This window comes from Xanthomonas sp. fls2-241-TYG-148 (assembly GCF_030208815.1).
Lineage (GTDB): Bacteria > Pseudomonadota > Gammaproteobacteria > Xanthomonadales > Xanthomonadaceae > Xanthomonas > Xanthomonas campestris.
Genome location: NZ_JARVTE010000009.1, coordinates 57672 through 115199, shown reverse-complemented (window position 1 = coordinate 115199; position 57528 = coordinate 57672). Strand labels below are relative to the sequence as shown.

General features: G+C 65.7%; 49 protein-coding genes, 1 tRNA gene, 2 other RNA genes and 1 pseudogene (2 of these 53 running past the window's edge). 19 read left to right on the top strand and 34 right to left on the bottom strand.

The features are described from left to right. Positions 1-1728: the beginning of an ATP-dependent RNA helicase HrpA gene (gene hrpA / locus QRM60_RS11265; protein ID WP_285446227.1), read on the bottom strand. Its footprint begins 2388 nt before the window's first position; only the first 1728 of its 4116 coding nucleotides appear in the window; its start codon is at positions 1726-1728; its stop codon lies off the left edge, out of view. A gap of 87 nt (positions 1729-1815) precedes the next feature. Here hrpA and QRM60_RS11260 point away from each other — a divergent pair, with 87 nt between their 5' ends. From QRM60_RS11260 to QRM60_RS11245, 4 genes are all read left to right on the top strand, one after another. Beyond that, positions 1816-2367 carry a Dps family protein gene (locus QRM60_RS11260; protein WP_011038069.1) on the top strand — a complete coding sequence of 184 codons (552 nt, stop codon included), beginning with the start codon at positions 1816-1818 and terminating at the stop codon, positions 2365-2367. A gap of 329 nt (positions 2368-2696) precedes the next feature. Beyond that, positions 2697-4499, top strand: coding sequence for a DNA helicase RecQ (gene recQ / locus QRM60_RS11255; RefSeq protein WP_228944072.1), 1803 nt, complete (start codon positions 2697-2699; stop codon positions 4497-4499). A gap of 139 nt (positions 4500-4638) precedes the next feature. Then, a complete protein-coding gene (locus QRM60_RS11250; protein WP_285446226.1) occupies positions 4639-5121 on the top strand; it encodes a hypothetical protein in 483 nt (160 codons plus the stop codon). A 78-nt stretch (positions 5122-5199) separates the two neighbouring features. Next, entirely contained in the window at positions 5200-5604 is a 405-nt protein-coding gene (locus QRM60_RS11245; protein ID WP_011038072.1) for a response regulator, read from the top strand. Between the two features lie 1450 nt (positions 5605-7054). Here the strand turns inward: QRM60_RS11245 and QRM60_RS11240 are convergent. Next, on the bottom strand, positions 7055-7765 hold the full coding sequence (locus tag QRM60_RS11240) for an rRNA pseudouridine synthase (RefSeq protein WP_115556551.1): 711 nt from the start codon (positions 7763-7765) through the stop codon (positions 7055-7057). Positions 7766-7950: 185 nt separating this feature from the next. Here QRM60_RS11240 and QRM60_RS11235 point away from each other — a divergent pair, with 185 nt between their 5' ends. Next, positions 7951-8157, top strand: coding sequence for a hypothetical protein (locus tag QRM60_RS11235; RefSeq protein WP_042594779.1), 207 nt, complete (start codon positions 7951-7953; stop codon positions 8155-8157). A 452-nt stretch (positions 8158-8609) separates the two neighbouring features. Here the strand turns inward: QRM60_RS11235 and QRM60_RS11230 are convergent. Beyond that, a non-coding RNA gene (locus QRM60_RS11230) (sX9 sRNA) lies at positions 8610-8684 on the bottom strand. Between the two features lie 262 nt (positions 8685-8946). Here QRM60_RS11230 and QRM60_RS11225 point away from each other — a divergent pair. Further along, positions 8947-11115: a methyl-accepting chemotaxis protein gene (locus QRM60_RS11225; protein WP_115556552.1), complete on the top strand. Its 2169-nt coding sequence runs from the start codon at positions 8947-8949 to the stop codon at positions 11113-11115. Between the two features lie 400 nt (positions 11116-11515). Further along, positions 11516-11863, top strand: a complete 348-nt coding sequence (locus QRM60_RS11220; protein ID WP_115530913.1) for a hypothetical protein — start codon at positions 11516-11518, stop codon at positions 11861-11863. Positions 11864-12029: 166 nt separating this feature from the next. Here QRM60_RS11220 and QRM60_RS11215 read toward each other — a convergent pair whose 3' ends face one another. Together QRM60_RS11215 and QRM60_RS11210 are read right to left on the bottom strand one after the other, a co-directional pair. Next, the gene (locus QRM60_RS11215) at positions 12030-12455 is read right to left on the bottom strand and encodes a GNAT family N-acetyltransferase (RefSeq protein WP_115556553.1); all 426 of its coding nucleotides are present in this window, start codon (positions 12453-12455) and stop codon (positions 12030-12032) included. A 165-nt stretch (positions 12456-12620) separates the two neighbouring features. Beyond that, complete coding sequence (locus QRM60_RS11210; RefSeq protein WP_115530915.1) at positions 12621-13247, bottom strand: LysE/ArgO family amino acid transporter; 627 nt, start codon at positions 13245-13247, stop codon at positions 12621-12623. Between the two features lie 106 nt (positions 13248-13353). On the opposite strand from QRM60_RS11210, the gene QRM60_RS11205 reads away from it, so the two are divergent. Beyond that, on the top strand, positions 13354-14271 hold the full coding sequence (locus QRM60_RS11205) for a LysR family transcriptional regulator ArgP (RefSeq protein ID WP_115530916.1): 918 nt from the start codon (positions 13354-13356) through the stop codon (positions 14269-14271). 71 nt (positions 14272-14342) lie between these two features. On the opposite strand, the gene QRM60_RS11200 is transcribed toward QRM60_RS11205, so the two are convergent. Beyond that, positions 14343-16142 carry a chloride channel protein gene (locus QRM60_RS11200; RefSeq protein WP_115530917.1) on the bottom strand — a complete coding sequence of 600 codons (1800 nt, stop codon included), beginning with the start codon at positions 16140-16142 and terminating at the stop codon, positions 14343-14345. Between the two features lie 570 nt (positions 16143-16712). On the opposite strand from QRM60_RS11200, the gene QRM60_RS11195 reads away from it, so the two are divergent. Beyond that, entirely contained in the window at positions 16713-17966 is a 1254-nt protein-coding gene (locus QRM60_RS11195) for a lipase family protein (RefSeq protein WP_161960919.1), read from the top strand. Between the two features lie 136 nt (positions 17967-18102). Here QRM60_RS11195 and QRM60_RS11190 read toward each other — a convergent pair whose 3' ends face one another. Together QRM60_RS11190 and QRM60_RS11185 are read right to left on the bottom strand one after the other, a co-directional pair. After that, entirely contained in the window at positions 18103-18453 is a 351-nt protein-coding gene (locus QRM60_RS11190; RefSeq protein WP_014508607.1) for a response regulator, read from the bottom strand. Beyond that, positions 18450-19457: an HWE histidine kinase domain-containing protein gene (locus QRM60_RS11185; RefSeq protein WP_029628883.1), complete on the bottom strand. Its 1008-nt coding sequence runs from the start codon at positions 19455-19457 to the stop codon at positions 18450-18452. The genes QRM60_RS11190 and QRM60_RS11185 overlap by 4 nt, the downstream gene beginning before the upstream one ends. A gap of 340 nt (positions 19458-19797) precedes the next feature. On the opposite strand from QRM60_RS11185, the gene QRM60_RS11180 reads away from it, so the two are divergent. Both QRM60_RS11180 and QRM60_RS11175 read left to right on the top strand, forming a co-directional pair. After that, complete coding sequence (locus QRM60_RS11180; protein ID WP_285446225.1) at positions 19798-20103, top strand: hypothetical protein; 306 nt, start codon at positions 19798-19800, stop codon at positions 20101-20103. A gap of 194 nt (positions 20104-20297) precedes the next feature. Continuing rightward, positions 20298-20609: a hypothetical protein gene (locus tag QRM60_RS11175; RefSeq protein WP_153064810.1), complete on the top strand. Its 312-nt coding sequence runs from the start codon at positions 20298-20300 to the stop codon at positions 20607-20609. A gap of 320 nt (positions 20610-20929) precedes the next feature. Here the strand turns inward: QRM60_RS11175 and QRM60_RS11170 are convergent. The 19 genes from QRM60_RS11170 to aspS form a co-directional block, all read right to left on the bottom strand. Next, a tRNA-Lys gene (locus QRM60_RS11170) sits at positions 20930-21005 on the bottom strand. A 47-nt stretch (positions 21006-21052) separates the two neighbouring features. Further along, positions 21053-21727, bottom strand: coding sequence for a 7-cyano-7-deazaguanine synthase QueC (gene queC / locus QRM60_RS11165; protein ID WP_285446224.1), 675 nt, complete (start codon positions 21725-21727; stop codon positions 21053-21055). Between the two features lie 196 nt (positions 21728-21923). Continuing rightward, the gene (queE, locus tag QRM60_RS11160; RefSeq protein WP_115530919.1) at positions 21924-22607 is read right to left on the bottom strand and encodes a 7-carboxy-7-deazaguanine synthase QueE; all 684 of its coding nucleotides are present in this window, start codon (positions 22605-22607) and stop codon (positions 21924-21926) included. Between the two features lie 44 nt (positions 22608-22651). Continuing rightward, positions 22652-23476, bottom strand: coding sequence for a tol-pal system protein YbgF (ybgF, locus tag QRM60_RS11155; RefSeq protein WP_115556555.1), 825 nt, complete (start codon positions 23474-23476; stop codon positions 22652-22654). 6 nt (positions 23477-23482) lie between these two features. Then, complete coding sequence (pal, locus tag QRM60_RS11150; RefSeq protein WP_011038133.1) at positions 23483-24001, bottom strand: peptidoglycan-associated lipoprotein Pal; 519 nt, start codon at positions 23999-24001, stop codon at positions 23483-23485. Between the two features lie 57 nt (positions 24002-24058). Continuing rightward, positions 24059-25378 (bottom strand): Tol-Pal system beta propeller repeat protein TolB, encoded by a 1320-nt coding sequence (tolB, locus tag QRM60_RS11145; RefSeq protein WP_014508613.1) that lies wholly within the window; start codon positions 25376-25378, stop codon positions 24059-24061. Positions 25379-25642: 264 nt separating this feature from the next. After that, positions 25643-26680, bottom strand: coding sequence for a cell envelope integrity protein TolA (gene tolA, locus QRM60_RS11140; RefSeq protein ID WP_115556556.1), 1038 nt, complete (start codon positions 26678-26680; stop codon positions 25643-25645). Further along, on the bottom strand, positions 26670-27119 hold the full coding sequence (gene tolR, locus QRM60_RS11135; RefSeq protein WP_011038136.1) for a protein TolR: 450 nt from the start codon (positions 27117-27119) through the stop codon (positions 26670-26672). Before tolR ends, tolA begins: the two co-directional genes overlap by 11 nt. A gap of 91 nt (positions 27120-27210) precedes the next feature. Beyond that, positions 27211-27990, bottom strand: a complete 780-nt coding sequence (gene tolQ, locus QRM60_RS11130) for a protein TolQ (protein ID WP_011038137.1) — start codon at positions 27988-27990, stop codon at positions 27211-27213. A gap of 11 nt (positions 27991-28001) precedes the next feature. Continuing rightward, a complete protein-coding gene (gene ybgC, locus QRM60_RS11125; protein ID WP_011038138.1) occupies positions 28002-28460 on the bottom strand; it encodes a tol-pal system-associated acyl-CoA thioesterase in 459 nt (152 codons plus the stop codon). A gap of 52 nt (positions 28461-28512) precedes the next feature. Next, positions 28513-29553 (bottom strand): Holliday junction branch migration DNA helicase RuvB, encoded by a 1041-nt coding sequence (gene ruvB, locus QRM60_RS11120; RefSeq protein WP_014508616.1) that lies wholly within the window; start codon positions 29551-29553, stop codon positions 28513-28515. A gap of 39 nt (positions 29554-29592) precedes the next feature. After that, complete coding sequence (locus QRM60_RS11115) at positions 29593-30714, bottom strand: SMI1/KNR4 family protein (RefSeq protein WP_115573409.1); 1122 nt, start codon at positions 30712-30714, stop codon at positions 29593-29595. Between the two features lie 2 nt (positions 30715-30716). Beyond that, positions 30717-32624, bottom strand: a complete 1908-nt coding sequence (locus QRM60_RS11110; protein ID WP_011038140.1) for a potassium transporter Kup — start codon at positions 32622-32624, stop codon at positions 30717-30719. 198 nt (positions 32625-32822) lie between these two features. Next, a complete protein-coding gene (ruvA, locus tag QRM60_RS11105; RefSeq protein ID WP_006450983.1) occupies positions 32823-33407 on the bottom strand; it encodes a Holliday junction branch migration protein RuvA in 585 nt (194 codons plus the stop codon). A gap of 157 nt (positions 33408-33564) precedes the next feature. Next, complete coding sequence (gene ruvC, locus QRM60_RS11100) at positions 33565-34089, bottom strand: crossover junction endodeoxyribonuclease RuvC (protein WP_011038141.1); 525 nt, start codon at positions 34087-34089, stop codon at positions 33565-33567. A gap of 112 nt (positions 34090-34201) precedes the next feature. Further along, positions 34202-34930, bottom strand: a complete 729-nt coding sequence (locus QRM60_RS11095; protein WP_011038142.1) for a YebC/PmpR family DNA-binding transcriptional regulator — start codon at positions 34928-34930, stop codon at positions 34202-34204. Positions 34931-35005: 75 nt separating this feature from the next. Next, positions 35006-35665 (bottom strand): alpha/beta hydrolase, encoded by a 660-nt coding sequence (locus QRM60_RS11090; protein ID WP_192884276.1) that lies wholly within the window; start codon positions 35663-35665, stop codon positions 35006-35008. A gap of 124 nt (positions 35666-35789) precedes the next feature. Then, entirely contained in the window at positions 35790-36317 is a 528-nt protein-coding gene (locus tag QRM60_RS11085) for an N-acetyltransferase (protein WP_115573410.1), read from the bottom strand. Between the two features lie 346 nt (positions 36318-36663). Next, positions 36664-38430, bottom strand: a complete 1767-nt coding sequence (gene aspS, locus QRM60_RS11080) for an aspartate--tRNA ligase (RefSeq protein ID WP_285446223.1) — start codon at positions 38428-38430, stop codon at positions 36664-36666. A gap of 160 nt (positions 38431-38590) precedes the next feature. On the opposite strand from aspS, the gene QRM60_RS11075 reads away from it, so the two are divergent. Both QRM60_RS11075 and QRM60_RS11070 read left to right on the top strand, forming a co-directional pair. Next, positions 38591-39361, top strand: a complete 771-nt coding sequence (locus QRM60_RS11075; protein WP_228439449.1) for a DUF3011 domain-containing protein — start codon at positions 38591-38593, stop codon at positions 39359-39361. Positions 39362-39581: 220 nt separating this feature from the next. Next, positions 39582-39656, top strand: a non-coding RNA gene (locus tag QRM60_RS11070) — sX9 sRNA. 4 nt (positions 39657-39660) lie between these two features. Here the strand turns inward: QRM60_RS11070 and QRM60_RS11065 are convergent. Together QRM60_RS11065 and QRM60_RS11060 are read right to left on the bottom strand one after the other, a co-directional pair. Then, positions 39661-40254, bottom strand: coding sequence for a hypothetical protein (locus tag QRM60_RS11065; RefSeq protein WP_285446222.1), 594 nt, complete (start codon positions 40252-40254; stop codon positions 39661-39663). Between the two features lie 50 nt (positions 40255-40304). Next, a complete protein-coding gene (locus QRM60_RS11060) occupies positions 40305-40610 on the bottom strand; it encodes a zinc ribbon domain-containing protein (RefSeq protein WP_285446221.1) in 306 nt (101 codons plus the stop codon). A gap of 889 nt (positions 40611-41499) precedes the next feature. On the opposite strand from QRM60_RS11060, the gene QRM60_RS11055 reads away from it, so the two are divergent. The 4 genes from QRM60_RS11055 (at position 41500) to QRM60_RS11040 (ending at position 50233) form a co-directional block, all read left to right on the top strand. Further along, complete coding sequence (locus tag QRM60_RS11055; protein ID WP_042594817.1) at positions 41500-42741, top strand: MFS transporter; 1242 nt, start codon at positions 41500-41502, stop codon at positions 42739-42741. A 59-nt stretch (positions 42742-42800) separates the two neighbouring features. Beyond that, positions 42801-45095: a glucosylglycerol-phosphate synthase gene (gene ggpS / locus QRM60_RS11050; RefSeq protein WP_119959222.1), complete on the top strand. Its 2295-nt coding sequence runs from the start codon at positions 42801-42803 to the stop codon at positions 45093-45095. Positions 45096-45264: 169 nt separating this feature from the next. Beyond that, positions 45265-47673, top strand: a complete 2409-nt coding sequence (locus QRM60_RS11045; protein ID WP_285446220.1) for a TonB-dependent receptor — start codon at positions 45265-45267, stop codon at positions 47671-47673. A gap of 412 nt (positions 47674-48085) precedes the next feature. Next, positions 48086-50233, top strand: coding sequence for a phospholipase C, phosphocholine-specific (locus QRM60_RS11040; RefSeq protein WP_285446219.1), 2148 nt, complete (start codon positions 48086-48088; stop codon positions 50231-50233). 100 nt (positions 50234-50333) lie between these two features. Here QRM60_RS11040 and QRM60_RS11035 read toward each other — a convergent pair whose 3' ends face one another. The 3 genes and pseudogenes from QRM60_RS11035 to bla form a co-directional block, all read right to left on the bottom strand. Continuing rightward, complete coding sequence (locus QRM60_RS11035) at positions 50334-51308, bottom strand: alpha/beta hydrolase (RefSeq protein ID WP_285446218.1); 975 nt, start codon at positions 51306-51308, stop codon at positions 50334-50336. Positions 51309-51351: 43 nt separating this feature from the next. Next, a pseudogene (locus QRM60_RS11030) lies at positions 51352-51459 on the bottom strand (iron dependent repressor); the annotation flags it as partial. Between the two features lie 111 nt (positions 51460-51570). Beyond that, positions 51571-52461: a class A beta-lactamase gene (bla, locus tag QRM60_RS11025; RefSeq protein ID WP_285446217.1), complete on the bottom strand. Its 891-nt coding sequence runs from the start codon at positions 52459-52461 to the stop codon at positions 51571-51573. A gap of 100 nt (positions 52462-52561) precedes the next feature. Between bla and ampR the strand changes: the two genes are divergently transcribed. Beyond that, positions 52562-53437 carry a LysR family transcriptional regulator AmpR gene (gene ampR, locus QRM60_RS11020; protein ID WP_042594827.1) on the top strand — a complete coding sequence of 292 codons (876 nt, stop codon included), beginning with the start codon at positions 52562-52564 and terminating at the stop codon, positions 53435-53437. Positions 53438-53459: 22 nt separating this feature from the next. On the opposite strand, the gene QRM60_RS11015 is transcribed toward ampR, so the two are convergent. Together QRM60_RS11015 and QRM60_RS11010 are read right to left on the bottom strand one after the other, a co-directional pair. After that, positions 53460-53960, bottom strand: coding sequence for a YcxB family protein (locus QRM60_RS11015; RefSeq protein WP_285446216.1), 501 nt, complete (start codon positions 53958-53960; stop codon positions 53460-53462). 50 nt (positions 53961-54010) lie between these two features. Continuing rightward, positions 54011-55927 carry an ABC-F family ATP-binding cassette domain-containing protein gene (locus tag QRM60_RS11010; RefSeq protein ID WP_042594833.1) on the bottom strand — a complete coding sequence of 639 codons (1917 nt, stop codon included), beginning with the start codon at positions 55925-55927 and terminating at the stop codon, positions 54011-54013. 178 nt (positions 55928-56105) lie between these two features. Here QRM60_RS11010 and QRM60_RS11005 point away from each other — a divergent pair, with 178 nt between their 5' ends. After that, positions 56106-57528: the 5' portion of a TonB-dependent receptor gene (locus QRM60_RS11005; RefSeq protein ID WP_285446215.1), read on the top strand. It continues 959 nt past the right edge of the window; the window shows 1423 of its 2382 coding nt (coding positions 1-1423); it begins with the start codon at positions 56106-56108; its stop codon lies off the right edge, out of view.

The window sequence follows — 57528 nt, the reverse complement described above, 5'->3', positions numbered from 1 at the left end:
GTCTTCGTGCACCTGCCGGTAGGCGTCCCACAGGCGCAGGATGCCGACGAACTCCGAGCGCGCATCGGCAAACAGCGCATGCGCGTTATCGGCGGCTTCGCGCGCTTCCGGCGGGCGCTCGCGCGGATCCTGGATACCCAAGAAGGCGGCGATGATGATCATTTCGCGCAGGCAACCGTGCTGTTGCGCGGCCACCAGCATGCGCGCCAGTTTGACGTCCACCGGCAGGCGCGCCATCTGCCGGCCTATCGCCGTCAGCCGCCGCTCGGCATCGATCGCACCGAGCTCCAGCAGCTGCTGCCAGCCATCGGCCACGGCGCGTTCGTCCGGCGCTTCCAGAAACGGAAACTCCTCGATGCGCCCCAGCCCCAACTGCAGCATGCGCAGGATCACGCCCGACAACGACGCGCGCCGGATCTCCGGGTCGGTGAAGGCCGGGCGCGCGGCGAAATCCGCCTCCGCGTACAGCCGGTAACAGATGCCCTCGGCGATACGCCCGCAGCGGCCCATGCGCTGGTTGGCGCTGGCCTGCGAAATCGGCTCGATATGCAGCCGGTCCAGCTTCTGCCGCGGGCTGTAGCGCTTGACGCGCGCATAGCCCGGATCCACCACGTAGCGGATGCGCGGCACCGTCAGCGAGGTTTCGGCCACGTTGGTGGCCAGCACCAGGCGCCGGCGCGGGCCCGGGTTGAACACGCGGTCCTGGTCGGCCGCCGACAGCCGCGCGTACAGCGGCACCACTTCGGTCTCGCGGTATTTGCGCCGCTCCAGCGACTGATGCGCATCGCGAATCTCGCGCTCGCCCGGCAGAAACATCAGCACATCGCCACGCGGGTCGATGCGGGTGATTTCGTCGATCGCCGCCACGATGGCGTCGTTGACGGTGCGTTCGCCATCGCGCCCTCCATCGCCGGTGTCGCCGTCGCCAGACTCGCCTTCGAGCGGGCGGTAGCGCACCTCCACCGGGAAGGTGCGGCCTTCCACGTTGATCACCGGCGCATCATCGAAATGCCGCGAGAACCGCTCGGTGTCGATGGTGGCGGAGGTGACGATCAGCTTGAGGTCGGGGCGCTCGCGCAGCAGCTGCTTGAGATAGCCCAGCAGGAAGTCGATGTTGAGGCTGCGCTCATGCGCTTCGTCCACGATGATGGTGTCGTAGGCGGACAACCACCGGTCGCTGGCGATCTCCGCCAGCAAAATGCCGTCGGTCATGAACTTGATGCGCGAGTCCTCACCCACGCGATCGGTGAAGCGCACCTGGAACCCCACCGTGGTGCCCAACGGGGTGTTGAGTTCTTCAGCCACGCGCGCGGCCACCGCGCGCGCAGCGATACGCCGCGGCTGCGTGCAGCCGACCATGCCGGCCGCACCCCGCCCGGCTGCCAGGCACAGCTTGGGCAATTGGGTGGTCTTGCCCGAACCGGTCTCACCGGCAATCACCACCACCGGATGGTCACGGATGAGCGCGATGATGCGATCGGCTTCGCGCGCGATCGGCAGTTGCGTATCCAGCGTGATCGCCGGCTGCTGCGCGGCACGCGCCTGCCGTTGCGCCTGCGAGGCGGCCAGCGCCTGTTCGAAGGCCTGGCGCAGCTGCGGGTTGCCGGGCTTGCCTTGCCAGCGCGACCATAGGCCCAGCAAACGGCCACGATCGCGGCTCATGGCAGCATCTACGGCGCCGCGGCGCTCGCGCAACGTGGTGGCGAGGTCAGTGTCGATAGCGCTCATCGATGGAAAAATGTGAAAGATTGAATGACAAGTGATCCTTTAGCCTGTCTATTGTGACGCCATATCAGTTCCTAAGGAGGACCATCCATGTCCAAGAAGAAGAACGCAGCAAACAAACCCGCGGCTCCCACTGACGCGTTGCCGGTCGCCGCTCCCTCGGCGCCACACATCGATATCGGGATCAAGGATGCCGATCGCAAGCAGATCTCCGACGGCCTGGCCCGCTACATGGCCGACGCGTTCACGCTGTACCTGAAGACCCACAACTTCCATTGGAACGTCACCGGGTCGATGTTCAACTCGCTGCACACCATGTTCGAAACCCAGTACACCGAGCAGTGGGGCGCGCTGGACGAAGTGGCCGAGCGCATCCGCGCCCTGGGCTACAACGCACCGGGTTCGTACCGCGAATTCGTGGCGCTGACCTCGATCCCGGAAGAGCCGGGCCTGAGCGATAGCGCCGACTGGCGCGAGATGGTCCGCCAGCTGGTCAGCGGCAACGAAGCGGTCTGCCGCACCGCCCGCAAGGTGCTGGGCACCGCCGACGACGCCGGCGACGACCCGACCGTGGACCTGCTGACCCAGCGTCTGCAGACCCACGAAAAGTACGCCTGGATGCTGCGCTCGCTGCTGCAGTAAACCCTTCAGGCGTAGTCTCCACGGGTTTGTCCAAGGTTTCGCCAAAGGCACAACCTTGGCCCCCTGCTCAATCGCCTACCACCGGTAAGCAGTGCTAGACACTAAGCCCCTCTCCCGCCGGGAGAGGGGTTGGGGTGAGGGTACGGAGCGAAGCCCTTGTCTACGCACCGCTGCCTGGCATCTCCAGCGCCACGCGTAAGCGCTCAGCTGCATCCGCGAACGTATTCGTCTACCGCATCCACCACGTCGCGGCGATCCCCGACACACCACTGCGCAACACCGCCCACATGACACCGGCCCGGGCTTGACCCGCGCGGTATCCTAGGCGGATGTCTTCCCCCGCACACGAACTGCTCAGCCGCGTCTTCGGTTACGACGACTTCCGCGGCCCCCAGCAAGCCATTGTCGAACACGTCGCCGCCGGCAACGACGCGCTGGTCCTGATGCCCACCGGCGGCGGCAAGTCGCTGTGCTACCAGGTCCCGGCGCTGTTGCGCGACGGCATCGGCATCGTGGTGTCGCCGCTGATCGCCCTGATGCAGGACCAGGTGGAAGCCCTGCGCCAGCTCGGGGTGCGCGCCGAATTCCTCAACTCCACCCTGGATGCGGAAAACACCCAGCGGGTGGAACGCGCCCTGCTCTCGGGCGATCTGGACCTGCTGTACGTGGCGCCGGAACGGCTGCTCACCCCGCGCTTCCTGTCGCTGCTGGAACGCAGCCGCATCGCCTTGTTCGCCATCGACGAAGCACACTGCGTGTCGCAGTGGGGCCACGACTTCCGCCCGGAGTACCGCCAGCTCACCGTGCTGCACGAGCGTTGGCCAAACATCCCGCGGATGGCATTGACGGCGACCGCCGACCCGCCCACCCAACGCGAGATCGCCGAGCGTCTGGACCTGGTGGAGGCACGCCACTTCGTCAGCTCGTTCGACCGCCCCAATATCCGCTACACCGTGGTGCAGAAGGACAACGCGCGCAAGCAGCTGCAGGAGTTCCTGGGCCGCCACCGCGGCTCGGCCGGCATCGTCTATGCGATGTCGCGGCGCAAGGTGGAAGAAACCGCGCAACAGCTGTGTGCGCAAGGCTTCAATGCCCTGCCCTACCACGCCGGCCTGCCGGCGGAAGTGCGCGCGGAGAACCAGCGCCGCTTCCTGCGCGAGGACGGCATCATCATGGCCGCCACGATCGCCTTCGGCATGGGCATCGACAAGCCAGACGTGCGGTTCGTGGCGCACGTGGACCTGCCCAAATCGATGGAAGGCTATTACCAGGAAACCGGGCGTGCCGGCCGCGATGGCGAGCCCGCCGAGGCATGGCTCTGCTATGGCCTGGGCGATGTGGTGCTGCTCAAGCAGATGATCGAACAGGGCGAGGCTGCCGAAGAGCGCAAGCGCCTGGAACGCGCCAAGCTCGATCACCTGCTCGGTTACTGCGAGTCCATGCAGTGCCGCCGCCAGGTGCTGCTGGCCGGCTTCGGCGAAACCTATCCCAAGCCCTGCGGCAACTGCGACAACTGCCTGACCCCGGCCGCCGCCTGGGACGCCACCGTGGCCTCGCAGAAGGCGCTGAGCTGTGTGTATCGCAGCGGGCAGCGCTTCGGCGTGGGCCATCTGATCGACATCCTGCGCGGCAGCGAGAACGAGCGCATCAAGCAGCTCGGCCATGACCAGCTGAGCACCTACGGCATCGGCCGCGACATGGACGAGCGCAGCTGGCGCGGGGTGTTCCGTCAGTTGGTAGCCGCCAGCCTGTTGGAAGTCGACAGCGAAGGCCATGGCGGCCTGCGCCTCACCGATGCCAGCCGCCAGGTGCTCAAAGGCGAGCGCCAGGTGATGATGCGGCGCGAAAACCCGGCTGCCGGGCGAGAGCGCGACCGCGGCGCGCAACGTACCGGGCTGCCGGTGCAGCCGCAGGACCTGGGGCTGTTCAACGCCTTGCGCGGCCTGCGCGCGGAGCTGGCCAAGGAGCAGAACGTGCCGGCCTTCGTGATCTTCCACGACAGCACACTGCGCAATATCGCCGAACAACGGCCCACCAGCATCGACGCCCTCTCGCGTGTGGGCGGCATCGGCGGCGGCAAACTGGCCCGTTACGGTGCGCAACTGATCGAGATCGTGCGCGAACAGGGCTGATGCGCCAGGTGTGTGTCGGCCCGGTGTCGCGGCCGGCACAACAATCCGCGAAAGCGACAGCGCGCATTCAATCTGCCGTTGCTAGTTTCAGCGAAGCGATCTGGCGCGCGCCGCCAGTCCCTCCTGTAGAGTCCAACCGATGAAACGCAGCCTGCTTCTTTTGGCCACCCTGCTCGCCACCGGCAGTGCGCTCGCCCAGACCGGCGACAGCGGCACCGATGCGGTGACGCCCCGTTCGCTGGACTTGAGCATTCCCAAGGAGCCGGTGCAGTACCGTTCCGATCCGGAATACAGCACCGATCCGCCGGGCACCTTTTATGGCGACAAGACGGGCCCACAGCCGGCGTTGGCGCGTCCTTCCGCTGCCTCCATCGCCGCCGAGCGGGCCGAACAGTGTCAGGGCAAGTTGCACGGTGCGGTCGAGACCGGCATGGGCTATTCGAACCGTGGCGGCAACAGCAACTGGCAGGCCGTCAATCTGAATTCGTGCAAGACCTATGACGACGATGACGGCAAGGCGCATCAGATCGGCGTCAGCATCAGCGTTGGCCGCGGCGAAGGCCCCATTTTCGGCCCGCGCTACGCACCTGGCGGTTACGGGCCCGGCCCATTCGGTTGGTAACACTACAGCTCGGCCTGCATTGACAAGGGGTTCACCCCTGCTTTGCGGAAAATGTGGCTTGCCTCACGAGATGTGCTCATGTCACAGAACAAGGAACGACCGGTTGTCTTCGTCGTCGAAGATGGCGATGGAACACGTCAACTCAGTTGCCTTGTGCTGGAGAGCTATGGCTTCACCTGCCGCAGTGCCGGTTCGGTGGAAGAAGCGTTGGCGTTGATTGAAAGCGACCCGCGCGTCGACGTGCTGTTTTCCGACATCCATTTCCCGGGCGGCCTCACAGGCGTGGACCTCGCGCTGAAAGCAGCGCATGCCCCATACAACCTGCCGATCCTGCTGACCTCCGGTTTGGCCGTGGAATATGTGGAAGAGATCCTGCCCGACGGCGTGGCCTTCCTCGAAAAGCCGTACACGCCCGAGCAGTTGTTGAATGCGATCCGCAGCGTCATGGCCAAGCACCGCGTGCCGTCCACCCCGATGGCGTAAGCCCAGGCGCAGCAGGCGCTTTGTGGCTGAGACCGCTGTCAGGAACGCCCTGACAGCCCGTCAGTTCGCCCCTGATTTTCGTGACACACATCTCACTTGATACTGCAGCTGCCGGACGCGAGGCCTGTTGGCCGCTCAACTCGCGGGGCGCGGAGCACGCCCTCGCCGGATCATGATGGTCACTGTCTTAGGCGGAATATGCCTATCCGGCTGGCCTGTTTGCTTGACGCTGCCCTGAAATGGTTGTGCTCGCTGCTAGCTGCTAGATGGTAGTGACAGGTGCATAGTTGCACGGCACAAGTCGCTAGCTGCATGGCGCAAGTAGTCAGCACGCCTACGATCCAGCGCAAGACCGAATGAGCACTGCGGTCTAGGTTTCATACCCTCCCTGATCAGCAGATCAGCAACTCCCCTGGCCTGTGGTCACACCAGACCAAGGCATGCGCATCGCGCTTGCTATTGATGCTTTCTCAAGTTGACTGATCAAATTCGCCGCAGCAGCTGATTCTGTAGCCGTGCTGTACGCCTGACGCCGCGTTCAACATTCCAGTCCTCAGTGACCACGGCTACGAGCAGCGCATTTTGAATGCATCGCTGAGTACGCTTGCTGTATCCACCCTGGGTGTACACCCCGGGAGCGGCGTCCCCTGGCTGCACTGCATCCGCAGCCCTTGATCGTCCTCACGCCGTTCTGTCCATCAGCGCCTGCCAACCGGCCGGCTGCATGCACATGGTTCGAGCCTGCGACCAAGCCAAAGGCGCGCTTGAAGCGCATGCACTGAACTTCGCCATCAACCTTTAGACCAAGCCCGCCTGGCGCTCGACGCGTACGTTGCGGCAACGCCAAACGCGCAGTCGAACGCACTAGGAGAAAGGCCAGCAGCGCTGCGACCGCATGCATGCATCAGCGATTGCGTGTCCATTTCACGCTATCACCCAAGGCGCTCGCTAGGCTAAACCCAGTACAGCGCTTGGCTGTTGAATTTCAGGAGATCCACATGGGCGATAACTCATTTCTGTCACCGGCCTTCGTCATCCTGGTGGTTGGCATCATCGCCGTGGTGGTATGGCTGGTGACCCGCGCCAAGAAGAAGCGCAACAAGAAGTGATTCACACGCGGCAACTGCGGCGGAGCACGTCGGCGCGCTGAAAGGCGCGTCTCTACTCCAGCGTTCAGGAGTTCGAAGTACCTCGCGGATCGGCAGTCTGTTCGCGGCATGTGCAATGACGAACATCGCCTAGCGCGACGAAAGCTTGCTTACTCTCGCGTCTCGATCAGCCAACCGATTACTGCAGCGGCTCACATCACGATCAGCCCTCGCCCATCTGCAGAGGCAGAAGCAGAGGCAAGCGCATCGTGATGCACTCAGCGCAGCACATCAGGCAACGCTCGGAATTCCGACCGCTTTTTTATCGCCGCACGAGTTATCGGGCGACGCACGCCACAACGTCAGAAGCGCTCGCCGTTGGGCAGGTAACGCCATTCGCCTAGCGCGAGTTTGCCCAACGAAATCCGGCCAACACGCAGGCGACGGATGGTGACCACCTCCAGCCCCACCTCGTTGCACATGTAGCGCAGTTGCCCCGGCTGCACGTGCTTGATGGCAAAGCGCAGACGCTCTTCGTTCTGCCAGCTCACCTTGCAGGCCGGCAGGCTCCGTTGCTGATACACCAGGCCGCTTGCCAGCCGCGCCATGCCGTACGGGCGCAGTTCGCCGCGCACTTCCACCAGATACTCCTGCTCGATTGTGGCCGCATCGGCAGTGAGCCTGCGCAGGATCCGGCCGTCCTGGCTGAGCACCAGCAGCCCGCTGGCCTCGTCGTCCAGCGGCATCGGCGCGCTCAGGCGCAGGAAGTGGCGCTTCAGCACGCGGATCTCGGTCTGATCCAGGCTGCTGCGGCTTTGCGGCGTGGCCAGCGCCACGGCGGCCTCGCAGCTCATGCCAGCCGGCTTGTTCAGCAGCAAGGTGGCGGGCTCGGCCTGCCCAAGCACCGCGTCGGCCGCCAGGCTCACCTGCTGGCCGGTGATCGGCGCCTGCGGCTCTTCCACCACCACACCGTCCACACTGACCCATCCCCCTTCGATGTATTGCTGCGCCTCGCCGCGCGAACAGCCGAACACGGCAGCCACGTGCTTGTCGAGACGGATCGGATCGGACATCGGTCATGCTCTACGTCAGGGCCGGGCAGTGTACGTGGTCGCTGCCGCCGGTACGACGCCCGCAGCCCTGTGCCAAGGTGTGCCTCTCTCATCCGCACAGCGGCGCCAGCCAAGGCTTGGCAAGCCCCGTGCTTCTGCCATGCCGCACAAAGTGGGACACTCGCCACTCACATAGGAGACCACAGATGTTCATCACGTTCGGCACCACCCGGGTTCGCCTCAACCATATCTCCGTCATCAGCGATCCGTTCAATGCCGGGGAGAACTTTGGTTCGTATTGCCACACGGTCCGCATCGGCCTGATCTCAGGCGAAGAGGTCGTGGCGCGCTTCAACACCGAGGCAGGCGCCGAGCAGTTGCACGCAGACGTGCTCGCCGCACTGGAAGCCTGATCACGGCCAACGTATGCGCCCTCCCAGGCCGCGCCTGTATGCGGCGCAGCGTTGTTCGGTGCGGCGTTGTTTACATTGCTGCGTGTGTGGAAGCAGCGCCTTGCCACGATCGCGTGACACGCAGCCACTGAGGCAGGCGCCTCCACTGCGTTCTTGGGCTTCTGTGTAGCGCCTGTCGGACACACTGACTCACCGTGCCCGGTGCGACTGGCAACGGCACGTTGCCTGCCTGCAAGGCGCGCTTTTCTGCAGTGGGACACCAGACCAGCAAGCAGACGCTGCCATTGGCAGCTGACATGGTGGTGATCGCCGAATGGCCAGCCCCGCTTGGATCGACATCGCTGTGGAGTCGTTAGCGGTGGGCGGAATCGAACCGTCGCGCAGCGCCGCCAAATGCGGTTACTTCGACCAGGCGCATACGTCAAATCGTCTCTGAAAAAGCCTCTAAGAGCGGCTAACAAAACGTAGCGAGCAGCCGTCAGGTGGGTGCGGACGGCGCGGAGGAACCGGAGTGTACGGGGGTACATGAGGATTCCGAGCACCGGCCGCGCCCGCCTGGCGGCTGCGCAGTAGTTTTGATAGCTGCTCTAAACCAGTGCTGGTCACCGCGCCTGTCAGGTCCCTAATGACAGCCGTCAGGAGATCCCTTCTAAGGCACTGAATCTGTCGTAACCATTTACGGTTTTGTACCTTTAGGCATCCCATTCCGGGCCGCTAGCTGGTCAAGACGCCCGCGCCGATGCATGGCATCCCCGCAGGCCCCTCAGCTGCACCACCCTGGATGCTGTGATGAACAACTATCTGCAACGCCTCAACGTCGGCCGCCGGCTCGGTATGGCTTTCGGCATCTTGATCCTGCTCTCCGGCCTGTTGGTTGCCACCGGCCTGGTGACGATGGCCAACGCACGCTTCGAGCTCGACACCATCGTCAACAACAACATGGAGCGCATCCAGCTCTCCACTGAGATGCTCGACGCCAATACCAATGTGGCGATCGGCCTGCGCGACATCGTGATGGTGTCAGGTGAGGCGGCCAACCGCCATTCGATGGAAATGATCGAAGCCAACCGCAAGCGGTACAAGAACGCGCATGACGCGTTGGCAGCCATGCCCAGCAGCGCGCTGGAAAAAGACGCGCTCACATTGGTGCAGCAGAAGCGCGATGTGTCGGTGAAGTTCAACAATCAAATCCTTGAATACGGCCTGCGCGATCAGAACGATCAGGCGCAGGCATTGCTGCAGGGCGAAGCCGCAGTGGCGATGGACGCACAGCAGGCCGCTATCCGCGCAAATGCGGCCCTGGAACGCCGCCTCAGCAAGGAAGCCTACGCCGCGGCGGTTGCCTCCATGCATCGCGGCAAGGTCACGTTGGCCACTGGCGGCATCGCCGCACTGCTGATCAGTGCATTACTCGCATGGTTGATCACGCGCAGCCTCACAGCCCCGCTCAGCCAGGCGACCCGCACCGCCGAATCCATCGCCGCCGGTAACCTGCACAACGACGTCCACACCACGGCCACCGATGAAACCGGGCGGCTGCTGCAGGCCATGGACAAGATGCAGCTGCAGCTGCGCAACCTGATTGCCGCACAGACCGACATGGCCAAGCGCCACGACAATGGCCAGATCAGCTTCCGCATCGATGCATCTGCCTTCCCCGGCGACTACGGCCGCATGGCCAACGACACCAATCTGCTGGTGGCCTCGCACGTCGCGGTGCAGACCGATCTGGCACGCATCATGGGCCGCTACGCGGTGGGCGAGCTCAGCGAAGACATGCAGCCGCTGCCCGGTGAGAAGGCGGTGTTCAGTGACACGATGTCGCAGGTGAAGCTCAACCTTTCGGCAATGAATCACGAGATCAAGCATCTGGCACAGGCGGCGGCGAACGGCGACTTCAGTGCACGTGGCGACGCCGAGCGCTTTCAGTTCGATTTCCGGGTGATGGTGGAAAGCCTCAATCACCTCATGTCCACCGCCGACGGCAACCTGCAGTCGTTGTCCTCGCTGCTGCAGTCGATCGCGGCCGGTGATCTGACCGCGCGCATGAGTGGCGAGTTCCGGGGCGTCTTTGCGCAGATGCGTGACGATGCCAATGCCACCGCCAGCCAGTTGGCGCAGATCGTCGGCAACATCCAGCAGTCCGCAGTGTCGATCAACGCGGCCGCCAGCGAAATTGCTGCCGGCAATCAGGACCTTTCGCAACGCACCGAGCAGCAGGCCGCCAATCTGGAGGAGACCGCCGCTTCGATGGAAGAGCTCACCTCCACGGTCAAGCAGAACGCCGAGAGTGCACGCCAGGCCAACCAATTGGCGATCGGCGCGGCGCGGGTCGCCTCGCAAGGCGGCGAGGTGGTTGGCAAGGTGGTCGAGACCATGACCGGCATCGAAGCCTCGTCGAAGAAGATCGCCGACATCATCTCCGTCATCGACGGCATTGCCTTCCAGACCAACATCCTGGCCTTGAACGCTGCGGTGGAAGCAGCACGTGCCGGCGAGCAAGGCCGCGGTTTCGCCGTGGTCGCGTCGGAAGTGCGCACGCTCGCGCAGCGCTCCTCCGGTGCAGCCAAGGAGATCAAGGATCTCATCGACGACTCGGTGCAGCGCGTCGCCGAAGGCTCCGCATTGGTGCACACCGCCGGCAAGACCATGGGCGATGTTGTGGCCAGCGTGCAACGTGTCACTGACATCATGGGGGAGATCTCCGCGGCCTCGCAGGAGCAGTCGGCCGGCATCGAGCAGGTCAATCAGACCATCACCCACATGGACGAGACCACGCAGCAAAATGCCGCGTTGGTGGAAGAAGCCACTGCCGCGGCGCGTTCGATGGAAGAGCAAGCCGAGCAACTCACTGACGCGGTAGCCATCTTCAAGATCGATGCGCGGCAGACACGCAGCGCCAATACCCGCACAGCCGAGCCGGTGGCGCAGCTGTTGAACAAAGTACGTAGCGCCTGATCGACAGTGCCGGGATCAGCTCGCCGGCTGTGCCTCGCCAGCTCAGGTGCAGCACACGAAGAAAGCGCCAACCGGCGCTCTCTTCGCGTGTGTCAAGCGCGTTTCATGGGCCTTTACGGCCAGGCAGACATCGCCGGCAACACACCCTTTTGCACACAGAAATCCGCCAGAAACAAGCATCAAACGCATACCGGGAGTGCTTGCGCAGATGGCGTCAGCTGGGTACGCTGCCGCGGTCGAAAGAGAGCAGGCCGGATGGTAGCCCGGCCACCGCCAGACAGGCGACATCTTAGCCATCAGGTACCCACGACATCCGCCGCCGGCGTTGCCGGTAACGCAGATGTGTGGGTGGGAGTGACACATCCCGCATGGCGCATCTGCTCGACCAAGGATCCCCGTGATGATCGTCACTGCTCCCGCTCCCCCCTTCCCGATGCGTTCCGCGCGCACCAGTCCCAACACTGCCCGTTCTGCGTCGTCCATGCGCGATCCAAGCGTGCTTGCCGACGCCGACTGCGCGCATCTGCATTGGCACCGCGGATGGGTGGACGCGCTGCAAATCTGGCAACGCGATGTCCGGCTGGCCGATGCGCGCATGTGCATGCTCGCGGTGTGGCCGTCTGCACCACATTGGGAATGGGAGGCGATCGACCCCGCGCATGATCGTCATCTGGCCGGTGGTTGTAGCGCAACCCAAGCCGACGCACTGGCATGTGCAGAAGACTGGATGCATGCCGTGCAGAGATGATGGCTGCGCGCACGTTGCATGCTGTGTCCTCTCTCGCACGTACCGCCTGCGACGGCTGCGTTGTGCGCCACGGCTGCACCACGCGAGTAGCGCGCACTTCGCATGATCACCCCGGCGCACTGCTGGCTAACTAGGCAGCAGCAAAGCTGAAAATTGCCCCCGGAATCTAGACCGAATACAACCCAGGAACATACCGCTCCATCAACGACTGCGGAAACAACGGCGGCGTAAACCCGTAGCGTGCGTACAGGCCATGCGCATCACTGGTGGCCAGGCTGAAGCGGCGTAGCCCCTGCAGATCGGGATGCGCCATGACCGCATCCATCAGCGCCTTGCTGTAGCCGCGGCCGCGGTGCTCCGGCAGCACGAACACATCGCCCAGGTACGCAAAGGTCGCATAGTCGGAAATCACCCTGGCGAACGCGACTTGCTGGCCATCGACAAACCCGCCGAAGCACAACGAATGATCGATCGCGCGCTGCACAAGGGCGAGGGGAATGTCCTTGGCCCAATCGGTGTCTTGTGACAGCGTGCGATGGATCAAGCCGATATCGAGCAGGGAGTTGTCGGTGCTGACGTGGAAGTGGGGCATGTGAAGTGTCCTGGCAAAGGGCATGGAGCGACGAACAAGCGACGTGCGCATCCGCAGTTGCGTGCGGCCGGTGAGCAGAATCCCGCACGGCCAGCTTGCCCACTCAGGCTGCTTCAAACTATCCGCACCAACGGACGACCGCGCACTTGCTTGCGTTCGCCGCAGTTAACCCAAGGTCGTATGCTGCGGCAGCAGGAGCGCCACGCACAACACCAGCATGAATACGGCGATGCAAGCATCCAGCACCCGCCAGGCGCGTGGGTTACGGAACACCGGTTGCAGCAGCCGCGCGCCATAGCCCAGCGCGCAGAACCAGGTGATGCTGGCAAGGCAGGCACCCAGTGCGAATGCCCAGCGCAGGACGCCGGCATGGCGTGCGGAGAGGCTGCCCAGCAGCACCATGGTGTCCAGATACACGTGCGGGTTGAGGAAGGTGAAAGCCAGGCAGGTCAGCGCCGCCTGCTGCCAGCGCTGATCGTCGCGTTCGGCAGGTGCCAGTGCGCCCTGCCCGCGCCAGGCGCGTTGGGCGGCCATCGCCCCGTACACTGCCAGGAACGCCGCACCCGCATAACGGAACAGCTGCAGGATCTGCGGCCAGTGCTGCACCACCGCGCCAATGCCGGCGACGCCGGCCAGGATCAAGGTGATGTCGCCAAAGGCGCAGATGGCCACGACCAGGCCGACATGCCGCCGCTGCAGCCCCTGGCGCAGGACGAATGCGTTTTGCGCCCCGATGGCGATGATGAGCCCGGCGCTGGCAATGAAGCCGGAAAGTGCTGCGTTGAAGACCATGGCGCGGTGTCTGTTGGTTGCGTGCGGCAAGACTGCCGCCGCCCCTAGGATTAGGAAACCTAAATATTCTGTATGCTCCAAAGGAAATCTAATCCGGCGAACTCGCATGGAGTTGTTGCATCCACAACTGGCCGCGTTCGCTGCCGTGCTTGATGAAGGCAGCTTTGAGTTGGCTGCACGCAGGCTGTCGGTGACCTCGTCCGCGATTTCGCAGCGGATCAAGGCACTGGAAGACCGGCTGGGCCAGGTTCTGGTGTTGCGCACAGCGCCCTGCCGCGCGACCCCGGCCGGCGAGCGCTTGCTCCGCAGGCTGCGGCCGATGCAGGTGCTGCAAGCCGAGGCAATGGCCGATTTCCTGCCTGACGCGGGTGCTGGCGGCACGCCGCGCACGCTGTCCATCGCCGTCAACGACGACTCCTTGCAGACCTGGGTGCTGGCCGCATTGGCCGAGTTGCACAAGGCGCACGGCTTGTTGTTCGACGTGCATGTCGATGACCAGGACCACACCCTGGAGCTGCTGCGCGCCGGCACGGTACTGGGTGCGGTCACTGCCGAACGCCGGCCACTGCAAGGCTGCAATGTGCAGCCGCTGGGCACCATGCGCTACCACGCCATCGCGTCGCCGGATGTTGTGGCCCGCTACTTCAGCAGCGGCCTGGACGCCGCCGGGTTGAGCCGCGCACCGATGATGGTGTTCAACCGCAAGGACGCGCTGCAGGCACGCTTCGCGCGACGCATTACGCGCATGCAGCTGTCCCCGCCGATCCACTACCTGCCCACATCCACCGGCTTCGTGGACGCCGCGGCGCGCGGGCTGGGCTGGTGCCTGGCGCCGGAGGCGATGGTGTTGCCGGCAGTAGAGCGCAAGACGCTGCTCATCATCGACCCGACGCGCTGGCTGGATGTGCCGCTGTACTGGCAGCATGCCGCGGTGCGCTCGACCACCTTGCAGCGCCTGGGCGATAGCTTGCGAACCGCAGCGGCGGCAAGCTTGCGCGTTGGCAAGCAGGGGCCCGCTCACTGAACGCTGCTCGAAGCGTTCGCGTGTCGCGTTCCAGACTCCGCGCGGCCCACGCCCACGCGGCCAACCCACGCTCACTCCTCGCCGGTCCCCCGCTCGCCCATCAGCTCGCGCTCGCGTTTTTCCAGCTCTTCGGCATACCGCTTGCGCACGAAGCCCTCGGATAACACGCCCAGCACGGTGCGCTGCTGATCGATCACCGCCAGCTCATCGGCCTGGGTGGCATCGAAGACCTTCATCACCGCCACGATATCGGTGTCTGCCAGCAACGCGGCGTCGCGGTGCTGTGCGTAGTCGCTCACCGGCGCATCCTCGCGCACGCGATCGCCATACAGGATGGCCAGTGGCACCACGCCGGCGTATCGCCCCAGGGCGTCTTCCAGCACCACCCGCTGCGTGGAGCCAAGTGGAAAGCGCCGACGGAATTCGCTGACGCTGGTGTCGTCGCGGGTGTGGTTGGCATCCTTGCGCATCATCTTGCCAGCCGACAGGTGGCGCACCCAGCCCACGTCGCGCGCGCTACGGATGTTTTCGCCACGCAGGTGCAGGCGCCAGGTAGAGAACGAATAACCGAACACCTGCCGCACCACCGTGTTGGCCACCAGCACCGCCGCCATCACGGCGCTGGCAAGCACGAAATCGTGTGTGCCCTCCAGGATCAGCATCGCCATGGTCATTGGCGCGCCCACAATCGCCGCCGCAAGCGCCGCCATGCCCACCAGCGAGGCGCTCGTGGTGTCCACCATTGCCGCACCCATCAGCAGATTGGTGCCCACCGCAAACAAGGCGCCCACCAACGAGCCCATGAACAGCGACGCAAAAAACAGGCCGCCGCGGAACCCGAATCCCAGCGAGATGCCCGAGGCCAGGCACTTCAATACCAGCAAGGTCAGCAGAAACTGCAGCGTGGTGGTGCTGGTCAGATCCAGATGCAAGGCGCCGTGGCCGGAGGACAGCACCTGCGGCGAATACGCGGCCAGGGGAATCAGCAACAGGCCACCGATCACTGGCCGGCCCCAGAGCGGCAGATTGATCCGCCCGACGCCACGCTCGATGCCGGCAACCAGCCGCATCACCGCAATGCCGATCACCGCACAGGCCAGGCCCAAGGCGATATAGATCGCGTAGTCGCGCGGCTGCAGTTGGTAGGCCACCGCCGCCGGCAATGCGTATGGCGTGGCACCCAAGGCGTTAGCCATGAACGCGCCGGCCAGCGCGGCTGCCGCCACCGGCGCCAGCGCCGATGGCGTATAGGCACCGATCACGATCTCGAATGCGTAGAACGCGCCGGCCAGCGGAGCACCAAACGCTGCTGCGATCGCGCCCGCCGAGCCGGCACCAACCAGCGTGCGCATGTCTGTACGACGCACGCGCAGGACCCGTCCCAGCTGCGAGCCCGCACCGGAGCCCATTTGCGTGTAGGTCGCTTCCAGGCCCACCGAGGCACCGAACCCGTTCGAGAGCAAGGTCTGCACCGCAACGATCAGGTTGTCGCGCATCGACATGCGCCCGCCGTGCAGCGCATTGGCTTCCACCGCGTCCACCAATGGCCGTTGACGGCGGCGCGCCAGCAATGCGACCAGACCCACCAGCAGGCCGCCCAGCGGCAACGCCAACAATTGCTGCACGCCGATGCCGTCCGCCGTACTGAGCCGCTCGCCTGGCGCCAACCCGTACAGCCACGTTTGCAACGTGTGGGCCAGACCGGCCTGTAGCACGGTCAGTACTGCGGCAATCAATCCCACCACCGCAGCCAGGCTGATGAACCACAGATCGTTGGCGCGAAACTGCCGGCGCAGCCAGCCCAGCAGCAGATCGAGCGGGACCCGTGCACGCTGTACAGACCGGGAAACGCGAAGGCGTAGCGATTGCATGAGGGCAGATGCACGTCCTACCCGGCAGAGCAGGATCACGCGCGCAGTGAGGATGCGTCATTGTGCAACATCGCTGCGGACGCCACCGTTGAGGCCCTGGGAGTCTCATCTCGCGGCGCCCACTTCACCGGCCGCCGCGACTCGCTCTTGAAAACAACAGACGCTCCAGCTGGTCTGCACCACAGACAGACAACGCGCAGCCAACGCATGAGTCCTCAGGCGCACCCACTGCGGCAAAACGATAGCGCCTGTCACATTGCAGCAGTCACCGGCCAGCGGTGAAACGCAGTGCGTGCGTCGCTACGTGCCTGCCGGCTAAACCAGCGTCAGCGCAGGTCATGCCGCTTCGTACGATGACCATGTGCTTCGCCATGCCGACTCTTCTCAGCGCTATGCAGGCACATAGTGCGCGCTCTCAACGCGCTGAGCTTTGATCGATGAATACCCCCTCCTGAGTCCGCTGCAGCCTGCTTGCGCGCCGGACGCGCGCACCCGGCATCCCCTTGATCAGCGCACTGACCAACTCCTACTTCCGGCCCACCCCCTGGGCCATTGAACAAGGCCACTTCCATGTTTCCACGCCAACACCGTACAGCGCTCCACATCCTTGCCATCGCCGTTGCCGGCGCCCTGCTGCCCGGCATGGCGTTGGCTGCGCCTGCACGCGGCACGCTATTGAACAGCAACTTCCTGAGCAGTTACACGCGCGATGCGATCGCCGTGCTGGTCAAAGACGACCAGCCGCTTGAGCAGCCCAAATGCAATGTGCGGCTGGCCGAATTCACCTATGCCACCGTTGGTGTCAACGGCGAGCCCACCACGGCCTCCGCCGCGATGTTGGTACCGGGAGGTCCGCAATGTCAGGGGCCCTATCCGCTGCTCGGCTGGGGCGACGGCACGCAGACGCTGCGGCGCGATGAGATGGCCAAGGACATCCGCGATGCCAAGGGCAATGACCCGCTGGTAACGCACCTGGCCAGTCAGGGCTATGTGGTCGTCAGCACCGATTACCTCGGGCTCGGCAAGTCCAGCTATCCCTTCCATCCTTATTTGCACAGCGCGGCCGAAGCCAACGCGATGATCGATGCGCTGCGCGCCGCACGCACCATACTGGACCGGTTAAACACGCCGTTGTCGGGCAAGGTGATGTTGTCGGGTTACTCCGTCGGCGGGCACGCGGCGATGGCCAGCCAACGCGAGATCGAAGCGCATCTGTCGAAGGAATTCAATCTGGTCGCCAGCGCACCGATTGCCGGCCCGTACGCGCTCGAACAGACCTTCGTCGATAGCTGGAGCGGGCGTAATGCGGTCGGCGAAAGCACCTTCGGCCTGGTGCTGGCGAGCTACGCCATCGTCGGCATGCAGCACGCGTATCAAAACATCTATACCGCCCCATCGCAGGTGTTCCGCGCGCCGTGGGCGGCCACCGTCGAATCCCAGTTCCCCGGCACCAAGAGCCTGCTGGACCTGTTTGTCGATCTGCCGGAGATCGGCAAGGTCAAACAGTACTTCCAGGCCGATTTCTACCGCGACTTTGCCAGCAACCCGAACAATCCCTTCCGCAAGGATTTGGCCCGCAACGACCTGCTGGACTGGAGCCCACGGACCAAGACGCTGCTGTGCGGCTCGTCCAATGACGCCACCGTGCCGCTGAAGAATGCAACCACTGCCATCGCCGCTTTCAAGCAGCGCGGCAGCACCCAGGTGTCACTGGTGGACCTGGGCACCGGCAATGCCAGCGACAATAGTGCCGGTGAGCATCTGGCCATCAAGGACAGCTGCATCGTGGCGGTGCGCCAGCAACTGTTGGACAAGCAGCGCTGATCGATCCCGCGCAAGGGCTCCCCGGAACGCCGCGATTTTTCGGGCGTTCCGGAGAGCTTTGCAGTGCAGGGTGATCGCATGGACGACGTAGTCGCTTCAGCGTTTCGGGCGCAGTGCGTGCTAATGCAAGGCGCGATCAGGGCTTCTGCAACAGCGCCAATGCGTCCTGCAGGTCGCGGAAACGAAAGGGCTTCTGCACCCCGTGCCGGTGACGGAACTTCTCCGGAATCCCGCTGGAGGCATAGCCGGTCACGAAGATATACGGCACGCCGCGCGCATCCAGTTCTTCGGCAATCGGGAAGGACATTGTGCCGCCCAGATTGACGTCCAGCACCGCCATATCCAGATTGCCCTGTTTCACCGCCTCAAGCGCGGTGCTTACATCGCCCACGGTCCCGGCCACTTCATAGCCCAGTTCGGCCAGGCAATCTTCGAGCAACATGGCCACCAGCGACTCGTCTTCTACCACCAGTACGCGCGCACTCATGCTGCCAGCTCCGCGGTCGCAGCGGGCAACGCCAACGACACGCGGTAGGACACACCCGCCGTATCGAAGACCCAGGACACATCACCATTGAGATCGTGCTTCAGACCCCGCTCCAGCAATCGCGAGCCGAAGCCCTTGCGTTGCGGCGGCTGCACTTCCGGGCCACCGCTTTCCTGCCACAACAACTCCAGGCGATTCTCGCCCTCGCGCATGGTGCACTCCCAGGCAATCCGCACGCGCCCTTCTGCGGACGACAGTGCACCATGCTTCACGGCATTGGTGCACAACTCATGCAAGGCCATTGCCAGCGCCAGTGCGCGGCGCGGGTCCAGCCGGCAGGAACTGCCATGCAGCTCGAACCGCTGCCCCTGGTGTGACTCGCACAGCTCCACCGCATCGCGTGTGAGTTCAGCGATATCGGCGCTCACCCAATTCTCGCGGGTCAAGGTGTTGTGCGCACTGGAGAGCGCCATGAGGCGCGCGTCGATCTTTTCATTGGCATCGTCCAGGCTCTCAGCGTTCTTCAGCGACTGCCGCGCCAGGGACTGCACCATCACCAGGGAATTTTTCACCCGGTGATTGAGCTCATTGATCAGCAGCTGCAGATGCTGCTCATGCTGCTTGCGTTCGGTGACGTCACGGGTGGCACCGGCGATGGCCTCAACGCGGCCATCGGGCCCGAACACCGGCGTAAAAATGTAGTCATACACCCGCACGCCCTTGCTGATGTGCGGGAACGGCACTTCGCCACGCAATGGCTGGCCGGTGGCAATGACGCGCTCGATTTCCTCATCGTGCATCGCCGCGTGCCACGGCTCGTAGCCGATCTCCAGACAGGTCTTGCCGGACGCCTGCTCCCACTCCATGCCCCACATCGCCAACAGCGCTTCATTGGCATAGATGAAACGGTGCTGGGTATCGAACACGTACAGGAGATCGGGAGTGGCCTGCAAAAGCGCTTTGTAGATGCGCGATTTCGCGGCGTCTTCTTGCTGCTCGGCTATCACGTCATCTGGCCCCGGAATTGGCGTGCACGATAGCAGGCTGATGTGAAAACCTCATCATGAACCACGCCCGGCGGGCGGACTGATCCATTGCGCACGCCAGGCGCACCAGTGGCATCGAATCGAGTGCTTTGACCTCGACCTACTGGCGACGTGGGAGCAATCGCGGGTCACTTCGATAGGGATTTGACCGGCTTGCATCACTTACCGCGATGCAGCGCTTTTTTGAATATTGGGAATCGATCGGAACAACCAGCCGCCAGAGCGAATGCGATTTTCCAGACGAGCAACCAAATTGCGTAACGTCCCGCCAACGCGGTAACGGGCGAGGCCGATCGATATGACCCTCTCAAGAGAAATCCCCGAAAAACTCAATAAATTCCGACAAGGCGTCATTCCTTCATTACTGGTTTTAACGGCCGCCTTCATTCTCTATCAAAATGAAATACATTCGCCGCATCGATATTCAAGCGGCACAGGAAATGCACCAATCGCTCCTGCGCATTCCTTCCTCACGCTACGCAGGCATTGGACCCAATGGCTGTGCCAGATCCAGGATCAGGAAAGTTTCTACAGTGTCAGTTTTGTGTCACCCGAGCAGTGCGCGCAGATCTATGGCGAGGCTGTCGACACGCCTGAAGAATGAATCGAACGCGTTCAATCTCAGCATGCTGAGATAGGCAATCAGCCATTCGCCGCAGCATGCTGAATAACGCACATCGGTAATACGAAAGACGCGGCAAGCGTCATGGGATCGTCTTATCTGCGCCGTAGCCTGCGCGACGACAAGGTTCCACCAGCCGCATAACTCCATTTCCTAGCAAAGCGACCCTTATGAACATGCACGAGCCCCTGCGTCGAAAATCGATTCAAAAGACCATTATTGTTTCCGCGATTTTTCTTTTATTTGCGGGAACCAATTTGGCCGTCGCAAAGCCTTTGAACTTCGTCTATCAAACGACTCAGATGACCTCCTTCACCGCTGGCGGGCCCGGCCGGACCGAGATATTTAATCAGCAATGGGCTGATGGCGCAGCGCAATGCCGCGATGCGTTTCCGCAAACCACCGCCGTGCGGCTGGGCCGGGTCAACGCACGTGCAATCAATGCCAGGACCTACGCCGTCACCGGCAAATGGATCTGCAAAGGCTGATCACATCGCCACCTGACACTGGCCCCGGGCAAGACCGGGGCAGCAGCTTCGGCCGGCGTCACCGACTGACGGCATCCAGCGCTCACCGCAGACCGCCGTGCTACGCGCGCGGCATCACGGTGGCAGCCGTGACAGCCGCGACGACCGTTGCCCCAGGGGATGCATGGCGGACACGAGCTGCCATCTTGGCCACTCGTATACGCCTCGGAACGCAGGCCCGCTCCCTGCAACGACCGACCGGGGCCGCGGAGTGCCAACCAGAACGGCTCGTACAGACAAACAAAAGGCGCCAAAGGCGCCTTTTTGCTGACTGGATTGAATGGTGGGCCGTGATGGATTCGAACCATCGACCAAAAGATTAAAAGTCTTCTGCTCTACCGACTGAGCTAACGGCCCACTGCCCCGACTGTGCGCCGGGGTGCGCATTCTACCCTACACCGGCGTCAAGACGAAATCGCGTAATGCGTCGGGTCCGGCACGTCGGCGTCGGCAAAGCCGGTTGCTCGCAGACGACAGGCATCGCAATGGCCGCAGGCACGTCCGTCGGCGTCGGCGTTGTAGCACGAGACGGTGAGGCCGAAGTCCACGCCCAGGCGCACGCCCTCACGCACGATGTCGGCCTTGCTGAGGAACTGCAGCGGCGCATGCACGCGCAGGCCCGCGCCTTCCACGCCGGCCTTGGTGGCCAGATTCGCCAGTACCTCGAAGGCACGCACGAACTCTGGCCGGCAGTCCGGGTACCCGGAATAGTCGACCGCATTGACGCCGCAGAACAGGTCGTTGGCGCCGACCACTTCGGCCCAACCTAACGCCAGCGACAACATGATGGTGTTGCGCGCCGGCACGTAGGTGACCGGGATTCCCACACCTCCAGCTTCCGGCACGTCGATGTCAGCGGTCAGCGCCGAGCCACCGATGCTGCGCAGGTCAACGTCCACCACCTTGTGCGCCACCACGCCCTGCGCGGCGGCGACGCGCGCTGCCGCGTCCAGCTCGGAAGTATGGCGCTGCCCATAGCGCACGCTCAACGCATGCACCGCGAAGCCCTGCTCTTGCGCAAGCGCGATGACGGCGGCGGAGTCCATGCCCCCGGACAATAGAACAACGGCTTTTTTCATGAAGGATCAGACAGTGGACAACAGAAGCGGAAAGGCTAGCAGGGTCGGTCGGTGAGGCGGTAGCGCAGCGCATAAGGCAGAAGACTTTTCATCTTCTGCGCCTGACGCACCGGCGCAAGCAACACACCACACACCGCGGCGCTCACCTCAACTCAATCCGCGCCTCCACATGCACCGCAGCGGTAAGGCCGGCGTTTCAGCGGCCCGGTGCGTCGTCCCAAAGGATCTTGTGCAACTGCATCTGGAAACGCACCGGCAGCCGGTCGGCGACAATCCAGTCGGCCAACTCGCGCGCGCTCACCTGACCCTTGCTGGGCGAAAACCACACCGTGCACCGGCGATCCAGCGCCTGCGTGGCGACCACATCGCGCGACCATTCGTAGTCGGCGCGACTGCAGATGACGAACTTGATCTGGTCGCGCGCGGTCAGCAACGGCAGATTGTCCCAGCGGTTGCGGTGCTCTTCGCCCGAGGCAGGGGTCTTGATGTCCACCACGCGCGAGACGCGCGCATCCACAGCGGACACATCCAGCGCACCGGAGGTTTCCAGCGAGACATCGAAACCGGCGTCGCAGAGTTTGTGCAGCAGCGCCAGGCAGCGCTTCTGTGCCAACGGTTCGCCGCCGGTGACGCAGACGTGGCGCACGCCGTGGCTGGCGACTTCGGCCACGATCGCGTCGATATCATGCCATTCGCCACCATGGAAGGCGTAGGCGGTATCGCAGTAGGTGCAGCGCAACGGGCAGCCGGTCAGGCGTACGAACACCGTCGGCCAGCCGGCCGCTTCGGCCTCGCCTTGCAAGGAAAGGAAAATCTCGGTGATCTTCAATCGCGGCAACGGCGACTGGACGATCTCGCTGGGGACGGCGGCGGCGTTCATGGACAAAGTATGCGCCGCGCCCGAAGGCAGCAACGCGAAACGGCTCAGCGCAGTTGCTGACCGAGGCGGATGGACTGCAGACGCTCCTGCGCAACGCGTGCCGCGTCGGAGCCTGGGTACTGCGTGGCGACCTGCTGCAGGGTCTGCTGCGCTTCGGTGTTCTTGCCTTCGCCATACTGCGACAGGCCGAGCTTCAGCAGGCCGCCAGCGGCCTTGTCATGCGTGGGGTAGCGGCTCACGAGATCGCGAAACTGCGCCTCGGCCAGCTGGAAATTTCGGGTGGCGTAATAACTCTCACCCAGCCAATACAGTGCATTGGGGGTGTAGACGCCATTGGGGTACAGCTCGAGAAAGCTGAGGAACAGCTGCGACGCATCGTCATACTTGCCGTTCTTCAATGCATCGAAGGCCACGTTGTAGGCAGTGCGCTCTTCGTTGCTGATGGCCAGCGTGCCTGGGTCACCATGGACAGTGGGCGGCTTCTCGGAAGTAGCCGCCGTTGCAGGCCGCGCGGCCGGTGCCGGTGCCGGTGCTGGGGTGACGCTGCCGGTAGCCGATGGCAGTGGCGGAACCGCACCACCCGCACCTTCCAGCCGATTCAGGCGCCCGTCCAGATCCAGGTACTGGTCTTTGGACTGTTGCTTGAGTTGCTCATTGTCATGCTGCAGCTGTTCCACCGTTGCCCGCAACGCCTGCAGGTCCGAACGCGCCTGCTGTAGCTGATTGAGGAGATCGTTGTTGGCCTGACTATTGGCCTGCTGCTGCTCGAGCACGGCAACACGGTCAGCGAGACTGGCCCGCTGCGCGTATGCCGGCGCGGCGACCACAAGGGCCGCCGCGACGAACAGGGATGTCACTCGAAAGCGCATCGCTTCTTACTGAGCCGTGTACACGATCTCGACGCGGCGGTTCTGCGACCAGCAGCTTTCGCTGGTTTCGGTGCAGACCGGACGCTCTTCGCCGTAGCTGACAACGGTCAGCTGGCTGGCCGAACCACCGGCAGCCTGCAGAGCCGACGACACGGCATTGCCGCGACGCTCGCCCAGGCCCATGTTGTATTCACGCGAACCGCGCTCGTCGGCATTGCCCTGCAGGGTGATGCGCGAGGACGGACGGTCACGCAGGTACTTGGCGTGGCACGCCATGATGGCCTGGAATTCCGGCTTCAGGGAGTCCTGATCCAGATCGAAGTAGACAACGCGCTGGCGCAGGCAAGCATCGGTATCCAGGTCGCCCGGGCCGTACAGGCCAGAGGTGGACGGACCGGTCGGAGCGGTGGAACCGGCGGTGGTGTCAGTTGCAGGAGGCGGAGTTTCCTTCACCTTCTTGGAGCAACCGGCCAGCACTGCAACGGACAACAGGGAGACAAGCAAGACGCGGGTGGACTTGTTCATGGGATACCTATGGAGGCTCTGGGCCAATGAGTGGTTTAACGCAGCGAAATATTAACATTAATGCGCGGTTCGGTAAGGCCCCCATGCGGGTTCTCTTACATCACCGTCGGCCAGAACCAGGCGCTGGCGGACCCGTGCGTCGGCGGACACGGCGTACAGGACGCCCCGGCCACCCTCACGTGCGGCGTACAACACCATGCTGGCATTCGGCGCGAAGCTCGGGGATTCGTCCAGCGAACCCGGCGACAACGTGCTCCAGCTGGGCGAACCCAGGCTGCGATCCATCATGGCGATGCGATAGGTATTGCCGCTGCCCTGTGCCACGGCAACCTTCTTGCCGTCGAACGAGACACTGGCGGTAGCGTTGTAGTTGCCCTGGAAGGTCACGCGGTTGGCGCTGCCGCCACTGGCTGCGACCTGATAGATCTGCGGGCGGCCACCACGGTCGGAGGTGAAATAGATGCTGCCGCCGTCCGGTGCCCAGGTCGGCTCGGTATCGATGCCGAAGTGGTTGGTCAGCTGGGTCAGCTGCTTGCTACCCAGGTCCATCACGTAGATCTCCGGGTTGCCGCTGCGCGACAGGGCCAGCGCCAGGCGACGGCCGTCAGGCGAGAACGAGGGCGCGCCGTTGATGCCGCGGAAGCTGGAAACCAGTTCGCGTGCGCCGCTGGCGATGTCCTGCAGGTAGATCGAGGAATTGCCGCGCTCGAAGCTCACATAGGCCAGCTTCTTGCCGTCCGGGCTCCAGTTCGGCGACAGCAACGGCTCGGCCGAACGCACGATGGTCTGCGGGTTGTAGCCATCGGAGTCGGCCACCATCAGCGCATAGCGCATCGAGCCGCCGCTGCCGCTGGCGGTCACGTAAGCGATACGGGTCCAGAACGCGCCACGCACGCCGGTGACTTTTTCATAGATGGCGTCGGCCATCTGGTGCGAGACATCGCGCATCGCATTGGCGCGTGCGGTCATTGCCAGGCCCAGCAGGCGCTCGCCCTTGGCCACGTCGAACAGCTCGTATTCGACGCGATAGGCGCCCTCGCCCGCGTCCATCACGCGGCCGACCACGATGTAGTTCTGCTTGAGCGTGCGCCAGGTCTGGAACTGCACCTCGGTGCCGCGGGTCGGCTTTTCAACGATCTGCGCGGCCGGCAGGGTGCGGAACTGACCGGAACGGTCCAGGTCGGCACTGACCACGGCGGAGACGTCGGTCTGCGGCGCGGTACCGGAGCCCTGGTACGGCATGGGAACGACAGTGATCGGCGTGGCCGAGGCGCTGCCGCCGACAATATCAATAGTGAGCCCTTGCTGTTGCGCGAGCGCGCTCAGCGGCAGCAACAGGGCGGTCAAGGCAGCTAACCAACGCAGCGGTTTCTTCATGGACGGCTCGGATCGGGCAGGAAAAGTGGGCAAGGGATACCAATCAGCGAGTGAACATACTCGCAATCATGAACGAGACAACGTGAAAATGAAGCGAGTGGTGCCGGGACTGCGCAAAACCGTTGCAGGCGCTGATGCTGCCCGGCGCAGGACCTGGCTGCGGCTACCGCGTCCGGGCGCATGCGCCTGCGTGCTGCGCAACTCCCGGCCCGGGATTTGCGCGTACAGCGCCACAGAGCCAGGCGCGCGGCACGCACCTCCCGCTTACTGATCCTGCGCGGTGAACACAAACGTCAGATTGCGCTGAAACACCGATTCGAACCCGCGGTACGGCAATGGCTGGGCGCTCAGCACGGCGGCCTCGATCGACCGCTGGCCGGCCTCGTCGTACGGGCAGCCCGGCGCGACCTTGGCCTCCATCACCTGGCCGCCGGGGAGCTGGCGGATGTTGATGGTGCACTTCTGGCCCGGCGGGACCGACGGCGGACGCACCCACTGCGCCAGCACCTTCTGCTGGATCGCCGCGGCGTACTTGGCCGACAGGTCGGTGTTGGTGCCGCCCTGCCCTGCCGTGGGCTGGGCAGTTGCGGCAGCGGCCGAAGAGGCTTGCTGCGCACGTGCCGCAGCCACCTGGCGCAGCTTCTGCTCCGCCAGCTTGGCTTCCTTGTCGGCCTGCTCGCGCTGGCGGCGGATGTCGGCGATCTTCTTTTCGCGCTCGGCCTGTGCGGCCTGCTGCACGGCGGCCTGCTTCTTCTTGGCGTCTTCCTCTTCCTGTTGCTTGGCCAGGCGCAGCTTCTGCTCAGCTTCTTCCTGGCGTTTGCGTTCGGTCAGGTCGATCTGCTCCTGCCGACGCTTGGCTTCCTGCTCCTGCTTGGCCTTTTCCTCGGAAATGGCCAATGCATCGACCTTGTCCTGATCGACCTTGTCGGGCTGGGCGACGCGCTCTTGCGCCTGCGCCTGCTGCTGCGTCGGCGCATCCTGCGGGCGCAACTCGGCAATCGGCTGCGGCGGCGGCACGCTGTCTTCCGGCGCCGGCTCGGGCAAGGGGGCCGGCGGCGGAGGTGGTGCGATCGGGGTCGCGTTCAATGCCTGGCGGGCAACGCGGGCTTCGGCAGCCGACACATCCAGCGAGGCTTCCATGCTCGGGTCGCCAGCGGCTGGCTCTACCGAACGTTCGGGCGACCACAGCCAGCCGGCGATGAACACCAGCGCCACCAGAATGTGCACAGCCAAAGCCAGCATGACCGGGCGGGCCCAGCCATCCTCGCGCGCCGCCTGTTGGGGGAAAGCGTCAGCGTGCATCACTGCCTGCAGCGCCGCCGGAGTCGGAGATCAGGCCGACCTTCTCGACCTTGGCCTGCTTGAGGACGTCGATGGCATCCATGATCTTCTGGTACGGCGCGGCGCGGTCGCCGGCCACCACCACGCGGGCCTCTTTGTCCTGCGCCACGATCGCGGCCAGCTGCGCCTGCAACCCGGCCACGTCCATTGCCTGCGGCTTGCCCTTGGGCAACTGCAGCGCCAGCTGGCCGTCGGCGGCCACCACCACCACGATCGGATCCTGCTTGCTCTCCAGCGCCTTGGCGCGCGAACTCGGCAGGGTCACGTCGGTGCTCAGCGTGAGCAGCGGCGCGGTGACCATGAAGATGATCAGCAGCACCAGCATCACGTCGATGTACGGCACGACGTTGATCTCGGATTTGAGCTTGTGCTTCTTGCGGCGGGAAATACCGGACATCATCGCGGAACGTTCCTAAGGGATGCCCCGCACATGCAGGTGCGGGTGTTTGCGAGGGACTCGCCTGTCTGCGGGCGCCTGCCAGCGGCGCGCATTATTCGTCCGCGCCGGCCTGGCGCTGCAGGATCGAGCTGAACTCGTCGGCGAAGGTCTCGTAGCGCACCGACAGCCGTTCCACGCGAGTGGTGAAGCGGTTGTAGGCCCACACCGCCGGAATCGCCACGAACAGGCCGATGGCGGTGGCGAACAAGGCTTCGGAAATACCCGGCGCCACCGCAGCAATACCGGCCTGCTCGCCGCTGCTGACCATGTCGTGCATGGTCACCATGATGCCGAACACGGTACCGACCAGGCCCACGTACGGCGCGGTGGAGCCGATGTTGGCCAGCAACTCGAGATTGCGCTCGAGCTGGTCCACTTCCCGCGTAAAGGCGGTCCGCATGGCGCGCTGTGCGCCTTCCAGCTGCACGCGCGCATCCAGGCGACGGCGGTCGCGCAGCCGCGAGAACTCGCGGAAGCCGCTTTCGAACATCGACTCCAGGCCACCGACGGTACGGTTGCGATCGGTTGCCGAGGCGTAGAGCTTGGCCAGGTCCGCACCGGACCAGAAGCGGTTTTCGAACTCGTCCGCCTCACGGTTGGCCTGCTTGAAGGCACGCGCCTTGCGGAAAATGATGACCCAGCTGATGAACGAGCCGATCAGCAGCAACAGCACGATGATCTTCACCGGGATGCTGGCCCGCAGGATCAACTCGGCATAGTTGATGCTGCTGTTGTGCGCCACGCTGGCGGTCTGCGCCGCAGCGGCGGTGACTTCCTGCGGCAGCGCTTCCACTACCGTGTCCTGCAGGGCCAGGAGCAATGCGATCGACATCCGTTGGTTCCTTAGTAATCGGATTCTGTGGTTTCTAGAGCTTTCAACGCGTCAAACAGCGCATCGTCCATGCCGCGTGGGCGGAAGTCGCTGCCACCGAGTGCGGCAATGCGCACCTCGGCGGTCAGCAGAACTTCGCCCTCGCGCCTGACCGACTGCGCAAATATCAGGCTGGCCCGCTTGCACCGGGTGAGCACCGCCGAGACCGACAGTGCGTCATCCAGCCGAGCCGGCTTGAGGAAATCCAGTTGCATGGAGCGGACCGCGAACACCAGATCGTGCTGCTGGCGCAGGCGTTCCTGCCCAAAGCCCAGTGCCCGCATCCATTCCGTGCGCGCCCGTTCCATGAAAGCAACGTAGCGCGCGTGGTAGACCACGCCCCCGGCGTCGGTATCTTCCCAGTACACGCGTGTCGGCCAACTGAATACAGGTGGGGATTGGGGAATCGGGAGTCGGGAATCGGCGGTCATGGGAGCATGCTTCTAGTCGAGACAGCCCACACGCGCCCAAAGCGAGCAGCCATCAGAACAGGTCTCCGGGTTCGCCGATAGCGGGCGCACGGTCGCGCGGCGGTTTCAGCCCAAGGTGCAGATAGGCTTTCGGCGTGACCATGCGGCCGCGCGCGGTGCGGATCAGGAAGCCCTGCTGGATCAGATAGGGCTCGATCACGTCTTCCAGCGTGCCGCGCTCCTCGGACAACGATGCGGCCAGCGACTCCACGCCCACCGGCCCGCCGTCGAAATGATCGACGATGGTGCGCAACATGCGGCGGTCGAGCTCGTCAAAGCCCTCCGGGTCCACCTTCAACATCTGCATGGCGGCCTGCGCCACCGTCAGGTCGATGTGGCCGGCGGCCTTGACCTGAGCGAAATCGCGCACCCGCCGCAGCAGCCGGTTGGCGATGCGCGGCGTGCCGCGCGCGCGGCGCGCGATCTCGGCGGCGCCATCGGGCGTGCAGTCGATGCCCAGGATCGCCGCCGAGCGAATCACGATGCGGGTCAGCTCCTGCGGCGAGTAGAACTCCAGGCGCTGCACGATGCCGAAGCGGTCGCGCAACGGCGCGGTCAGCAGGCCCGCGCGGGTGGTCGCGCCGATCAGCGTAAACGGCGGCAGGTCGATCTTGATCGAACGCGCGGCCGGGCCGTCGCCGATCATGATGTCGATCTGGAAGTCTTCCATCGCCGGATACAGCACTTCTTCCACCACCGGCGAGAGGCGATGGATCTCGTCGATAAACAACACATCGTGCGGCTGCAGATTGGTCAGCAGCGCGGCCAGGTCACCGGCCTTTTCGATCACCGGACCGGAGGTGACACGCAGGCTGACGCCCAGTTCGTTGGCGATGACGTGGCTGAGCGTGGTCTTGCCCAGGCCGGGCGGCCCGAAGATGAGCACGTGATCCATCGCCTCGCCGCGCGCCTTGGCCGCCTGGATGTAGATCTCCATCTGGTCGCGCACCGGCTGCTGGCCGAGGTAATCGGCCAGGCGCTTGGGGCGGATGCTCGCATCGGCGGCCTCGTCCTCACGGGTGGCGCTGCTGGCGATGGTGCGCTGTTCAGTCATCCCGCCATCTTCTCATGCCGCGCGCGGCCGGCGCAGCATCTAGAAATCAAGGTCGGCCTGCCGCAGCGTGCTGAAAAACGCCTCGAAGCTCGGCGCGCGCCAAGTCGGATGCAATCCTTCCCAGCGTTCGAAGTAGACCACCTCGGGCGCGTACTGCGGCCCGCGGCCCCGATAGTCCAGGCACAGCAGGCAGTCGACGTTGTGGCTCGACAGCACCAGGACCTGGTCCAGACCGGCATGCAGAGTTGCGACTGAGCTGAAATCCTGCGGGTCTTCGAACGCGGCGGCGAAGTCCAGCACGCTACCGATCTGGGCCAGCGGCGATAAGTAGCGGTCGATCAGCACGCACTCCCAATCCACGTAGCGGTCCGAAGGGAAACGGGTGCGTGGCGCCCAGCACCAGCCGGTATCACCGCCGTCCTGGACGCCGTACAGACGCTTGAACAATGCCGGCAAGCGCACGCCCAGACTCGCTTCGGCCGCTGCCAGGGCCTCGGTGTCCGCAACCGTTGGTGCGTCGCTCCAGTGCCCGGGACCGCTCCAGAACGTCTCCAGTGCAGGCGGCTGCGGCTGCCACTGCACGCGCTCGTTGTCGTCGTATTTCGCCTGCAACGCGGGCGACCAGTACACGACATCGACCAGCTGCGCGAGCAGATGCTCCACCCCCTCGAACACGATCAAGCGCTGCCCGCTGCCCGCATCGACGTAGACCAAGCTCGGCTCGGTGTCGGGCGCTGCGTAGTCCAGGCAGAGCGCCCGGCTGGGCGCGCGGGCATCGGCGGCGATGGCGATCAACCAGCGGTCATCGCCACTGGCGGCCAGGCCGGCGTAGGCATCGCCACGGTAGTCCTCGCGGGCGCGCACCTGCGCGAACGAAAATAGCGCTTCCGCACCCAATAGGCGCGCTCGCGGAATCAGCCATTCGGCAGCAAGCCAATTGTCCGGCTGTTGCAGCGACTGACCACGCGCCATCTGCACCGCGCCACCGTCGTAGCGTGCATAGAGATGCTGCAACCAGTCCGGCAGGCGGACACCGAGCCGCGCCTGCGCCGCGGCGATGGACGCATCCGTGGCCGGAGATCGTCCAAGGTTCAGCGCTTCGTCCCAGAAGGTGTCCAGGGTCGGCGCGCGACCGTAGACCTTCCATTCCAGGCCGGCCATGCTCAGATCTCCACTTGCGCGCCGAGTTCCACCAGGCGGTTGCCGGGAATGCGGAAGAAGCCGGTGGCCGGGGCGGCGTTGCGATGCATCAGCGCGAACAACTTGTCGCGCCAGATCGGCATGCCGCGGTTGGCGCTGGCCACGATGGTCTCGCGGCTGGCGAAGAAGGTGGTATCCATCGGGTCGAAATGGATGCCGCCCTGGTCGCAGGAGCGCATCAGTGCCAGCGGTACGTCGGGCGTTTCCATGAAGCCGAAGCGCACGTACACGCGGTAGAACTCGTCGCCGATCGATTCGATCTGCAGGCGCTTGTCAGCCGGTGCGTACGGGATCGGCAAGGTGTCGACGTTGAGGAAGATGTTGCGCTCGTGCAGCACCTTGTTGTGCTTGAGGTTGTGCATCAGCGCATGCGGTACGACCATCGGGTCGGCGGTCAGGAACACCGCCATGCCGGGCACGCGGGCTGGCGGCGCCAGCATCAGGCCGGGCAGAAAGCTGTCGATGCGGATGCCGTCCTTGCGGATTTCCTCGCGCAGCAGCGCGCGACCACGCCGCCAGGTGCGCATCAGGGTAAACACCACGATGCCCAGCGCCAGCGGGAACCAGGCGCCCTGCAGCAGCTTGGCGCCATTGGCGATCACGAACGCCAGTTCGATGATGAAGAACACCACGCACAGCGGCAGTACCCAGTTGCGCCAGCGCGGCCACAGCGAGCGGGCCACCAGGGCCAGCAGCAGCGTGTCGATCAGCATGGTCATCGAGACCGAGATGCCGTAGGCCACGGCCAGGTTGGTGGAGCTGCGGAAGATCAGCACCAACGCGATCACCATCACCATCAACAGCCAGTTGATGCCGGGCACGTAGATCTGCCCGATGGTGTCGCGCGAGGTGTGCTTGATCAGCATGCGCGGGATGTAGCCCAGCTGCATGGCCTGGCGGGCCACCGAGTACGCACCGGTAATGACCGCCTGCGAGGCGATCACCGCCGCCAGCGTGGCGAGGATGATCATCGGGTACAGCGCCCAGCTCGGCACCGCTTCGAAGAACGGGTTCTTCAGCGCGGCCGGGTGGTTCAGCACCAGCGCGCCCTGCCCCAGGTAGTTGAGCAGCAGCATCGGCAGGACGAAGAAATACCAGCCGTGGCGGATCGGGCGCGCACCGAAATGGCCCATGTCGGCATACAGCGCTTCGCCGCCGGTCACCGCCAGCACCACCGCGCCGAGGATGAAGACCCCGTGCCAGCCGTGCTCCATGAAGAAACGGATTGCCCACCACGGGTTGAAGGCCTTGAGCACTTCGGGTGCGTCGACGATGTTCCAGATGCCGATCGCGCCCAACGACAGGAACCACAGGCAGGTGATCGGGCCGAACACCTTGCCCACTTTTTCGGTGCCGAAGCGCTGCACCATGAACACCACCAGCAGCACTACCACGGTGATCGGCACGATGAAGGGATGCAGGCTGGGCGCAGCGATCTCCAGACCTTCGACCGCGCCCATCACCGAGATGGCCGGGGTGATCACGCCGTCGCCGAAGAACAGCGAGGCGCCGAAGATGCCCAAGATGCCCACCACATACGCCGAGCGCGAGCCCTGCTTGAGGGTGCGCTGGGTCAGCGCCATCAGCGCCATGATGCCGCCCTCGCCCTCGTTGTCGGCGCGCATGATGATGGTGACGTACTTGAGCGTCACCGTAATCATCAGCGCCCAGAACGCCAGCGACAGCACGCCCAGCACGGTGTCGTGATCGCTGGTCAACCCGTAGTGCGGCGAGAACGCCTCCTTGAGGGTGTACAGCGGACTGGTGCCGATGTCGCCGAAGACGACGCCGATCGCGCCGATGACCAGGGCCATGTGGCCATTGGCGGGCGCATGGCCGGAGCCGGCTGCGGGAGTGGGGGTGTGGGACATGAGGTGAGGAGTTTTCGCCAGACAGCGTGAAGAAGAGGAGGACGGCGCGCTACCGGGGCACCGCCCCGGCCTTGCGGGCAAATCCCAGGTGAGGTCGGGCACTGCGCTCGGGATGCGCAGTGTACGGGCCCAACCCGCCGATGCCGAGCACTGGCCGCGCCCGCTTGGCAGCGGCGCGGTGGTTTTGGACCGCCGCGCCTAGCGCAGCGCGGCCTGGAGGGCTTTGCGAATAACGGTGGCGACCTCGTCACCTTCGGCCCCGGCCTCACGTGCCATGCGCGCGGCCTCGGCGGGCTTGTAGCCCAGCTGCTGCAACGCCACGGTGGCCTCGGACACCGCATCCGGGCCCAGCTGGCCGGTGATCGGCGCGCCGCTGCTGAAGTCGGCCGCGCGGTCGCGCAGCTCCACCACCATGCGCTCGGCGGTCTTCTTGCCGATGCCGGGGATGCGGGTCAGCGCGGTGATGTCGCCGCTGGTGATCAGCCGCGCGAACTCGTCCACGGTGACCCCGGACAGCACCGCCAGCGCAATCTTGGCGCCGATACCGGTGACCTTCTGCACGTCGCGGAACAGCCTGCGCTCGCCTTCGCGCAGGAAGCCGTACAGCGAGACGCTGTCTTCCTTCTGCGCGTAATGGGTGAACAGGATGACATCGCGGCCGACATCGGGCAGGTCGTAAAAAGTGCTCATCGGCGCCTCGAGCTCATAGCCCACCCCGCCCACGTCGATCACCAGCCACGGCGGCTGCTTGTAGGCCAGGATCCCGCGCAGACGGCCGATCATTGGGCACCGCCCTGGCGGTGCCGGGATTGGGCATTCGGGATTGGGGATTGGCCAGATCTCTCGCTGCCGTTAACGACTGCCGCGCAGCGCCGCATCGGCACAGCACCCGTGGACGCGCTTTTGCGAATCCCCAATCCCGACTCCCTAATCCCTGCTCTCATCTTTTCCGGCTCCACGCCTGTTGGGTATTGACGCCCAGGCGCTGCGCGGTGGCGCGCACGTGGGCGTGGGTGATGGCGACCGCCAGCGCGTCGGCGGCGTCGGCCTGCAGCTTGCCTTTGAGATTGAGCATGATCCCGACCATGTGCTGCACCTGGACCTTGTCCGCGCCGCCCTTGCCGACCAGCGCGAGCTTGATCTCGGTGGCAGCGTACTCGTGCACCGGCAGGTCGCGCAGCACCACCGCGCAGATCGCTGCCCCGCGCGCGTGGCCGAGCTTGAGCGCCGAATCGGCACTCTTGCCCATGAACACCTTCTCGATCGCCACTTCCTGCGGCTGGTAGGTCTCGATCAGCTCGCCCAGCCCGTGCAGCAGGCGCTTCAGGCGCTGGGCGAAGTCGCCCTCGCCCAGCAGCACCAGCGGCGCATGGAACACATGCCGGCTGCGACCGCTCTCGTCGACGTCGATGATGCCGATGCCGGTGCGCTGCGAACCGGGATCGATGCCGAGGATGCGGGTCATCGAGGGGCAGGGATTGGGGATTGGTGAGTCGGGATTAGCAAAGTGCAGGCAATCCGGAAACGCCAGTGCTGTTGCGAATCACCACTCTCGAATCCCGTCATCCCGGCCATCATCAAGCGCCGAGACTGGCCTGGTCGACGTTCGAATACACGTCCTGGACGTCGTCCAGGTCCTCGAGCATGTCCAGCAGCTTGCGCACCTGCACCGCGGTGTCGCCGTCGACGGCGATGTCGTTTTCGGCGCGGAAGGTGATCTCGGCGTGGGCCGGTTCAAAGCCGGCGGTGGCGAGGGCCTGCTTGACCTGGGCGAAGGTGTCCGGGGCGGTCAGCACGTCGATGGCGCCATCTTCCGGGTACACCACCACGTCGTCGGCGCCGGCTTCGATGGCGGCCTCGGTGACGGCGTCCTCATCGGCACCGGCGGCGAAGCTGAGCACGCCCAGGCGCTTGAACATGAAGGCGACCGAGCCGTCGGTGCCCATGTTGCCGCCGCACTTGCTGAAGGCATGGCGCACGTCGGCCACCGCGCGCACGCGGTTGTCGGTGAGGCAATCCACGATCACCGCCACGCCGCCAGGGGCGTAGCCCTCGTAGCGCACTTCTTCGTATTCCACGCCTTCCAGCTCGCCGGTCGCCTTCTTGATGGCGCGCTCGATCACGTCCTTGGACATGTTCGACGACAGGCCCTTGTCCATGGCGGTGCGCAGGCGCGGGTTGTTGGACGGGTCGCCGCCGCCGGCGCGCGCCGCCACACTGATCTCACGGATGATCTTGGTGAAGATCTTGCCGCGTTTGGCGTCGGACGCGTTCTTGCGGCCTTCGATGGAGGGGCCTCTACCCATGAGTGTTTCCAGACTGGCTTGGATGACAGGGCGCGGATTTTACCTGATTGCCTGCCCGCACCGGGGTGAGGCCGTTCAGTGCGCAAAGCGGCCATCGCGCAGGAACGCCAGCACCTGCTGCGCGGCGGCGGGCGAGCGCAGCAGGCCGCTATGGCTGGCCTGCACCACGCAATGGTCGTGCAGGCCGGGCAGGCGGGTTTCGTCCAGCCCCACCGTGCCGTCCGAGCCGGCCTGCAGCGGCGCCAGCCAGCGGCCCAGGCCGCGTGGCACGCAACCGGCAATCTGGCCCACCTGGGCAGCGCCGTCCCAATGCGTAAACCCTTGCTGCAACAGCGCCGCACTACGCCCCATCGCCCAGTGGCCGCCACGCCGCGCCAGCCCACGTGCAGCTGCGCTGCCACACAACGGCGAGCCCAGGCAGACCACGCGTTGCACCGGCAGCTCCGGCGCCTGCTGCAAGGCTTGCAAGGCCATCAACCCGCCCAGGCTGTGGCAGACCAGTAACGGTGCGCGCGTGGCGCGCAGGCGGGCGATCAGCTGGGGCACCGCCTGCGCCGGGCCGCCGCGCACGCTGGCATAGCCGAACAGCGCCGGCGTCATGCCGGCCGCGCGCAGACGCCGTGCCAGCGGCAGCAACCAGTGCGCGGTATTCCAGATGCCATGCACGAGCAACACATCGGCGGAGGCAGCCTCGGGATGCCCGCTCTGTGTCTGCAGGTCGTCGCCACCACTCATGCGTGGACGCTCCGGGCGGATGGCGCCGCGCGAATTACCGCAGGAGCGACACATCGACCACCGCAGCCCGAATTCAATGTGGTGGCGTGCACGACCACGCCGCGCCCAGCCACCGAGCCCGGCACTACGGTTCCGCGACCACCGGCGCGCGGCGCAGGATGTATTCGCGATCCAGGATACGGCCGACCGGGAATTCGTACTCGCCAACCTTTTCGAAGCCGTAGCGTGCATAGAAACGCTGCGCGCCGAAGTTCTCCGACCACACGCCGATCCAGAGCGTGCCGGGCCCGTCGCGTTCCAGCCATTGCAGCGCGGTCTCGAACAGCCGGCTGCCCCAGCCGGTGTTCTGGTAGTCCTTCAACAAGTAGAGCCGCTTGAGCTCCCCATCGCCCGGCTGCACGTCTGCGTGCGGCAGCCCGCAGGGGCCGGCCGCGGCATGGCCAACCAGCAGGCCATCCATTTCCAGCAGCCAGATCGCGTAGTCCGGATGCGCTAGCACGATGCGCGCGCGCTCGACTGCATAGGTTTCTTCCAGGAAACCGCGCAGGTCCTCGTCGGGATACAGATGGCCGAAGGTTTCGGTAAACGTCCGCACGGCCAGGAGCGACAGCGCTTCGGCATCGTCGGGCGTGGCGCGGCGGATGCGGGTCATGCGGGGCGTCTCGTGCAGGGTGACGTTGCAGCTTCTCGCATGCGGCGGCGCTCCCGCAAGCCGGGGCGGGACGGTGGCCTGCGGGATCAGCGCGGTGCATGCCAGGGTCGTGAGCCCTGCAGGCGCAGGGGCCTGCTTGCACCGGCGGGTTAGTGCTCAACCGACAGCATGTCGGAGCGGCAACTGATGCACTCCGAACAAGCACCGGGCGGATGACGCTTGCCGATGAAGACCAGCCCGATGAGCAGCCGCGCCCTGCTGACGGAGGCACCTCACGCAAAGCCGTCAACGACGGCCGATTAACCAGGCACGGCCATGCCACTGCATGGCCGTGTACTGCGGCAGGTCAGGCCTGCTTGGGCCGCACCTGCACGTGCACTTCGGCCAGCTGCTCGGCCGCGATCGGCGACGGGGCGTCGGTCATCAGGTCCTGCGCGCCGGTGGTCTTGGGGAACGGGATCACGTCGCGGATGGACTCGGTACCGGCCATCAGCGCGGCGATGCGGTCGATACCGAATGCAATGCCGCCATGCGGCGGCGCGCCGTAGTTCAGCGCATCCAGCAGGAAGCCGAACTTGGCGCGCGCTTCCTCGGCGCCGATGCCAAGCAGCTCGAACACCGCGCTCTGCATGTCCGGGCGGTGGATACGGATCGAGCCGCCGCCGATTTCATTGCCGTTGAGCACCATGTCATAGCCACGCGACACCGCGGTGCGGGCGTTGGCACGCAGGTCGGCGATGTCGTCCACAGCCGGCGCGGTGAAGGGGTGATGCAGGGCCACGTAGCGCTGCGCCTCCTCGTCCCATTCGAACATCGGGAAGTCGGTGACCCACAACGGCGCCCAGCCGGCGGCGACCAGGCCGAAGTCCTTGCCGGCCTTCAGGCGCAGCGCGCCCATGAATTCGGACACCTTGTTGTAGCCGCCGGCACCGAAGAACACGATGTCGCCATTGGCCGCGCCCACGTGCGCTAGCAGCGCTGCAAAGGCCTCTTCGCCGAAGAATTTGGCGATCGGCGAGCTCACCTCGCCGGTCTCCGACAACTTGATGTAGGCCAGGCCCTTGGCGCCGTACTTGGCGGCGTGCGCGGCGTAGTCGTCGATCTGCTTGCGGCTCAGCGTGGCACCACCGGGGATGCGCAGCGCGGCCACGCGGCCGTCGGCATCGTTGGCGGCGGCGGTGAACACCGGGAATTCGCTGGTCTTGACCAGCTCGGCCACGTCGACCAGCTCCAGCGCGATGCGCAGGTCCGGCTTGTCCGAACCATAGCGACGCATCGCCTCGGCCCAGGTCATGCGCGGGAATTGCGCGGCCAGCTCCACATCGACCACTTCCTTGAAGATGGCGCGGATCATGTCTTCCACAAAATCCTGCACGTCGCGCTCGCGCACGAAGGCAAATTCCATATCGAGCTGGGTGAATTCCAGCTGGCGATCGGCGCGCAGCGCTTCGTCGCGGAAGCAGCGCGCGATCTGGTAGTAGCGGTCGAAGCCGGCCACCATCAGGATCTGCTTGAACAGCTGCGGGCTTTGCGGCAACGCATAGAACTCACCCGGATGCATGCGCGCCGGCACCAGGAAGTCGCGTGCGCCTTCCGGGGTGGCCTTGGTCAGGATCGGGGTTTCGATGTCCTGGAAATCGCGTGCATCCAGATGCCGGCGCAGCGCCTGCACCAGCTTGATGCGGGTGCGCTGCATGCGCTGCATTTCCGGGCGACGCAGATCCAGATAGCGATACTTCAGGCGGGTGTCTTCGCCCGGGTTCTCGTGCGCATGGAACGGCAGCGGCGCGGCCTTGTTGAGGATGGTGATGCGGGTGGCGATCACTTCCACCTTGCCGGTGCGGATCTTGTCGTTGACCGCGTGACGCGCACGCACCACGCCTTCGACCTGCAACACGTCTTCGTAGCCCAGGCTGGCGGCCACCTTGAACACCTCGGCGGAGTTGGCGTCGCCTTCGGCGGGCTCCACGGTCACCTGCACGATGCCTTCGTGGTCGCGCAGGTCGATGAAACACACCCCACCCAGATTGCGGGCCACGTCGGTCCAGCCGGCGAGAGTGACGGTTTGGCCGATCAAGGTCTCGTCGACCAGGCCGCAAAAGTGGGTACGCATCGAAAGCTCCGCTGAAAACCCGGCACAGGACGGCGCCGGAGAGCCCGATATTCTGGGGCCGACGGGCGGCGGGAGCAAATGCGGAGGCGGTCATGGTCGCTTAAGTGAGCGCCCGGCTGAATAGGCACCACGCCTCTCTCGTATACCCAAGGACGCCACGATGCTGCGCACCGCCCTGCTGATCTCCGGCTTTTGCCTCATCACCGTGACCGGCGCGGTGGGCAGCCGCCCGGCCGCCGCGCAGGACCGCGGCTGGAATGGCCCCAGCATCACCTGTGCCAGCAACGACAACCGCCGCCGCGAATGCGATACGCCGTTCCGCGGCCGCGCGGTGCTGGTGGAGAACATCTCCGGCACCCGCTGCATCGAGGGCCGTAACTGGGGCAGCGACCGCGGCCGGGTCTGGGTGGACAACGGCTGCCGTGGGCGCTTCGTCGAAGGCCGCAGCGGGAATGGCGGCGGCTGGGGCGGCGATGGTGGCCCAGGCGGGGTTGCCGGCACGGTGCGCTGCGAGAGCAACGACAAGCGTCAGAAGATCTGCGACACCGGCTGGCGCCGCGCCATCCTGGTGCGCCAGCTGTCCAACACGCCCTGCGTGGAAGGCCGCAACTGGCGGCAGGACGGTGGCCGGATCTGGGTGGACGACGGCTGCCGGGGCGAGTTTGCGCAGGCGCGCGGCGGCGGCTGGGACCGTGGTGACGGCGGCTACGGCGGCCGCGACGACCGCCCGCGCAACGATTACACCATCACCTGCAGCAGCGACGACCGCCGCCTGCGCACCTGCGGCTGGGATGGCCGGTATGGCCGGCCGGTGCTGACCCGCCAGCTGTCCGATACCCGCTGCGAAGAAGGCCGCAGCTGGGGTTACGACCCGCGTCGCGCCACCGTGTGGGTCAACGACGGCTGCCGAGCGCGCTTCGAGGCGCGCTGAAGCCTGCGTCGGAATCTGAGCGGTAAGTGTCTCTGCGCCTGCGCATTCCAGCGCGGGTTGGCGTCGCTGCGGCTTGATACGCAGCGGCGCCGGAACGGCACTGTTTCAACGCCGACGACGTGGCGATACGGCGTGGTTCGATTGCCGGTGCGCTGGCTTGGAGCCGCTATCAAAACGACTGCGCGGCCGCCGGGCGGGCGCGGCCGGTGCTCGAATCGGCATGTCCCTACGTAGACTCCGGTTCCCACGCGCCGTGCGCACCCACCTGACGACTGCTCGCTACGTTTTGTTAGCCGTTCTTAGCCGCCCCAGGGTGCCGGCGGCAGCGCCACCGGCCGGGTAAGGTCGAATTCCACCCGGAACAGGCGCCCGTCCGGGCGGCTCAGTTCGTAGACCACACTCCGCCCCGGGTGGACCTCCATGGCCCAGGTGTTGTGCAGGGACGCCGCCGCGCCTTGCCGCTGGAACAGCGCGCGCGAGTCGGCATCGAGCGGGAATTCCTGGCGGGTGGCAGCGCCAGCGCTGACGGTGTGGCCGCCGTAATTGCTCAGTACGTCCGCGCTGCCGTCGGCATGGCGATGCGCGTGCTTGAGGCGCAGCCCGGTGGCAGTGCGCGTCAACACCCAGGTACGCGCGTGGTCGTTGCCGACATGAAACGGCACGCGCAGTTCGCGGGTGGGCGCATCGCAGCCGCGCACATGCATCACCAGCGCTTGCCCCGCAAATGGGCTGGGCGCCTTGGACGCTGGCGTGTCGACCAGCACGCGCCCGGCAAAGGCCTGCCCGCAGTGGGCGGCAAGCGCGGCCAGAAACTGGTCAGCTGGCGCGGTGGCGGTGGCCGATGCTGGCGGCGGCGGTGTGGCGCAGCCGGCCAGGCCGGCGACCAGCGCCACCAGACACAGACCGGCACGGATGCGACCAGGCCACCGGCGCGCCAAAGGGGTCACGCCGGGTCGGACGCGGGCTTGCTGGCCGGCTTGCTCTCGCTGGCCGCGGCCGGCTTTGCATCGCCACCGCTGTTGCTACTGCTACTGCTGCTTTCGGTGAGGTTCTTCTTTTTCTCGCCGGCGGATTTGAAATCGGTCTCGTACCAACCGCTGCCCGAGAGCCGGAACGACGGCGCGGTGACCTGACGCTTGATGGCGTTGGCGCTGCAGGCGGGGCAGCTTTCCGGCACCGGGTCGGACATTTTCAGCAGCCGATCGAATTGATGGTCGCAGGCGGTGCACTGGAAGGCGTAGATAGGCATGGTGAGTCAGCGGAAAGAGAACGCGAGGGCGCAGATTCTAGACCGCCACGGACCGCCGCGCGCGTGGGCCGGCGCTGCGGGCATCTCGTGGACAGCCCGGCGCAGATGTGGTCACCGACGCACATGGCGGCAGCGTTACCGGCTGGTCGTGATTTGGGGCCGCGTGCATCGTCACCTGGACTGGACTGCGGGAGAAGGATGGCGGCGTGACGGAATCTCCGTACCGCAGGCAGCGGCGCTTTGCGTGCTCGGGCCGTGTTTGGCCGCAGCAGGACCGAGTGATCGGCAGACGGATTCGTCTGTCCGTAGTTGCTCGACGGAGCGGAGTACCTGAGAGCGTTCTGCCGAGGCCCTGCGAACGCCGACGTGCGCGTCCGGCATTGCACGCTGCAGCGCCTTCCCGCTGCGGCTGTTTGCCACTGCAGTAAAAGGTCAGCGCCCGAATTCGTCTGCGCGCGTCGCCCGATGCAAGGACGAGCAGAAGCGTTCTACCTAGTTCCCCACGAAGGCCAATATTCGCGGCCTGCATCGCACTTTGCATCCACGGCTCGTTACGGCTGTCGCTGGGCAGCGCCCGCCATATCTCGCCTCCGCCCCTCCTCATCTACACCGCGCAATGCCAGGTACCGCAGTGCGCATGCAGCGACCAGCACAACGATGCACCACATTCGCGCAGCGCAATAGCCGCACGACGCGCAACGCGTTTCCATCCAGCTATCCACTTACGCAGCGGATCACCACCAAAAAACGCACCGTGCAGGTGTACAAACACCGCAAAAACAGCGCGCGACAGCCATCACACAGTCCCAGGTGAAACAGGCCACTGCCATCGAGCTGGTACACTTGGGCACGTGACCGACGCGCCTCTTCCCCCACGAGGGCCGCATTCGTGTTGCGGCTGACTGCGCTGTTGCTTGGCGTGGCCTTGTTGCTGACCGGCAGCGGGCTGCTGGGCACCTTGCTCGCCGTACGCGGTGGCCAAGCCGGCTTCGATGCGCGTGCATTGGGGTTGATCATGTCCGGCTACTTTGCCGGCTTCTTTCTGGGCACCTTCTTCGCACCGCCGCTGATCCGCCGGATCGGGCATATCCGCGCGTTCGCGTTTTATGCCGCGTTGGCCGCAATCGCGGTGCTATTGCACCCGATCTGGCTCGATCCGTGGGGCTGGGGCCTGTTGCGCCTGGTGACCGGCGCCGCGCTGGTGGGCCTGTACACGGTGATCGAAAGTTGGCTCAACGCCGAGCCGGACGCGCGCCGCCGCAGCCGGGTGTTTTCGGTCTACATGGCGATCAACCTGTCGGCACTGGCGCTGGGCCAGGTACTGCTCAGTGCGGGCGATGCCACGGCGCCGGCGATGTTTACGCTCACCGCCATCCTGATCTGCGCGGCAGTGATGCCGGTGGTGACCACGCGGCTGATTCCGCCCGAGGTGCCGCACGTGTCGCGGCTGCGGCTGGTCACGCTGTATGCGCTGGCGCCGGTGGCGACCATCGGCGCCGGCCTGTCCGGGTTGGCGATGGGCGCGTTCTGGGGCCTCCTGCCGGTATATGCCGACCGCATCGGGCTGGATGCCGATGGCGTGGCGATGTTCATGCTTACCGCCATCGTGGGCGGCGCGGTGTTGCAGTGGCCAATCGGGCGCATCAGCGATGGCCACGACCGCCGCATTGGCCTGGTCACGGTGAGCGTGCTGGCCGCCGGCATCGCCATCGCCGCTGCGCTGCCGATGGTGCAGGCGCAGACGCAGGTGCTGTTCCTGCTGTTCTTCGTGTATGGCGGGCTGGCGTTCTCGCTGTATCCGTTCGCGGTGGCGCACATGCTCGATTACTTGCCGCGCGAGGATTTGTTGTCCGGCTGCAGCAGCCTGCTGCTGGTGCATGGCGTGGGCGCGGCGATCGGCCCGGCGCTGGCCGGCGGGGCCATGCAGAAATTCGGCCCGGCGGCGTTGCCTGCGTATTTCGCGGTGATGCTGCTGGCCCTGGCCGGCTTCACGCTGGCGCGCCTGCTGCGCTTCCAGCGCCTGCGCACCCATCCCATTGCGTTCCGCCCGATGTTGCGGACCACGCCATCGGCGCTGGAGCTGATGCCGGAAACCGATTCCCCCTCCCCTCCTCACAAGGAAACACATTGACTGATCAAACCAGACTCCCGAACACCTCATCCCTGACCCACCCCCGCCCGGATCCTGCCGTGATCCTGGCCACCGACCTGGATGGCACCTTCCTGGCCGGCTCTGCAGAACACCGTCACCAGCTGTATCGCCTGGTCGACCAGCATCCCGAAATCCGCCTGATCTTCATTACCGGGCGCGGACTCGAAGCGGTGATGCCCTTGCTCACCGACCCCACCATTCCCCGGCCCGACTATGTGGTGTGCGACGTGGGTGCCACCGTGGTGGACGGCCACACGCTGCAACCGCTGCAGCCCCTGCAATCGATGATCGATGCGCACTGGCCTGGCGAGCAGGTGGTGGCCCAGGCGATGCGCGCATTCCCGCAATTGCAACGCCAGGACGTGCCGCAGGAGCGCCGCTGCTCGTATTTCTGCGATCCGCATACGTTGGCGCCGCTGCGTGCGCAGATCGAGCAGACCGCACGCGCGCTCGGCTGCGACGTGCTGTATTCGGCCGACCGCTATCTGGACATTCTGCCGCCGGACACCGACAAGGGCCGCACCCTGGGCGCGTTGGCGCGCCAGCTGGAGCTGCCGCGCGAGCGCATCCTGGTGGCCGGCGACACGCTCAACGATCTCTCCATGTATCTGGCAGGTTTCCGCGGCGTCTGCGTGGGCGATTCGGAAACAGCCTTGACGCAGGCCACTGCGCAGTTGGAGGCGACCTATCACGCCAGTGCGCCCGGGTGCGGCGGCATCCTGGAGGCGATTGCGCACTTCGGCCTGCTTGCCGACGACGACCCGCATGTACCGGCAGTGCAGGCCCCGCGCAAGGGCGGCGCCGAGCTGGTGATGGTCTATCACCGCCTGCCCTATGACGAAGTGGTCGAGCACGGCGAGTTGGTACGCCGCGCGCCGCGCTCGCCCAACGGCATCATTCCCTCGCTGCTGAGCTTCTTCGAAGGTGGCCAGCGCGGCTCGTGGGTGGCCTGGAGCGTTGACGACCCCAAGCGCGGGCCGTTCCAGACCCACACCGAGGTGGATGCGCAGCGCTACCCCACGCTCACCGCCGCACGCGTGCCGCTGAGCAAGAGCGAGGTGGACATCTTCTACAAGCGGTTTTCCAAGGAAGCGTTCTGGCCGATGCTGCACGTGTTCTGGGAACGCGCGCGCTTCCGCGAGGACGACTGGCAGGTATTTCTTGCAGTCAACCGCAAGTTTGCACAGGCCACCTCGGCCGAGGCCGCGCACGGCGCAACAGTGTGGATCCATGACTACAACCTGTGGATGGTGCCGGCGTACCTGCGCGAGCTGCGCCCGGATCTGAAGATCGCCTTCTTCCATCACACCTATTTCCCTTCGGCCGACGTGTTCAATGTGGTGCCATGGCGCCGCGAGATCATCGGCAGCCTGATGTGCTGCGATTACGTGGGCTTCCATATCCCGCGCCAGGTGGAGAACTTCGTGGACGTGGTGCGCGGCGTGATGCCGGTGGAACGGCTGGCGCAGGAAAGCTGCGCGCCACGGTTTCTCACCTACGGCTGCGCGGTGGGCCTGGACACCATGACCACCTGCCTGCGTGTGGCCGATCGCGACGTGGCGCTGGGCGCGCATCCAGTGGGCACCGACCTGCGCCGCATTCGCGCGGCGCTGAGCAAGCCGGACGTGCGCAACGACATCTTCAAGCTGCGCCGCGAGATCGGTGCGCGCAAGCTGGTGTTGTCGGTGGAGCGGCTGGATTACACCAAGGGCACGCTGGCGAAACTGGAGGCGTTCGAGCGCCTGCTCGACAGCCAGCCGCAGCTGCTGGGTAAGGTCACCTTACTGATGGTGTGCGTGCCAGCGGCGCGCGAGATGACCATCTACCGCACCTTGCAGACGCAGATCGAGCAGGCGGTGGGCCGCATCAACGGGCGGTTCTCGCGGCTGGACTGGACGCCGGTGCGCTTCTTCGCACAGGCGCTGCCGTTCGAGCAGGTGGTGGCGCATTACGCCGCCGCACAGGTGATGTGGATCACCCCGCTGCGTGATGGTTTGAATCTGGTGGCCAAGGAATTCGTCGCGGTGCAAGGCATCGAAGGCGGCAGCGGCGTGCTGGTGCTGAGCGAATTTGCCGGCGCGGCTGCAGAACTCAAAGGCGCAGTGCTCACCAACCCGCACGACCCGGCCGATCTGGCGGCCGGCCTGTTGCAGGCACTGGCGATGCCCGATGACGAAGCGGCCGGGCGCCTGCGGCAGCTGTACGACAGCGTGGAGTACTACAACATCGACCACTGGGGGCGCGACTTCCTGGACGCGGTGGCACGTAGCCGTGGCGCGCATGCCCGTGTGCCCTTGGCGGCGGCCAGCACGGTGGCCGAGCCGGTCGCCTAGGCACACGCCGGCGCGCGCGCTGCAACACGCGCAGTCACACAGCAACGCCCGGGCTCTCCGGGCGTTGCTGTGTGGAGACAAGCGTGACGCTGGCCCATCGGCAGCGCGGTCATGATCACGCAATGCAAGCGCGGCAGGCTGGGGTTCTCCCCCCTGCCCGTGGATTGCAATGGATTCGACGTCCTCCTCGCGCGTGCGCCACCTGGCCACGCTGGCCCTGCTGCTGGTTCCGCTCGCCCTGCCCGCCTACGCCCAGCAAACGCCCGACGGCGCCGCGTCGACACCGGCAGCCGCCGAACCAGACGGCGGCGCGCAGGTGTCCACGCTGGATCAGGTGCAGGTGGTGGGCCAGGCGATGACGTATTCCAAGACCACGGTAAGCAAGGAAATGCTGGACCGCCAGTTCGTGCTGGGCAGCGTCAACGATGCGCTCAACGAGCTGCCCGGCGTGGTGGTGACCGAAGCCGATGCGTTCGGCTCCTCGGACTGGGGCACGCAGATCAGCATGCGCGGCTTCGTCAGCAACCGCGATACGCAGCAGATCGGCACCACCATCGACGGCGTGCCCAACGGCGGCTCGGCCTACGGCGGCGGCTCCAAGGCGAACCGCTTCATCGACATGCCGGATCTTGAAACCGTGGAAGTGAGCCAGGGCACCGCCGATATCGCCTCGCGCTCCAACGAAGCGCTGGGCGGCACCTTGAACTACCTCACCGGCGAGCCGCTCGAAGAACAGCGCGTGCGCGTGATCGGCGGCATTGGCGACAACCAGGCGCGCAAGTATTACGCGCGCTACGACACCGGCCTGCTTGGGGGCCATACCCGTGCCTGGGTCAGCGGCTCATCGGCGCGCAATGACGACTGGATCGACGGCAGCGGCCACACCCGCCGCGATCATCTGGCCGGCAAGTTCGTCAGCAGCTTGGACAAGTGGACCTTGAGCGGCTATCTGTCCTACGACGATGCCGACGAATCCGAATACACCAGCGTGACGCCCGAGCAGTTCGCGCGCGATCCCGAACACGACCTGCTGACCGGCACGCTCACCGGCATTCCGTACCTGGATCAGAACTACCGCTCCGGCTCCCGCGCATTGCGCGAGAACACCTTCGGCTATCTGCGCGGCGCCTTCGATGGCGGCAACGGCTTCAAGACCACGCTCACCGGCTACGCGCATCGCATGCAAGGCCGCGGCGACTGGATTCCGCCGTACCTGGTGGACGTCACCAACGACGGCGCGGGCGCGCCGGAATCGGAGGCGCGCGGCGGCAACACCGTGTATGCCGGCAGCGACCTGGGCAAGCTGTATTACCTCACCCCGGGCGGCGCGGCGGCGACGCAGCTGGCCGGTTGCGCCGGCAGCGATGCGGTCCCGGCCGAGTCCAACCCGGCCTGCTATCCGGCAGGTTCGGTACCGGTGCAGTCGTATCGCCATAGCCACTACGACAATCACCGCGCCGGTGCCATGGCCGATGTGGAATGGCGCCACGACCTGGGCCCGATCGACAACACCGTACGTGCCGGCGCCTGGCTGGAGCGCTACGACCGCAGCGTCACCCGCGACTGGCATCGCCTGCTCAATGTCGGCACCAACATCAGCTTCGACCATCAGCCGTACTGGGTGCAGTTCAAGGACAACTACCAGACCGACGAACAGATGTATTACGTCGAAGATGTGATGCGGTACGGCGCGTTTGCCTGGCGCGTGGGCGTCAAGCAGTTCTTCGTCGACCAGACCCGCGACCGCCGCATCGGCGATGCGCAGCATGTGGAATCGGACGCGCATTCGGACCCGCTGCTCTCGGCCGGCCTGACCTGGACCACGCCGGTGCAAGGGCTGGAAGCATTCGCCGGCTATTCGCAGAACTTCGCGGCGATACCGTCCGGCGTACTGGGCGAGACCGACCCGGTCGCGCTCAGCCGCGTGCAACCGGAAACCGCCGACAACATCGAACTGGGCCTGCGCATCAGCCGCTGGCCGTTGACCGGCAGCATTACGCTGTACGACATCCGCTTCGACAACCGCATCGTCTACGTGCCGGCCAACTTCGTCAGCGGCATCGACTACCTGGGCGAAACCGATGGCGTGTACGAAAACTTCGGCGGCGTGCATGCGCGTGGTGTGGAAGCGGCCCTGGGCTACGGCTGGGACAACGGCTGGCGCCTCAACGGTGCCTACACCTACAACAAGGCCGATTACCTTGGCAGTGGCGATGCCGCGCGCGACACCGCGCTGGAGATCACCCCCGGTGCACAGGTCATCGGCCAACCGCGCAACACGCTGGTGGTGTCGGCGGATTGGCGCGGCGATGCCTGGCGTTTCGGCGTCTCTGGCCGCTACCTGGGCAAGCGCTATCTGGATGCCTCCAACCGCGCCGCGCTCAATGGCGTGACCACCTTCGATGCCAATCTCGGCCTGGAACTGTCGCAACTTTCCGCGCAGCTCAAGGGCATGCAGGTGGCGCTCAATGTCAGCAACCTCACCGACAAGCGCTACCTGGAAGGCGTGGATGGCAGCGACAGCGCGTTCATTGCCGCCCCGCGCACGCTGGGGCTGACCTTGACGCTGGATCTTTGAGGCCGAAGCACTGCACTGGAATAGATGCCAGGCGCGTCGTGCGTTCGCGCCCGGCAGTGTTCCGGACAGGCGGGTTGGTGGCGGAATCGTCACTCAGCCGGTGTCACGGACTAACGGCCTCACCCGTGGCTGCATGCATGGGTGGCAACTTTGCGGATTACGGAAGGCTTGGTTAATGGCATGACACCACGCGCTGCTGGCACCGTTCGTCCGCATGCAACACACGCAACGCCGCATCACTCAGACGTCGAATGGCAGCACACGCACTCCTGCAGGATCGGGCCGCTGCCGCAGCGTGCGAGGGCAAGCGTTCGCCTTCCCACTCGGGCACCATCGCTGCTCAGCCGCGCGCAGCGGCCGTATCCACTCATGCAGCAATCGCCCTCCAAGGATCAACCCAGCAGGTGACGCAATGATCGATCTTCCTCGCCGCCGCATGCTGCAGGCCGGCCTTGCCGGTGGTGCTTCCACCTTGCTGCCAAGCATCGCGCGGGCAGCGGCCATCGCACCGGACCGCCGCAGCGGCACGCTGGAAGACCTGCAACATGTGGTGATCCTGATGCAGGAAAACCGCGCGTTCGATCATTACTTCGGCAGCCTGCCGGGCGTCCGTGGCTTCGGCGACCGCTTTCCGATTCCCGCGCCACCGCTGCCGGGCGCGCCTGCGCGTACCGTGTGGCTGCAACCCAGCGAGGACGGCCGCCAATGGTTGGCCCCGTTCGCGCTGGATACTGCAGCGCAATTCGGCTACATGCGTGTGCAGGGTACGCCGCACAGCTGGGTGGACGCGCAGCGCGCCTGGGATCACGGCCGGCTCGGCAACTGGCCGGCGGCCAAGCACAACCACGCGCTGGGGTATTACCGCCGCGCGGACATTCCGTTCCAGTTCGCGCTGGCCGATGCGTTCACCGTCTGCGATGCGTACCACGCCGCGATCCAGACCGGCACCAACTCCAACCGCGTGTTCCTGTGGACCGGCGGCAACGATCCGCAGGCGCGCGCCGGTGGGCCGGTGATCGGCAACTCGCACGACAACTTTCCCGCGCTGGGCGGGTTCGCCGAGCCCTATCGCTGGACCACCTATGTGGAGCAATTGCAGCGTGCCGGCGTGTCCTGGCAGATCTACCAGGACATGCGCGACAACTTCACCGACAACCCGTTGGCCGGCTTCGACGTCTTCCGCCAGGCCTACAGCCAGACACCCGGCCACGATGCGCAGCTGCGCGCGCGTGGGGTGAGTACGCGTGGCGTGGAGCAACTGCGCGAAGACGTCATCGGCGGGCGCCTGCCGTCGGTGAGTTTCATCATTGCCGATGCCGCCGGCAGCGAGCATCCCGATCCCTCCAGCCCGGCCCAGGGCGCGGCCTATACCGCACGCGTGCTGGATGCGCTCACCGCCGATCCGCAGGTGTGGAGCCGCACGGCCTTGCTGCTGATGTTCGACGAGAACGATGGCTTCTTCGACCACATGCCGCCGCCGGCGCCGCCTTCGCCGGACCCACGTGCGGCCGGCGGCTTCGCCGGTGCGTCGAGCATCGCCACCGACGACGAGTATCACCGCCACCCGGCGCCGGGCGAGCAGAAGGTGGACCTGCCGGAGTTGCGCGGGCGCCCATACGGCCTGGGCCCGCGCGTGCCGCTGTACGTACTCTCGCCCTGGAGCCGCGGCGGCTGGGTGGATTCGCAGGTCTACGACCACACCTCGGTGCTGCGCCTGCTGGAGCGGCGCTTCGGCGTGCCCTGCACTGCAATTACCCCGTGGCGGCGCGCGGTGTGTGGCGATCTCACCGCGGCGTTCGATTTCAGCCGCACGGACACGCGCCCGTTCGTCGGCACGCTGCCGGATATCAGTGCCACCGCCACGCGCGCCGCCGCCCTGCACCAACACACGTTGCCGCCGCTGCCGCCCACCTTGCAGCCACCGGAGCAAGCTTTCGGCCTCCGGCGTTCGCGCGCGGTGCCGTATCGCCCCCGCGTGCAACTCGATGTCGTGCAGGCCCGCGGCGAAGTGGTGTTGCGCATGGCCAATGCCGGCGCGGCCGCCGTGCTGCACGTCTACGACCGCTACGACCTGGCCGCGATTCCGCGCCGCTACACCATCGGCGCCGATGCGCCGCTGGACGGCACCTGGACGACCTACGACGGCCGCTACGACCTGTGGGTTCTCGGGCCGAACGGGTTCCATCGCCATTACCGCGGCGATGTGGGCGTCGTTCCCTTGATCGCCGATGTTGCGCAAGATCCCGATGATGCACAGGCGCTGCGCCTGACGCTGCACAACCCCGGCAGCGTGCCGGTCGCGGTCACGCTGCAACCGGCCGCGTATGCCAACGCGCAACCGCGCGAGGGTGTCACCATCGCGCCCAGGCAGCATCACCAGCGCAGCTGGAGCGCCGCGGCCACCGGCGGCTGGTACGACCTGTGGATCGAACACGACGGCGCAAGCCAACGCTTGGCCGGCCGCATCGAAACCGGTGCAGACAGCGTCAGCGACCCGGCCATGGGTGGGCCGGCGCGCTTGTATCAAGACCACCCCGTCGCGATCGGCGCGCTCGGCTGAGCGCTGCGGCTTTCTGTCGCGCGTTGGCCACTCACGAAGACGCAGCCCGACGCACGCGGTCGTGCGCGCGGCAGCGCCGTACTGCCGCGCCCCGCATCGTTCACGGCGCGCTGGCCGTGCCCAGCATGCCGATCGTTCCCAGCCAGGTTTCCACCAGGTGCGGCCACTGCGCGATCGGCAGGTTGCCTGCGCGCAGACCGAAGGCATGCCCACCTTCGGCGTACAGATGCATTTCCGTCGGCACGCCAGCCTGCTTGAGGGCCACGTAGTAGGCCAGTGACTGGCTGACGCCATCCACCTCGTCGTCCTCGGCCTGCAGCAGGAAGGTGGGTGGCGTGTCGGCGGTCACGGTGATGTCCGGCCGCAGCGGCAGATGCGTTGGATCACGCTTGGCATGATCTGCGTCCTCGTGCGCCCACAGATGGCCCGGATAGACGGCAATGGCAAAGTCCGGGCGGCAGGACTGTGCATCGGCCGCGTCGACCGATGGGTACGTGCGCCGAGTGAAATGCGTACTCACCGCGGCCACGAGGTGGCCACCGGCGGAAAACCCGATGACGCCGACCCTGTGCGGGTCCACGCCCCAGTCGTCGGCATGCTGCCGCACCAGGCCCAAGGTGCGCTGCGCATCCTGCAAGGCCGTCTGCACCTTGGGGTAATAGCGGCCGCCATTGGTCCAGGTCGGCCCCGAATTCGGGACGCGGTACTTGAGCAGCACACAGGTGATGCCGCGCCCACTCAACCAATCGCATATGTCGGTGCCTTCCAGGTCCATGGCCAGCACCTGGTAGCCGCCACCGGGAAACACCACCGCCGCCGCGCCGGTGTTCTGCCCCTTGGGGGCATAGACCGTGATCGTCGGGCGGCTGACATCGCCCACCTTGGTCCAGGGGCGCTTGCCCTCGCCGGTGCCGACCGATTCGGGGCGTGGGTGAGGCAACGCGTCAGGCACCACGGTCGGCCAGAGCGGTATCTGGACGTGGCCAGGTGGCGGCAGCCAGGCGCGCGCCGGCGCCACGGCGGGAGCGAGCAGCAACGCCAGCGCCGCAGTCCGGGCAACACGAAGACAGTGCATTGTCGACCTCCGAAATTGAAGTGAAGCGGAAACATCCTGGCGCTCACGGTGTGCTGTCACCCTGCCGCTCCAGAAACGTGGCGAAGGTGGCTTCGCTGACATGGTGCTCGATGCTTTCGGCGTCTCGCGCACGCGCTGCGGATCGCCTCAGGCGCGCGTTGCTTCCCACGCCGCGATGGCGTGTGTTGCAGTCGACGCGCGGCGCGGACGCATCACGCGATGCAGGTGCACCACGCCGCCGCGGCTGCGCTGGCCGCCGCGCTCAACCCACGAGGTCGCGCACCGCTGCCGCCACCGCTTTCAACGCCGCGTCGCGGCCGGCCGCATCGACGGTGGCACCGTTGAGATACGCGGTCAGCAGCAACGGCGCCGCGCGACCGGGCGGCCAGATGATCGCAATGTCGTTACGGGTGTCGGTGCCATTGCTGCCGGTCTTGTCGCCGATCTTCCAGTCGCGCGGCAGGCCGGCGCGCAGGCAATCGTCGCCGGTACGGTTGTCGATCATCCAGGCGGTGAGCTGTTTGCGCGACGCCGGCTGCAGCGCATCGCCAAGCAGCAGCGTGCGCAGGGTCGCGGCCATCGCCACCGGCGTGGTGGTGTCGCGCGGCTCGCCTGGGGCGAACCCGTTCATCTCCGGCTCGAGGCGGTCACTGCGGGTCTTCGTGTCACCGATCCCGCGCAGGAATCGGGTCAGGCCAGGCGGGTTACCGATCAACGGAAACAGCAGGTTGGCGGCCGGGTTGTCGCTATGGATCATCGTGGCCTGGCACAACTCGGCCACGCTCAGTGAGCCGCCGACGTGGCGCTCGGTGACCGGCGCGTGTTCGAGCATGTCGGAGGCGCGGATCTTGATCTGCTGCGTCAACCTCAGCTCCCCCTTGTCCACCCGCTGCAGCACCGCCGCAGCCAATACAAATTTGAAGGTGCTGCACATTGGAAAGCGCTCGTTCTCGCGCTGGCCGATGTGCCAGCCGGTGTCGCTGTTGAGCAGGCTTATGCCCAGGCGGCCGCCGGTGCCGCGTTCGATCTCGGCCCATTTATATCGCAACTCCGCGATCGGGGACGCCACCAGACTGACCGCCTGACTAGGTTTGGACGCCGCAATCAGCACGCTTGCGCCGGTCATGGACAGGAACTGCCGTCGGTTCAACATGGCGCTGCCTCCTTGAGAGAGCCCGCAGTATCGGGGCCGGCGCGCTGGCCGACCACCGCAATGTTTCGATCCCTGGCATGAATTGAACTAATCTCTTGGCATGCCCAGACCGCGTCTCCCGCTCAATGCCCTGCGCGCGTTCGAGGCCGCCGCGCGCCATCAGAACCTGACCCGCGCGGCCGGCGAGCTGTGCGTCAGCCAGGCCGCGCTCAGCCACCAGATCAAGGCATTGGAGCAACAGCTGGGCACCAGCCTGTTCCACCGCCTGCCGCGCGGGGTGGCGCTCACCGACGAGGGCGCCGCGCTGGCGCCGGTGCTGGGCGACGCATTCGACCGCATTGCCGCCACGCTGGAGCGCTTTGCCGGCGGCCGCTATCGCGAGGTGCTCAGCGTGGGCGTGGTGGCCACGTTTGCCACCGGCTGGTTGCTGCCGCGCGTGGCCGCCTTCCACGCGGCACATCCGGACATCGAACTGCGCCTGTCGACCCACAACAATCGGGTGGACCTGGCCGGCGAAGGGCTGGACCTGGCAATCCGCTTCGGCGATGGCGACTGGCAGGGGCAGATTGCGCATGCCGTGATGGAGGCACCGTTTGCGCCGGTATGCGCCCCGGCGATGGCGCGTGCCTTGCACACGCCTGCCGATCTGGCCCACGTGCCGTTGCTGCGTTCGTACCGGCCGGACGAATGGGCACAGTGGTTTCGTGCTGCCGGCACCTCGGAGGTGCCGGCGCGTGGCGCGATGTTCGATTCGTCGCTGGCACTGGCCAGTGCGGCCGCGGCTGGCGCTGGTGTGGCGTTGTTGCCGCTGCGCTTGTTTGCCCAGGACCTGGGCGCGGGGCGATTGGCCTGCCCATTTCCGATCGAGATCGATGCGGGGCGCTATTGGTTGACCCGGTTGCGCTCGCGCCCGGAAAGCGACGCCGAAGCCCGGCTGCGCGCCTGGTTGCTGGCCGAACAACAGCGCGCCGATTGAGCAGCGTCGCCGCGTGCCGCGCTCAACGGCGCGCGGACGCCTTCCCCACCTGCAACGCAAAGTGGCGAAACGCTTCGTATTGCGCCCTGTCGGCGAACCAGTGCGGAGCGAACAGCTCGAACAACCGGTCGTTGTGATACAGCAACAGCACGCGCTCGTTTTCGCGGCAGCGGATGTAATCGGACCAGGGACGGCGCAGATGCCCGTCTGCCCAGGTGATGTCCAGCCCGGTGTCGTCCCACGCATAGGTGTAGGTGTGCCGCAGCGCGGCCTGCTGCGCATGCAGGCGCTTGATCTTTCGTGGCAAGCCCCAGACGTGCAACACCGCCAGGCCGATCAAGCCACCGCCGCCTGCGCCGATCAGCACCGGCCCGATGATGTCGCCGGCCCCGATCAGTTGAAGCAAACCCATCCCGATCAGCAGCAGGACCACCAGCACCACGATCAACAGCTTGGCCGTATGCCGCGCATGCAACCGCTGCGCGGCCAGATGATCTTCCAGGCTGATGGTGGCACTGATCATGTTCGCGACATCCGTGTACTTGGCTCGCTGCGCATCGTAACGCCTGCGCGTTACGCGCCGTCCAGCAACTCCATCCAGGCCGCTTCGGCAGCGGCCAGCTGCTGCGCGGTGGTTTCGCGCTCGCGGCCCAATACCGCCATCTTGTCGGCATCTGGATAGTTGGCCGGGTTGGCGAGCTGCCGGTCCAGGTCCGCCAACGCGGCTTCCAGTTCGCCTACGCGCTTTTCTGCGCTGGCCAACTTGTGCGGATTGACTGCTTTTTTCGGCGGCAGTGGCTTGGTCGGCGGTGGCGGGGTCGGTGCCACTTCGGCCATCTTCTGCTTGGTGCCCTGCGCGGCCGGGCGGCTGCGCAACCAGGCGGCGTATTCGTCCAGGTCGCCATCGAACGGCTCGACCACGCCATCGGCCACGCGCCAGAAACTGTCGCAGACCAGGCCGATCAGATGGCGGTCGTGCGAGACCATCACGATCGCGCCTTCGAAGTCGCTCAGCGCCTCGGCCAGGGCCTCGCGCATTTCCAGATCCAAGTGGTTGGTCGGTTCGTCGAGCAGCAGCACGTTCGGCTGCTGCCAGGCAATCAACGCCAGCGCCAGGCGCGCGCGCTCGCCACCGGAGAAGCCATCCACCACTTCAAACGCGCGGTCGCCGGCGAAATTCCATTTACCCAGGAAATCGCGGAACGCCTGATTGGAACCGTCCGGCGACAGATCGCGGAAATGGTCCATCGGCGACTGGCCTTCATGCAGCGATTCCACCGTGTGCTGGGCGAAGTAGCCGATGCGCAGGTCCGGGTGCGCACTGCGCTCGCCCGACAGCGGTGCAAGCTCACCCACCAGTGTTTTGACCAGCGTCGACTTACCCGCGCCATTGGGCCCCAGCAACCCGATCCGGTCGCCCGCCTCCAGCCCAAACCCGACATCGTGCAGCACGGTGATCGCATCGCTGGACCCACGCTTTTGCGATTCCCCATTCCCCATTCCCGATTCCCGCGGCGCAGCCGCATACCCGGCATCCAGATGATTCAGCCGGATCAACGAAAACGGCAGCCGATTGGGCTGGGCGAACTGGATGCGGAATTCGCGCTCGGCGCGCACCGCCTCGGTGCCGGCCATCTTGGCCAGGCGCTTCATGCGGCTCTGCGCCTGGGTGGCCTTGCTGGCCTGCGCCTTGAAGCGGTCGATGAAGCTCTGCAGATGCGCGCGCTCGGCCTGTTCCTTGTCGTGCGCAATCTGCTGCTGACGCAGGTGCTCGATGCGCTGGCGCTCGAAATCGGTGTAGCCGCCCACATACAGCTTGGCGGTGCCGCCGTGCAGGTGCAGCGTGTGGGTAGCCACGTTGTCCAGGAACTCGCGGTCATGGCTGATCAGCAGCAAGGTGCCCGGGTACTTGAGCAGCCACTGCTCCAGCCACAGCACCGCGTCCATGTCCAAGTGGTTGGTGGGTTCGTCCAGCAGCAGCAGGTCGCTGGGCATCATCAGCGCGCGCGCCAGGTTCAGCCGCACCCGCCAGCCGCCGGAGAACGAGGACACCGCGCGATGGTGGGTATCGGCCGGGAAGCCCAGGCCGTGCAGCAGCTTGCCAGCGCGCGCTTCGGCGTCATAGGCGCCCAATTCGGCCATGGTCTGGTGTGCATTGGCCACCGCTTCCCAATCCTCGCGCGCGGTCGCCTCGGCTTCCTTCTGCAGGATGGCGGACACCTCGATGTCGCCGCCGAGCACGAACGACAGCGCCGGGTCCGGCAAGGACGGGGTTTCCTGCGAGACACTGGCGGTGCGCACCTTGCCGGGCAGGTCGACGTCGCCCTTGTCGGCTTCCAGCTCGCCCTTGACCGCGGCAAACAGGCTGGACTTGCCGGTGCCGTTGCGGCCCACCACACCGACGCGGTAGCCGGCATGCATGGTCAGGTCGACGTTGGACAGCAGCAGACGCTCGCCGCGTCGCATGGAGAAGTTGCGCAGGGAAATCATTGATGGACAGTCCGATAGAACGAAAAGGAATGAGCAGATGAGCAGCATTCCTGCGACGCCATTCTAGCGTTAACGAATAATTAGCGCCTTCAGGTTGGCTGCGGCAGTCTTCGCCTTGCCGCGACCCCGGCCTGCCTAGCCTTGCTGGTCCTGCCAGGGCCCTCGTTTTGGAGTTGTCATGAATACCCCGCTGTCCACGCTTGCGACCGCCATCGTCGCCGCGCTGCTTGCCTCCCCCGCCCTCGCCCAGAACGCCCCGGCGGCCACCGCCAACACCCTGGACACGGTCATCGTCACCGGTACCCGCGTGTCCGACCGCACCGTGGCCGAGTCGCAATCGCCCATCGACATCATCAGCGCCGAGTCGCTGCAGGCCACCGGCACCTCCGAGCTGGCCACCGCGCTGGCGCGTGCGCTGCCCTCGCTGAACTTCCCACGCCCGGCGTTGAGCGATGGCACCAGCGCGATCCGCCCTGCGCAGCTGCGCGGGCTCTCGCCCGACCAGGTGCTGGTGCTGGTCAATGGCAAGCGCCGCCACACCTCGTCGCTGCTCAACCTCAACGGCACCATCGGCCGCGGCGCCGCGGCAGTGGATCTGAACACCATTCCGGTCGCGGCCATCGCACGCGTGGAAGTGCTGCGTGACGGCGCGTCGGCGCAATACGGCTCCGACGCCATCGCCGGCGTGGTCAACATCGTGCTCAAGGGCGCGGAAACGGGCGGCAGCCTGCAGGCCGGGTTCGGCCAGTATTCGGCCGGCGACGGCAGCAACTACGAGTTGTCCGGCGACACCGGCGTGGCCTATGGCGGCGACCGCGGCTGGCTGCACGTGGCCGCCCAGCTCAACCAGCAGGACCCGACCGACCGCGCCCGCGCCTACGCCGGCGCACCCAGCGCCTCGCAGCCCGCCGTTGGCCAGAAGGCCTTCAAGATCGGCGACCCCGACGTCAACGCACAGGCGGTGTCGGCCAACACCGAATTCAACTTCAGCGACAGCATCACCGGCTACGCATTCGCCACCGCGAGCAACCGCGACATCACCTCGTTCGCGTTCTACCGCGCGCCGGGTAGCACCACGCAGAACATCCTGTCGATCTATCCGCAGGGCTTCCTGCCTGAAATCCAGACCTACGCCAAGGACCGCTCGCTGGTCGCCGGCGTGCGCGGCTCCACCGCCAGCGGCTGGGACTGGGATGCCAGCTACAACTACGGCTACAACAAGATCGATTTCCACACCCGCAACACGCTCAACGTGAGCCTTGGGCCGACCTCGCCCACGTCGTTCTATGACGGCGCGCTGGAAACCACGCAAAACATCGTCAACCTCGACGTCAAGCGCGGGTTCGATTGGGGCCTGGCGTATCCGGTGACGGTGGCGTTCGGCGCCGAATACCGCAACGAGAAGTGGAACCAGTCGCCGGGCGAAGTCGGCTCATATTTCCAGAGCGGCACGCTGGCCGGTGGCGCGCAGGGCTTCGGTGGGTTTGCACCGAGTGTGTCCGGGCAGTACTCGCGCGACAGCTACGCGCTGTATGCCGACATCGAAGCCGACTTCACCGACAAGTTCTCCGCCGGCCTGGCCGGGCGCTACGAGGACTACA

Bases quoted from the DNA above. Each gene is read 5' to 3' on its own strand.
- QRM60_RS11260 (WP_011038069.1), top strand. From the start codon at position 1,816: ATGTCCAAGAAGAAGAACGCAGCAAACAAACCCGCGGCTCCCACTGAC.
- recQ (WP_228944072.1), top strand. From the start codon at position 2,697: ATGTCTTCCCCCGCACACGAACTGCTCAGCCGCGTCTTCGGTTACGAC.
- QRM60_RS11250 (WP_285446226.1), top strand. From the start codon at position 4,639: ATGAAACGCAGCCTGCTTCTTTTGGCCACCCTGCTCGCCACCGGCAGT.
- QRM60_RS11245 (WP_011038072.1), top strand. From the start codon at position 5,200: ATGTCACAGAACAAGGAACGACCGGTTGTCTTCGTCGTCGAAGATGGC.
- QRM60_RS11240 (WP_115556551.1), bottom strand. From the start codon at position 7,765: ATGTCCGATCCGATCCGTCTCGACAAGCACGTGGCTGCCGTGTTCGGC.
- QRM60_RS11235 (WP_042594779.1), top strand. From the start codon at position 7,951: ATGTTCATCACGTTCGGCACCACCCGGGTTCGCCTCAACCATATCTCC.
- QRM60_RS11225 (WP_115556552.1), top strand. From the start codon at position 8,947: ATGAACAACTATCTGCAACGCCTCAACGTCGGCCGCCGGCTCGGTATG.
- QRM60_RS11220 (WP_115530913.1), top strand. From the start codon at position 11,516: ATGATCGTCACTGCTCCCGCTCCCCCCTTCCCGATGCGTTCCGCGCGC.
- QRM60_RS11215 (WP_115556553.1), bottom strand. From the start codon at position 12,455: ATGCCCCACTTCCACGTCAGCACCGACAACTCCCTGCTCGATATCGGC.
- QRM60_RS11210 (WP_115530915.1), bottom strand. From the start codon at position 13,247: ATGGTCTTCAACGCAGCACTTTCCGGCTTCATTGCCAGCGCCGGGCTC.
- QRM60_RS11205 (WP_115530916.1), top strand. From the start codon at position 13,354: ATGGAGTTGTTGCATCCACAACTGGCCGCGTTCGCTGCCGTGCTTGAT.
- QRM60_RS11200 (WP_115530917.1), bottom strand. From the start codon at position 16,142: ATGCAATCGCTACGCCTTCGCGTTTCCCGGTCTGTACAGCGTGCACGG.
- QRM60_RS11195 (WP_161960919.1), top strand. From the start codon at position 16,713: ATGTTTCCACGCCAACACCGTACAGCGCTCCACATCCTTGCCATCGCC.
- QRM60_RS11190 (WP_014508607.1), bottom strand. From the start codon at position 18,453: ATGAGTGCGCGCGTACTGGTGGTAGAAGACGAGTCGCTGGTGGCCATG.
- QRM60_RS11180 (WP_285446225.1), top strand. From the start codon at position 19,798: ATGACCCTCTCAAGAGAAATCCCCGAAAAACTCAATAAATTCCGACAA.
- QRM60_RS11175 (WP_153064810.1), top strand. From the start codon at position 20,298: ATGCACGAGCCCCTGCGTCGAAAATCGATTCAAAAGACCATTATTGTT.
- queC (WP_285446224.1), bottom strand. From the start codon at position 21,727: ATGAAAAAAGCCGTTGTTCTATTGTCCGGGGGCATGGACTCCGCCGCC.
- queE (WP_115530919.1), bottom strand. From the start codon at position 22,607: ATGAACGCCGCCGCCGTCCCCAGCGAGATCGTCCAGTCGCCGTTGCCG.
- ybgF (WP_115556555.1), bottom strand. From the start codon at position 23,476: ATGCGCTTTCGAGTGACATCCCTGTTCGTCGCGGCGGCCCTTGTGGTC.
- pal (WP_011038133.1), bottom strand. From the start codon at position 24,001: ATGAACAAGTCCACCCGCGTCTTGCTTGTCTCCCTGTTGTCCGTTGCA.
- tolB (WP_014508613.1), bottom strand. From the start codon at position 25,378: ATGAAGAAACCGCTGCGTTGGTTAGCTGCCTTGACCGCCCTGTTGCTG.
- tolA (WP_115556556.1), bottom strand. From the start codon at position 26,680: ATGCACGCTGACGCTTTCCCCCAACAGGCGGCGCGCGAGGATGGCTGG.
- tolR (WP_011038136.1), bottom strand. From the start codon at position 27,119: ATGATGTCCGGTATTTCCCGCCGCAAGAAGCACAAGCTCAAATCCGAG.
- tolQ (WP_011038137.1), bottom strand. From the start codon at position 27,990: ATGTCGATCGCATTGCTCCTGGCCCTGCAGGACACGGTAGTGGAAGCG.
- ybgC (WP_011038138.1), bottom strand. From the start codon at position 28,460: ATGACCGCCGATTCCCGACTCCCGATTCCCCAATCCCCACCTGTATTC.
- ruvB (WP_014508616.1), bottom strand. From the start codon at position 29,553: ATGACTGAACAGCGCACCATCGCCAGCAGCGCCACCCGTGAGGACGAG.
- QRM60_RS11115 (WP_115573409.1), bottom strand. From the start codon at position 30,714: ATGGCCGGCCTGGAATGGAAGGTCTACGGTCGCGCGCCGACCCTGGAC.
- QRM60_RS11110 (WP_011038140.1), bottom strand. From the start codon at position 32,624: ATGTCCCACACCCCCACTCCCGCAGCCGGCTCCGGCCATGCGCCCGCC.
- ruvA (WP_006450983.1), bottom strand. From the start codon at position 33,407: ATGATCGGCCGTCTGCGCGGGATCCTGGCCTACAAGCAGCCGCCGTGG.
- ruvC (WP_011038141.1), bottom strand. From the start codon at position 34,089: ATGACCCGCATCCTCGGCATCGATCCCGGTTCGCAGCGCACCGGCATC.
- QRM60_RS11095 (WP_011038142.1), bottom strand. From the start codon at position 34,930: ATGGGTAGAGGCCCCTCCATCGAAGGCCGCAAGAACGCGTCCGACGCC.
- QRM60_RS11090 (WP_192884276.1), bottom strand. From the start codon at position 35,665: ATGAGTGGTGGCGACGACCTGCAGACACAGAGCGGGCATCCCGAGGCT.
- QRM60_RS11085 (WP_115573410.1), bottom strand. From the start codon at position 36,317: ATGACCCGCATCCGCCGCGCCACGCCCGACGATGCCGAAGCGCTGTCG.
- aspS (WP_285446223.1), bottom strand. From the start codon at position 38,430: ATGCGTACCCACTTTTGCGGCCTGGTCGACGAGACCTTGATCGGCCAA.
- QRM60_RS11075 (WP_228439449.1), top strand. From the start codon at position 38,591: ATGCTGCGCACCGCCCTGCTGATCTCCGGCTTTTGCCTCATCACCGTG.
- QRM60_RS11060 (WP_285446221.1), bottom strand. From the start codon at position 40,610: ATGCCTATCTACGCCTTCCAGTGCACCGCCTGCGACCATCAATTCGAT.
- QRM60_RS11045 (WP_285446220.1), top strand. From the start codon at position 45,265: ATGGATTCGACGTCCTCCTCGCGCGTGCGCCACCTGGCCACGCTGGCC.
- QRM60_RS11040 (WP_285446219.1), top strand. From the start codon at position 48,086: ATGATCGATCTTCCTCGCCGCCGCATGCTGCAGGCCGGCCTTGCCGGT.
- QRM60_RS11035 (WP_285446218.1), bottom strand. From the start codon at position 51,308: ATGCACTGTCTTCGTGTTGCCCGGACTGCGGCGCTGGCGTTGCTGCTC.
- bla (WP_285446217.1), bottom strand. From the start codon at position 52,461: ATGTTGAACCGACGGCAGTTCCTGTCCATGACCGGCGCAAGCGTGCTG.
- ampR (WP_042594827.1), top strand. From the start codon at position 52,562: ATGCCCAGACCGCGTCTCCCGCTCAATGCCCTGCGCGCGTTCGAGGCC.
- QRM60_RS11015 (WP_285446216.1), bottom strand. From the start codon at position 53,960: ATGATCAGTGCCACCATCAGCCTGGAAGATCATCTGGCCGCGCAGCGG.
- QRM60_RS11010 (WP_042594833.1), bottom strand. From the start codon at position 55,927: ATGATTTCCCTGCGCAACTTCTCCATGCGACGCGGCGAGCGTCTGCTG.